Source organism: Blautia caccae, assembly GCF_040095955.1.
GTDB lineage: Bacteria > Bacillota > Clostridia > Lachnospirales > Lachnospiraceae > Blautia > Blautia celeris.
This window is the reverse complement of sequence record NZ_JBBMFP010000004.1, coordinates 230,687-288,357: the sequence shown is the minus strand read 5'-3', so window position 1 is coordinate 288,357 and position 57,671 is coordinate 230,687. Positions and strand designations below refer to the sequence as shown.

The following is a 57,671-nucleotide window of genomic DNA, read 5'->3' as shown; positions in this document are numbered from 1 at the left end:
GGCGTGATCATTATCAATAATTCCAGAGGGCCGCTGATCGTGGAAGAGGATCTAAAAGATGCGCTGAACAGCGGTAAAGTTGCCGGTGCCGGTTTGGATGTGGTATCCACTGAACCCATCAGAGGGGACAACCCGCTGCTTAAGGCAAAGAATTGTATCATTACACCGCATATTTCCTGGGCGCCGAGAGAATCCAGACAGAGGCTCATGGATATTGCAGTGGAGGACCTGAAAGCATTTGTGGAGGGTCATCCCATAAATGTGGTAAATAAGTAAAATTCAGAAATATCAACCTAATAAAGTGATTCCGATAACATCCCCGGGTACTGCCATGTCCGGGGATGTCTGTAAAAAAACACCCGGCAGGCACAAAGCGGAGAAATGAGCCTTCCGGGTGTTTTTATCTGCAGTCACAGTCTGTCGCAGATGACAGTTCCTGTTCTGCCTTCAATTCCGTCTTTTGCTTTCTGAAGCAGAGTGATCAGAGCTTTTCTCCCCGGCTTCGAGGAAGCGAAGTCAATGGCTGCTTCCACCTTGGGAAGCATGGAGCCGGGGGCAAACTGTCCCTCCCGGGCATATTTCCTGGCCTCAGAGGTGGAGACAGCGGACAGCCAGGTCTCATCCTCTTTGCCGAAATTGATGGCTACTTTTTCCACGGCTGTAAGGATGATGAGATAGTCAGCATCCAGTTCTTTAGCCAGCAGGCAGCTTGCAAAGTCCTTGTCGATCACTGCACTGGCGCCTTTTAAGTGGTTTCCCTTCAGCGTCACGGGGATTCCGCCGCCGCCGCAGGCTATGACAACTTCACCGGAGTCCACCAGGGAGCGGATCGCGCCGATCTCCACAATCTCCTGAGGTTTCGGGGAGGCGACGAAGCGGCGCCAGCCTCTGCCTGCATCCTCACGCATGATGTGGCCGTATTTTTCGGCAATGACCTTTGCCTCCTCCTCGCCCAAAAACTTTCCGATCGGCTTGGAAGGAGAGGAAAATGCCGGATCATCTTCATTGACGCGTACCTGTGTGACCATGGTGGATACGGGAATGTTGTCAATACCGCGGTTCAGCAGTTCTTCCCGGAGCGCATTCTGCAGATCATATCCGATATAAGCCTGGCTCATGGCAACACAGACCGAAAGCGGAGTGTTGGGCTGTGCTGCATCTTCCCTTGAAAGGGCAGCCATGGCATTGTTGATCATACCCACCTGAGGGCCGTTGCCGTGTGTGATAATGACCTGGTGGCCCTCCTCGATCAGGTCTACAATGGCTTTGGCTGTCACTTTCACAGCCGCCATCTGTTCCGGAAGGGTATTGCCCAGGGCATTGCCGCCCAGAGCGATAACGATTTTTTGTTTCTGCATAGTAAAAACCCCCTGTTCTTACAATTGACATTTTGAAAAGAGAAAGGGACAGGGTAATGGTGTCCTGACCCCGTCCCGGTTTCTTTCAGAGTGACCTGTTTTATTTGAATTTACGCGGCTGGTCGCGTTCTTCCAGTTTCTTTAAAACTTCTGCCGGGTCATCAAATTTGCTGAGCATGATCATGGCTGCAATGATGTATGGCTTGAAGCTGGCTTCCTTGTAAAGCGGTGTACGGTAGCGGTCAAATACAGAGGCATCCACCTCACCGGATTCACAGCTTAAGCCTGTGATATCAGCAGGCAGGCAGTGCAGATAGAGGGCCTTGCCGTCCTTTGTGGTCTTCATCAGTTCCTCTGTGCATGCCCAGTCTTTGTGCTGTGCATTCTGTGCCAGAAGTTCTTTTTCCAATTTATCAATTCCTTCAAAGTCACCTTTTCCGTATAAGTCGGTTCTCTCTTCCATAGCTGCAAATGGTGCCCAGCTCTTGGGATATACGATGTCTGCGTCTTTGAATGCTTCTTCCATGCTGTTGGTGCGCTTGAAGCTGCCGCCTGTCTTTTCTGCGTTCTTCTTAGCCACTTCCTCAACTTCCGGCATAACCTCGTATCCTTCCGGATGAGCCAGAACCACGTCCATGCCGAAACGTGTCATCAGGCCGATCACACCCTGGGGAACAGACAGGGGTTTGCCGTAGGACGGAGAATAAGCCCATGTCATGGCAAGCTTTTTGCCTTTTAAGTTCTCCACTCCGCCGAACTCGTGGATGATGTGGAGCATATCAGCCATACACTGGGTAGGATGGTCAATATCGCACTGCAGGTTTACAAGTGTGGGGCGCTGCTCCAGAATGCCGTCCTCGTAGCCCTCTTTGACAGAATCGGAAACCTGATGCATGTAAGCATTTCCTTTTCCGATATACATATCATCACGGATACCGATCACATCAGCCATAAAGGAGATCATGTTGGCTGTCTCGCGGACCGTTTCCCCGTGTGCGATCTGGGATTTGCCCTCGTCCAGGTCCTGTACTTCCAGGCCCAGCAGGTTGCAGGCGGAAGCAAAGGAGAAACGTGTACGGGTGGAGTTGTCACGGAACAGGGAGATGCCGAGGCCGCTCTCGAATACTTTTGTGGAGATGTTGTTCTGGCGCATGAAACGAAGGGCGTCTGCCAGGGTAAATACAGCTTCCAGCTCATCATCTGTCTTCTCCCAGGTGAGGAAGAAGTCGTTTTCGTACATTTCTTTGAAGTTCAGTTTGTTTAATTTATCAATATAATCCTGTAATGTTTTCATGGTATGGATATCCTTTCTTTATATAAATTCAAATGATTCGGCAGCAGTTATCTGCAGTATTCAGAGGGGAGTGCAGCGTACACGGCAGCACATCTTACAAGGTCTTCTTTCCAGGTCTTCTCATTGGGTGCGTGCGCCTGCGCTTCCTTGCCCGGGCCAAAGCCGATGCATGGGATGCCGAAACGGCCCATAATGGAAACACCGTTGGTGGAGAAGGTCCATTTGTCAATGCGCGGCTCTCCGTACAGCTCAGTGTAAGCGGCTGCCATAGCCTCTGTCACTTTGTGGTCCTGGGGAATGACCCATGTGGGGAAGTAGCACTCGGTAGGATAGGAAAGTCCGGTCCAGGACGGGCGCTCATAGTTGTACATGGATACCTTTGCGCCGTATTTTTTCACGGACGGAAGGGCACGGATCTCATCCAGGCAGCTTTCCCAGGTCTCACCTGCAGTCATGCGGCGGTCAAGAGAGACAGCACAGGAGTCTGCAACTGCACAGCGGCTTGGGGAGGTGAAGAAGATTTCGGATGTGGTCACTGTGCCGCGGCCGAGGAAACGGGCTTCTTTCCACTCTTTGTTGTATTTTTCGTCCAGCATTTTTACAAGACCTTTGATCTCTGTGGAGTCCTCAGCGTCGTTTTCATTGAGGGCGCGCACTTCCTGGAGGATGTCAGCCATTTTGTAGATGGCATTGTCACCGCGCTCCGGAGCGGAACCGTGGCAGGAAACACCGGTCACATCTATGCGGATCTCCATACGGCCCCTCTGGCCTCTGTAGATGCCGCCGTCTGTAGGCTCTGTGGAAACTACGAATTCAGGTCTTACTTTGTCTTCGTTTACAATATACTGCCAGCACAGACCGTCACAGTCCTCCTCCTGAACAGTTCCTGTTACCAGAACGGTATAGCGGTCATCCAACAGTCCCTGATCCTTCATGATCTTGGCGCCGTACACAGCGGAGACAATGCCGCCGAGCTGGTCAGAGGTACCGCGGCCGCCAATCTCCGTGTCGGATTCGAAACCTTCATAGGGATCAAAATCCCAGTTGTCACGGTTGCCGATGCCAACGGTATCAATGTGGGCGTCAAAGCCGATGAGTGTTTTGCCGCTTCCCATATATCCTAAAATGTTTCCCATGGGGTCAATGACAACTTTGTCAAATCCCAGGGCGTTCATTTCCTGCTCGATTCGTTTTACATGGCCTTCCTCGCCGACACTTTCGCCGGGAATCCTTACCAGGTCCCTTAAAAATTTTGTCATAGCCTGCTCGTAACCCTGTGCTGCTTCTTTGATTTTACCGTAATCCATAATCATATCCTCCCAATACATTTATTCTTAATTATAAAATGGTTTCTTATATTAATTATACTGTTTTCCGTCCCACACGATTTCTTTATAACGCTGGGGGTCTGTGTCTCCCTCTGTTGAGAAGAGAAGCACCTTTGCGTTCTCATCCAGTTTCAGGAAGTCCCGCAGTTCCCTGTATTCTTCCTGCTCCATGATGGCGCTGAGAAGTCCCATACCCACAGCACCGGATTCCCCGCTTGTCACCTGGGGGTCTCCTTTTACGGGAGCTGCCAGCATGCGCATGCCTCTGGCGGATACCCAGTCAGGACAGGATGTAAATACAGATACATGGTTCTTTAAGATATCCCATGAAATGGTGTTCGGCTCTCCGCATGCAAGACCTGCCATAATGGTTGGCATATCGCCGTCCACAATACGGATCCGGCCGTCAGCAGCCTTGGCGCCTTTGTAGAGGCAGGCGGCTGAATCCGCTTCCATGACTACGACTACAGGCGGATTGTCGGGATAGCGGTTTGCGAAATATCCCTGTACGGCTCCGGCCAGGGAACCTACGCCTGCCTGGATGAAGATGTGGGTGGGGCGGTCACAGCCGTATTCGCCGAGCTGTTCGTCGGCCTCGGAAGCCATGGTTCCGTAACCCTGCATGATCCAGGATGGAATCTCCTCATAGCCGTCCCATGCAGTATCCTGCACCATGACACCGTTTGGTGTCTGCTCTGCCATGGCGTTTGCCCGGCGGACACATTCGTCATAGTTCACATCTGTGATGGTGGCATCTGCGCCTTCTTTTAAGATATTTTCAAGACGTGTCTGGGTGGAGCCTTTTGGCATGAGGACTACAGATTTCTGTCCCAGCCTGTTTGCCGCCCAGGCAACGCCGCGTCCGTGATTGCCGTCCGTTGCGGTGAAGAATGTGGCCTGCCCGAATTCTTTTCTGAGCTCCTCAGAGGTGAGGACTGCGTAGGGCAGTTCGCTTACATCCCTGTGGGTCTGTTTGGCAATGTAGTTTGCCATGGCGAAGGACCCGCCCAGCACCTTGAAGGCATTCAGGCCGAAGCGGTAGGATTCATCCTTTACGAAGAGTCCTCCAAGGCCCAGATATTCGGCCATGTGGTCAAGCTTTGCAAGCGGTGTTTTGCTGTACTGCGGAAAGCTCTGGTGGAAAGCTCTGGCTTTTGCTACATTTTCCAGTGACATGATCGGAAGAGAGGTGTCTGCCGTCTTCGGCATACGGTTCTCTGCCCATTGGATTTCTTTCATTTTTTTAGTTCCCCCTTTTCTTTGTTCACATCGGTATAGCTATATAAAGTATATTTGGAAATGCCGAAATAATTTGCCACCTTGTCGCCTGACTTGGTGATGAGGAAGGCGCCGGAGTCATTCAGAAACTGGATGGCTTTTACCTTGTCTTCCTTGGTCATCAGTGCCACCGGTTTGCCTACCAGGTTTACGGACTCCTCAATGAGGTGGTCTAAAAGATCATTTACATTGTGGGTGATCTCCGGGGCGGCTTCTTTTTCTTTCTCCTCATCCGTGTCCGTCAGGTTGTGGATGGCGGCTTCTAAGGTGAGAAGCTTGGTAATATCATAATTAATACCGAGAATGTAGTGAAGCTCCTCCGCTTCGTCTTTTATGTAGAAAGTGGAAGATTTTAAAACTCTTCCGTCTGCCGTCCGGGTCAGATAACCGGCCCTGTCCGTCAGATTTTCCGGATGTGTTTCCTTTAACGCTTTCAGCACCACATTCGACGGGCCGTCCCCAAGTTGTCTGCCGGAGACATGACCGTTTTCCAGATAGACGATGGAGTGTTCCAGGTCTTTGGTCTTTAAGTCATGTATGACGATTTCGCAGTCCGGTCCGAACTGTCTGGCAAGACCGGCTGCCACCTGTTTCAGTAATTTCAATCTGCCCATAAGAAAGCTCCTTTCTGACAGGGTTCATTTTTTCTTGTTAATTCCATCATAGCATACTTTTTGGAGATTGCAAGAAGTTTTTACAAAAATTTTTAGGTTAACTAAAATATTTTTTAAAAAGTGTCCCGAATCCCTTGTAATAAGGGTCTGCAGGTGTTATAGTTAGACTATCAAAGCCAGCGTATGCAGCGAAAGGAAGGCAGAATTATGAGAGAGAGAACACTGAAGCTGGTGGTCACGTTCGGAACCACAACCAGGGCTATGGCAATGGAGAAAATGTGCAGGGAACAGGGGCTTCCCGGAAGGCTGATCCCTCTGCCGAGAGCAGTGTCAGCCGGATGCGGCCTGTCCTGGTGCACAGAGGTTCAGGAAAGAGAAAGAACGGAGAAAATGATGCAGGAGCAGGGTCTCCTGTATGAGGGTGTTTACGAAGTATTGGTGTAGGAAATGGGAACCATATGGGAGGTTCCGGATGGGAGGTTTTTATGTATACGTTCTATGTAAATGGAAAAGAGTGCAGAACCGAGAAGGAGGGCAGGCTTCTGGATTATCTCAGGGATGAGCTGGGCCTTACCGCGGTCAAGGAAGGATGCAGCGAGGGTGCCTGCGGAACCTGTACCGTGCTGGTGGACGGGAAGAAGATGAAAGCCTGTGTGGTCAAGCTTTCCAAGGCGGACGGCAGGCATGTGACGACTGTGGAGGGAATCCCGGAAGAGGAGATGAAGGTGTATGTGCACTGCTTTGCGGAAGCAGGAGCTGTACAGTGTGGTTTCTGTATACCGGGCATGATCATCTCCGCCAAGTCTCTGCTGGATGTGAACTTAAACCCCTCAAGACAAGATGTAAAAAAGGCCATCCACGGCAATATCTGCCGCTGTACAGGATATAAGAAGATAGAGGATGCCATTCTCATGGCAGCAGATTTTTTCCGGGAAAAACGTGAAGTACCTGGGGCGGAGGAAGATGGCGGCATAACCCGCAGATTCAAGCGTGTGGACGCAGAGGAAAAGGTCCGGGGCACGGGAAAATATGTGGATGACATCGTACTTCCGGATATGGCCTATGCAAAGGCTCTCCGTTCCCCATACCCCAGGTGCAGGATTAACGGCATTCATATAGAAAAAGCGCTGGCCCATCCGGACTGTGTGGCTGTCTATACGGCAGAGGATGTGCCGGAAAATATCTGCGGTCATATTAAGAAGGATTGGGATGTGATGATCCCCGTAGGCGGGATCACAAGATACGTGGGGGATGCCCTGGCGCTTGCCGTTGTGAACCATAAGGAAAATCTGGATGAAGTGTTAAGCCTCATAGAACTGGATGCGGAGGAACTGCAGCCAGTGACAGATCCCAGAAAGGCTCTGGAGGAAGATGCACCCAGGGTGCATGAGGAAGGCAATCTGCTGGCAAAGAAACAGTGTATCCGCGGGGATGCGGACACTGCCATCAAAAATTCTAAATATGTTGTGACACGCCACTACAGTCTTCCTTTTACAGACCACGCGTTTATGGAACCGGAATGTGCCATTGCTTTCCCTGAAGGGGAGGACGGTGTGCATCTGTATACCTCAGGACAGTCTGTGTATGATGAACAGAGGGAGATATCCGGGATCCTGCAGATTCCCCAGGAGAAGGTGGTTGTGGAATCCATGCTGGTAGGCGGCGGCTTCGGCGGCAAGGAGGATATGAGCGTGCAGCATCACGCAGCCCTCTGTGCCTGGCTCTTAAAGCGGCCGGTGAAAGTACGTTTTTCAAGGGCGGAGAGCCTGATGTGCCATGTGAAGCGTCATGCCATGGAAATGGACTTCACCACTGCCTGCGATGAAAACGGGTATCTGACCGGTATGAAAGCAGTGCTCTATGCGGATACGGGAGCTTACGCTTCTTTGGGAAGCCCGGTACTGGAGCGCGCCTGTACCCATGCAGCAGGACCTTATAATTATCAGGATGTGGAGATCATCGGATATGGTGTATACACCAACAACATTCCTGCAGGCGCATACCGGGGGTTTGGCGTGACCCAGAGCTGCTTTGCCACAGAGTTCAATCTGGACCTGCTGGCAGAGCAGGTTGGCATTACCCCCTGGGAGATCCGTTACAGAAATGCCATTCGTCCGGGACAGACGCTTCCCAACGGACAGATCGCCACACCGGACTGTGCCCTGGCGCAGACCCTGGAGGCGGTAAAGGAAGTCTATGATTCCCATCCCTATGCGGGAATCGCCTCCTGTATGAAGAACAGCGGAATCGGTGTGGGGAACCCCGATGTGGGGCGCTGTAACCTGAGGATACGGGACGGAAAAGTCCAGGTGCTCACCTCCGCTGCCTGTATGGGCCAAGGTGTCGGCACAGTGGCGATCCAGATCGTCTGTGAGACCACGGGACTGAAAGCAGACCAGGTGACACATAAGAAGGCAAACACCATTGACACTCCGGATTCCGGCACCAGCACAGCATCCCGCCAGACTCTTTTTACCGGGGAGGCCACCCGGAGAGCTGCGCTTCAATTAAAGGATGCCCTGCAGGATAAGGGTTCCCTGGAAGCGCTGGAGGGAGAGGAGTTCTATGCAGAATATACAGGTGAGACGGATGCCATGGGTTCACCGAAAGAGCATCCTGTCAGCCACATAGCGTATGGATATGCGACCCAGGTGGTGATTCTGGATGAGAGCGGAAAAGTGACAGAGGTTGTGGCAGCACACGATGTGGGCACTGTGATCAATGTACAGTCCTGTGAGGGACAGGTGGAAGGCGGCGTAGTCATGGGACTCGGTTATGCCTTCACGGAGGATTTCCCCATGGTGGACGGAAGGCCTGTGCTGAGCTACGGAAAGCTGGGACTTTTCAGGGCAACCGCTGCGCCGGATATCAAAACCATTCTGGTCACCTCCCCGGAAGTGCTCACAGAGGCATACGGGGCGAAGGGGGTGGGAGAGATCTCCACTGTTCCCACGGCTCCTGCATGTGCCCATGCCTATTACAGACTGGATGGGGCGGAGCGGAGAAAACTGCCCCTGGAGAATACATTTTACAGGAAAGAAAAGAAGAAAGGGTGAGGTCATATGAAGCTGCTTTTACAGAACGGAACGGTTGTAAGCGGACAGGAAAGCGGAAAAAAAGATATCCTTCTTGACGGGGAGATTATCTGCAGGGTGGATACGGAGATATCTCCTGAGGAAGCGGATGAAGTGGTGGATCTGGAAGGAAAGCTGGTGTTTCCGGGATTCATAGACGCTCATACCCATTTTGACCTGGAGGTGTCCGGCACCGTAACGGCGGATGATTTTGAAAGCGGAACCCTTGCCGCCATAGCCGGAGGGACCACCACCATCGTTGACTTTGCCACACAGAATAAGGGGGAGACGCTGCGGGAGGCCCTTGCAAACTGGCATAAAAAGGCAGACGGAAGATCTTCCTGTGATTACGGATTCCACATGGCTATTTCTGACTGGAATGAGGAGACATCGGCCCAGATAAAGGATATGATCGAGGCGGGGGTAACCACCTTTAAGCTGTATATGACATATCCTGCCATGAAGCTGAATGACGGTGAGATCTACGAGGTTCTGAAACGGCTGCACGATATGGGCGGAATCGCCGGAGTGCACTGTGAAAATGCGGATATCATTGACGCTCTGATCCGGGAAGCGAGATCACAGGGCAGGCTGGATGCCGACACACATCCCAGGGTGCGCCCTGCCCAGCTTGAAGCTGAGGCTGTGCACCGCCTGCTTGTGACAGCGCGAACTGCGGGAACACCCATTATTGTGGTGCATCTCACCTGTGAGGAGGCGTACCGGGAGATCGAGCAGGCCAGAGCCGGCGGGCAGGAAGTATACGCGGAGACCTGTCCTCAGTATCTGCTCATGGATGACAGCCTCTATGTGCAGGGCGGCGCGGAGGCGGCAAAATACGTCATCTCTCCGCCCCTCCGAAAGAAAAAGGATCAGGAATGCCTCTGGAAAGCATTAAAGGAGGACCGTATCCAGACCGTATCCACGGACCACTGCAGTTTTACCACCGGGCAGAAAGCCATGGGAAAAGAGGACTTTACAAAGATACCAAACGGCATGCCGGGTGTGGAGACAAGGGGAACTTTACTCTACACATACGGGGTGAGGGAAGGAAGGATATCCCCGGAACAGATGTGCCGCGTTCTGTCTGAAAACCCGGCTAAACTCTATGGCATGTACCCGCAGAAAGGATGCATCGCCGCGGGAAGCACAGCGGATCTGGTCATACTGGACCCGGAAAAGGAAGCTGTGATCTCCGCGGATACCCAGCACTATGCCATGGATTATGCCCCCTTTGAGGGAACAAAAATAAAAGGATGTATTGACAAAGTTTATTTGCATGGTACTCTTGTAGTAGACGAAGGTACCGTACAGGTGAAAAAAGCGGGCAGATATGTGCCCAGACAGAAGTATACGGCGCCTCAGTAAAATAGAAAAAGGTGTAACAGCTCAGGTATCTGAACGGTTACGAAAGGGTGACATATGGAACAGAGAATAGACGCAAAAGGACTTGCCTGCCCGAAGCCGGTGATATTAGCAAAAAAGGCCATGGACGCCTGCGGCCGGAATGATGTAGTCCTCATCACAGTGGACAATGAGATGGCAGTGGAAAATCTGCGAAAACTGGCGGCATCACAAGGTGCGGAATATGCCTCCGAAAAGCTGGGGGAAAAAGAATACAGCGTGAGAATAACCGTGACCGGAGAAAATGAAAATAAGACGCAGACAGAAATCCCGGTGACCTGTTCGATTCCCGCCGCGGACAATACCGTTGTGGTCATCTCCTCGAGAGAGATGGGAAACGGGGATGAGGTTCTGGGGAAAATACTGATGAAAGGATTTATCTATGCCCTGACACAGCTTCCGAAACTTCCGAAAACGGTACTGTTATACAATGGCGGTGCCTATCTGTCCTGTGAGGATTCTGAGTCTCTGGAAGATTTGAAAAAGCTGGACGGGGAAGGCGTGGAGATCCTCACCTGCGGAACCTGTCTGAACCATTACGGAATCACGGAAAAACTGGCAGTGGGCAGAGTGACTAATATGTATGAGATTGTGGAAAAACAGGCAGATGCCGGTAAGATCATACGTCCATAGAGCAGCATAAGGCTGGTTAGGAGAACGGATTATGAGACCAATTGTAGTAAGAGGAGGCGGCGATCTGGCAACAGGGACCATTCATCGTCTCAGCAGAAGCGGATATCCTGTCGTCATTCTGGAGACTGACAGGCCATCCGCGATCCGCAGGCTGGTGGCTTTTTCCCAGGCTGTTTATGACGGGGAGACAGAAGTGGAGGGTATGGTGTGCAGAAGGGTGGAGAGTGCTGAGGCGGCTCTCGCTTTGGCGGCGCCTCTGGCCCCTGTCCTTTTGGTGGACCCTGCGTGCAGCTCTCTTGATACATTGCGGCCGGAGGTTCTTGTGGACGGGATTCTGGCAAAACGGAATCTGGGTACCACAAGGGATATGGCAGAACTGACCATTGCCCTTGGGCCGGGATTTGAGGCCGGGCGTGATGTGGATTATGTGGTTGAGACAAAGCGGGGGCATTATCTGGGCAGAATACTGAATAAGGGCTTTGCCATACCAAATACAGGGGTTCCGGGAATGATCGGCGGCTGCGGAAAAGAGAGGGTGATCCACTCGGACCGGGCCGGTGTATTTTGGGCAGAGGCATCCATCGGTGACTGGGTGGAGGCAGGAACCCCGGTAGGATATGTGGAGACTTCGGATGGACAGCGTTATCCGCAGAGAACCGTGATCTCCGGTGTGCTCCGGGGTATACTGCCGGACGGCTACCGGGTGACAGAGCATTTCAAGTCCGCGGATGTGGATCCCAGGGAGGAATCCGGGGCGCACTGTACCCTGATCTCAGATAAAGCCAGATGTATTGCGGGCAGTGTACTGGAACTGGTCAGTGCCTTTGAAAAGGGTGTATTGAAATGAAGAAAATGCTGTTGGATATGCTGAAAAGTACAGGGAGATGGCCGGAAAAACCGGTGATCTCCCTTGTGGGCGCAGGAGGGAAGACCACCTGCGCCTATCTGTTGGCGGAGGAACTGGCAGGAGAAGGGAAAAAGGTTCTGGTCACTACCACCACCCATATGGAGCATCCGAACTTTTTGGGGAGAAACAGCGCCATTGACCAATCCCCGGAAGAGATAGCGGCAGCTCTGGAGAGATCCCCCATCGTGACAGCCGGCACGTCCGGCCCGGGAGGCATGAAGATGCGGGCACTGCCGGAGGAGGTTTTTGGCGCAGTGCTGACTTATTTTGACGCGGCTGTCATAGAGGCGGACGGCTCAAAGCGCCATCCCTTTAAAGTTCCGGCCTCCCATGAACCGGTGATCAGAAAGGAGACAACGCATATTATGATCCTGGCGGGTATGCCTGCGATGGGCAGGCCTCTTTGCCGGGTCTGCTTCCGAATGGAGGAGGCAGAAAAACTGCTCTTGGAGACAGAAAACAGAGGTCCGGCAGAAGACAGCAGGGACGGTTCTTTGGCAGAACGGATACTGACACCGGGACTTGCCGGGCGGCTTTTGGAGGCGGGATATGTACAGCCCCTGAAAAGGCAGTTTCCGGATGCGGCGCAGATGATCCTGCTGAACCAGACAGAGGACGCGGCGGCTGTGGAGGAACTGCAGAAAAATACCAGTGTACCTGTGTTTGGAAGGCCTTCTGACCCTGTGCGGGCCAATGGGAGAATCCATCTGATCCTTCTGGCCGCAGGCTTTTCCAGGCGGTTTGGGGAGAATAAACTGCTCTTTGAACTGGATGGCAGGCCCATGTATCAGTATCCCATGGAAATCTTCAGGACACTGAAGGCGGTCAGAAGGGATATTGCCTCTGTCTGCGTGGTGAGCCAGTATGCCCGGATTCTGGAGACAGCCGGAGAATACGGATTTTGTCCCGCGGAAAACCGGGAGAGTGCGGAGGGTATTTCCTCCTCTTTGAAGCTGGGCATTAAAAAAAGCAGGGAGGCGGACAAAACTGACGGGACAGAGGAACATTTTTACTGCTTTTTTGTGGCTGACCAGCCCCATCTGAGGGCAGATACCGTGAACCGTTTTCTGGATGGATTTTTAAGGAGCGGAAAGAAGATCGGATGTCTTGCAAGCGGAGACACGACGGGAAATCCGGTTATTTTTCATGAGAGTTATGTACCGGAGCTGATGGGTCTAAAGGGAGATACAGGAGGGAAGAAAGTGCTGAAAAGGCATCCGGAGGAAGTATTTCTCTGTGATGTGGGCGAAGAACTGCAGCTCCATGACTATGACAGCAGACAGTCATTGGAAGACAGAAGAATAAAAGGAAATGCAGAATGAGATTATGGGCAGAAAGTGTGCACAGCATACTTTCTGCTCATTTTTGTGCGAGAAGCTTTGCCAGATTGAGAAGTACCCCTGCCTGTTCTTTGTTTAACTGGCGATAGAGACGAACCAGTTCCGCTTCACAGGGTGAGGGGTAAAGAATATTGGATTTTTCAGATTCCTCATTGAAAAATTCCGAGAGACGCATTCCAAGGGGAGACAGCAGTGCGGTTAGAATTTCTATGCTGGGTACACTCTCGCCCTTTTCCACTCTCCTGATATAGTTAATGGAGACATCGCTTAATTGAGAGAGCTTATAGACACTTATCTGTTTATCTTTGCGCAGCCGGGCCAGATTTTCACCAATGTTCATAAGAAACCTCCCTTTTCTATGAGATACATATACAGCATTGCATAAAATATGGTAAATATGGCACATGCCATTTATGACACTGTTCGGATCATTCATATACCAGTATATGCACTATATTATGCCCCAATGGGTATAAAATTATAAGCCAACAATTGTTGTTTACAATAGTGTTATATTGTTGTATTATAATAGATATTCGGTGATTGTCCGGACAGGCCGGCACAACACATGCGCCGGCCGTGCATAAGAGCAGTTACGAGATATGTTGATTTGAAAGGTGGTGACAGGATTGGTCTATACCGTGATTTTTGAGGTGGACATAAAGAATAACCAGATATTATTTTTTCATACAGGCTCCCTGTCGGTAAAGCTGAAAGCGGGAATCCTGTACGATTACGAGAAATTCCTGGAACAGTTTATTCTGGATAATGTCTATGAAGAGGAGAAGATAGACCTCTACCAGAATTTTAATATCGAGGCGCTCAGAAGCGCTTCCGTAAATAAGAGAGAGAATATCACATGTGATTTCCGCCTCAGGCCGGAAGGAAACCGGGAATACCGCTGGTTTACCATGAGCCTCATGCTGCCACACGGGGCAGGCGGCGCGGTGGGAGCGATTCTGGATATCCACGATAAAAAAATGCATGAACTGGAGATGCAGCATCAGGCGTCTCATGATGCCATGACAAATCTGCTGAACCGCCAGGCGTTTGAGCGGGCAGTGTTTTCCTATTTTATGCAGGGCGGAAAATGCGGCGCGTACTGCCTGATGGATGTGGATGATTTTAAACGGATCAATGACACAAGAGGCCATGCTTATGGGGATATCGCTCTGATGAAGATAGCCAAAATACTCACGGAATCTGTTCCGGAAGGAACCATCACCGCCAGATACGGAGGCGATGAATTCTGCATGTTTCTGCCGGGGATGGACAGGGAAGAACAACTGGAACCCATTCTGAAAGAGATTCTGGCGCATGTAAAGAAGGAAGAGTACGGGGGAATGCAGCTTTCCTTGTCCGTGGGGGTGGCTTTTTATCCAAAGCACCGCACAGGGGATAAGAATTCCATAGGAAAATATGCAGATGTGGCCCTCTATAAGGCTAAGGAATCCGGTAAGGACAGCTATTGCTTTTACTGTGACGAGATGGGGGAGTTTTGAAAACATCGCGAAGCGTGCTGCCGGGTACACAGTGAAAACAGCAGCCCTTCCGGTCAGGTGAGACACCGTGGCCGGAAGGGTTAGAATGTGGAGTCCGATGCGGACTCTTATTTAATTGGGATATACAAGACGGTCAGGGCCGATATGGTCCAGCACCTCATCCAGATATTTTTTCGCCAGATAATTGGCCATACCCAGATTCATATCCAGATAATTGCCGCAGTCTTTTGGGGACGCTCCGGGAACCTCATCTTTAAAATCGCGGATAAATGCAAACATTTCTTTTAAAAGCTCCACAATATCAGAAGACTCATAATATCCTGCCAGCAGCAGATAAAAACCTGTGCGGCAGCCCATAGGACCGAAATAGATGATCTTGCTTCCGAATTCCCCGTGATTTCTCAGGAAGGTGGCGGCCAGGTGTTCGATCGTGTGGACTTCCGCTGTGTTCATGACAGGCTCCTCATTGGGGGAGGTCATGCGGATGTCAAAGGTGGTGATGACTTCCTGTCCCACGTAATCTTTCCGGGAAACATAGATGCCCGGCTGCAGTTTTATATGGTCAATGGTAAAGCTTGCGATTTTTTCCATTTGTTTTCTCCTTTTATTTATCTCATTCTTTTTCCGGTAAAATAATTATAATCCGTATGCCGGCAGGATGCAAGCAGAATCAGGATGGTGCTGTCCTTAAAATAATGGTAAAGGTGGCCCCTCCGCCCGGTGTATCGGACAGGATCAGCCGTCCTCTGTGAATCTTTATGATCTCCCTGGCAATGCTTAAGCCAAGTCCGAAATGTTCTTTGCTGGTGTGGGCCTTGTCCTGGCGGAAAAAACGCTGGAACACCTGCTTTTTAAACGAGTCCGGAATACCGGGGCCGTCATCGGCAACAGACAGGGAGACATGATTGGCAGTAAAGGACAGTGTAAGGGTGATATGGCCGGACGCAGGTGTGTAACTGAGGGCATTGTCCATGAGGATGGAGAGTACCTGGGAGATCCGTTCTTCGTCGCAGAGAACAGGCGGGCATTCCTCCTCAGGCAGACGGATACTTAGGCAGAGTCCCTTTTCTCTGGCAAGATACTCATATTTTTCATATGTCTCCAGGAGCAGGGTGTCGGGCGGTACCGGAGCCGGCTCCAGATTCCAGGAGCAGGCATCCGCACCGGCAAGCTGCAGCATGTCATCAATCAGGCGTGACATACGCTTTCCCTCAAGCTGGATAGTCTCTGTAAAGCGGGCGGCCTCCTCAGGTGCAGCTTTCTGGGAGGCAGTCAGGCAGGAGAGTATAACTGCCAGGGGGGAGCGGAGTTCATGGGAGGCAGAGGCTATGAACTGTGCCTGCTGTCTGCGGTTTTCTTCCAGAGGAGCCAGGGTCCTTCCTGTGAAGAACCAGAAAAAGACGGCGAGGAGGAGAAGCGCAGCGCTGTCTGCCCCCAGAAAGACAAGGCGCTGTCCGTAAATCTGGGTTTTCTGTGCCTCCAGAGACTGCAGGATGACAGCGCTTAAATGGCCGTTTGTCCTGGGAAGCAGTATGACGGAGGCGTAATACTCCTGCCCGCCCTTTGGTTTTAACCGGAATTCCACATGTTTGGACAAAAGGGAGGAGGCATTCGCGGCATCCAGATCCAGCCCGTAGTCCCGGGAGGCGGTTTCTTTTGCAAGGGATATGACATCCTTTTCCTCCCGGGTTCTGCGCAGCTCCTGGTAAAAGAGGGGCTGGCCGTTGTCGAACAGGGAGAGAATGGTATTGTGGTTCTTCTCGATACCGGCGATCCACTGAAGGGTAATGGTGTTCTGGCTTTCCAACTGGGTGAGCATGGAATTCAGGCTGTTGGTAAAGGAAGTGCTGCCGTTTTTCGCAATGCCTGACTCGGAGAAATAGAGACACAGACAGGTGGCGGCAGCCAGAATAACGCCTGTGACCGCAAGGCAGAGAAGGGTGAGGCGTATCCGCATTTTGCGGAACAGCAGGGGATGGGGGGGACGGTCTTCTTTTTTATTCATGGGTTACCTCCAGGCAGTAGCCGATGCCCCGGACTGTGCGCAGAGTGAGTGCGCTTCCGACTGTCCGGAGACGGCGGCGGATAAAGTGGATATAGTTATCCAGATTGCCCTCCTCCACCTCCGCGTTGGGGCCCCAGACGCGGGACAGGATGGTGAGCCTGGGAAGCGTCTGTCCCGGATTACGGAGCAGAAACTCAAGAAGCGCGCCCTCACGTTTTGACAGTACCAGAACCTTGGAACCGCAGAGGAGCTGTTTTGGAGCAGGGCGGTATGTCACATCCCCAAAGGTGATCTCATCGGACAGCTCCAGGTTGACCGGACGGCGGGCAATACAGCGGATGCGCGCCAGAAGTTCCTGGAAATCATAGGGTTTTACCAGATAATCATCTGCCCCTTGGTTGAGTCCCGTGATCTTATCGGAGAGTTCTCCCAGTGCGGTGACAAGGATGACAGGAGTGGAAATACCCTCCGCGCGTATTTTTTCCAGGACAGTAAGGCCGTCCATAGAGGGGAGCATTCGGTCCAGAAGGACCAGATCATGGGTGCGCTGCCTGATATAATCCAGGCCATCTTCCCCGTCGTAACACAGATCCGTCAGTATCCCCTCCTTTTCCAACTGGAATTTCAGGGAGTCACAGAGCTTGCGGTCGTCTTCTATTATCAATATTCTCATGAGAAAAATATCCTCCGGTCTTTCATTTTATTTAGAAGTATAACACAGGAATCTTTAAGTTATCTCTAAAAATGAAAGAAAAATTAGAGGGAATCTTAGAGAATGTTTAGAGAATGGAATGATAAGATAAACGCAAATGAAAGACAGGAGGAGAAACATGAACCGATATATCAAAAAAGCAGTCTGTCTGACAGCAGCTCTTGCCATTGCCGTGGCAGGGCTTGCAGGGTGCGGAAAACAAACAGAGGATGAGAGCGGGAAAGGCGCCATGGGCCGTTATCTGGAGGAGGAGGTATCCCTTCCGGGAAATACAGGCAGGGTCCTGGCAATGGAGAGACTGAATGACAACAGCCTGTCACTTTTGACAGAGGATAAGGAGACGGGTGAGCGCTGTCTGTGGAAGTCAGCGGATTTGGGCAAAAGCTGGGAGGAGGATATGCTGCCGGAAGGACTGGGACTTGCCGACTGTGCTTACATAGACTGGGCCTGCATCAGTAAAGAGGGAGATATAGCCGTATCTGCCATGCCTGAGGCGTCTGAGGTAATGGTATCCCAGAGCTTTTCCCTTCTGTATGCAAAGAAGGGGGAATCCCTGAAAGCCCTGAACCTTGATGGGGAAAAGACAGATGACATGAAAGTCATCACCGGGATCGCATTTTCTGACAGCGGAAAGCTGATCGCCACATATACATACGGAACGGTGTGCGTGATCGACCCGGAAAGCGGACATGTGGAGCAGAACATCCAGCCGGGTGAGACAATCCAACAGGTTACCAATACAGAAGATACGCTGCTGCTGCTCACAGACAAGGGGCTGAAAGCCTATGATATGAACACCGGGGAATCCGCGGAGGCAGATCAGGCGCTTTCTGATGAGCTTTTAAAAGAGATGGAGACCGAACAGAAAAAGTTGAGAAACAGCATGGTCTTTGGGTATGGGAAAGAGGAAGATAAGCTGTTCTACTGTGCAGGGAGCGGCATTTACCGGCACATTTTGGGCGGCACGGTGGTAGAGCAGGCAGTGAACGGAAGCCTGACATCCATCGGAAATCCAAAGACCATGCTCATTTCCCTGGCCGTTATGGATGATGACAGCTTCCTTGTGGCCTGCTCCGTGGACGCGGAGTACAAGATTTACCGCTATTCTTACTCCGCTGACACGTCTTCTGTGCCGGAAAAGGAGATCAAGGTGTATTCTCTGGAAGACTGCTCTGTGCTGAGACAGGCAATCTCCGTATACCAGAAGCAAAATCCGGATGTGTATGTGGACCTGGAGATTGGTATGAGCGGCGAGGATTCCGTCACCGCTTCCGATGCCCTGCGCTCCCTGAATACCGATATCATGGCAGGAAAGGGACCGGATATCCTGATCCTGGACGGCATGCCTGTGGAGAATTATATTCAGAAGGGGCTTCTGGAGGATATTACAGGCACTGTGGAAGCAGTCAGCCGGGAAGACGGACTGTTTGAAAATATCATGAGGACCTTTGAGAAGGATGACAAGATCTACGCAGTGCCGCTGGGCTTCTTACTCCCTGTTGTCCAGGGTGACGAAGCCGTTGTAAATGCAGCCGAAAGCATGAACACACTGGCAGAGCAGATCGCAGAGATAAGGGAAGAAAATCCCCATACAGGGCGCATTATGATTCCCACAGATTCCTCTGATTTTCTGGAGATATTCTACAACCTGGAGAACGCGGCTATGAGAAATGAGGACGGCACTCTGAATGAAGAGGCGCTGAAAGCTTTTCTGGAAAACATGAAAAAACTATATGGGGAACCCATCACCCAGGAAGAACAGGAAAATACCATAGGGTACTTCAGTGCAGCAGAAGGGGTCGCGTCAAACCTGGACGGACTGCGCCTGCAGTCTATGGTGCTGCTCTCCCAGCAGTCCAAGGCGGGCGCGGGGTGGATCGGCTCCGTGTCACAGCTTGTGGAGATCCTGGGGGTAAATCAAGCCTGTGGTCTGGACTACACAGAACTGAAATCAGAGGGTAAAAGTGTATTTCTTCCCTACCAGAGTGTGGGAATCAGCAGCAAGAGCAAGGAGAAAGAGCTTGCCTCCGATTTCCTGAAAGCCCTGCTGGGCGTGGAGGTACAGGGCACCTTAAACGCAGCCTTCCCCATCAATCAGAAGGGGTATGAGAAGGCAATGGAATTTGCGAAAACCACCTACGGCGGCGGAGGGGATGACGCAGCAGGAGGTGCGTCCATCACGATGTCTGACAGTTCAGGCAGTATGTCATCCGTAAACTTAGGATGGCCCGGCGAAGAAGAACTGGACGGGCTGAAAGCGCTTCTTGAACAGGCGGAGGTACCGGCTTCCACGGATGATACCATATGGAACGCGGTCAAAGAGCAGGGGGAAAAATACCTGAATGAAGGCCTGGGCCTGGACGAGGCATGCAGCAATATCATACAGAAGGTCAATCTCTATCTGGCTGAGTAAAGGGGAGAAGGCAATGAGGCGTCACGGCAGAAAGAAAGCGGGAATAAGGAAAAAGAACAGGGCGGCAGCAGTCTTTCTGCTGCCAAGCCTCGGCGGTGTGGCGCTGTTTGTCCTGATACCCTTTGCGGATGTGATCAGGCGGTCCTTTCTGGATGCCATGGGGATGGAGTTTAAAGGAATCGGCAATTATCTGGAGCTGTTTCACAATTCAGCCTTTCTGCTGGCAGTGAAGAATACCATGCGGTTTGCGTTTATCTGTATTCCGGTTCTGCTGCTTTTCTCCCTGGGAATCGCGGTGCTGCTCACAGGCGCAGGGAAAAGGGGGAAGCTTTTGAAAAACTTTTATCTGATTCCCATGGCGGTCCCGGTGGCGTCCATAGTACTTTTATGGAAGTTTTTATTTCACAGCCAGGGGTTTTTGAGTGCTTTCTGCAGTATGGTGCACCTGCCGTCACTGGACTGGATGAACAGCAGCGCAGCGTTCTGGGTGCTGGTTGTCAGTTATCTGTGGAAGAATATGGGGTATGACATTATACTGTGGAGCGCAGGTCTGGCTGCTATACCGGACAATCTGTATGAGGCGGCAAGGGTGGATGGTGCCGGCAGTCTGGACTGCTTTTTCAGGATCACACTGCCGAATCTTCTGCCTGTATTCTATACCATCACGGTGCTCTCTTTCCTGAATTCCTTCAAGGTGTTCCGGGAGGCATATCTGGTGGCCGGGGATTATCCCCATGACAGTATGTATCTGCTGCAGCATGTGTTTAACAACTGGTTCAGGGAGCTTTCGCTTGATAAGATGGCAGCCGGGGCAGTGCTTACGTTTCTGGCTGTTCTGATACTTATCCTGCTTCTGCAGAGAGCTTGGGGGAGAGAGGGTTGATGGAGGAATGAAGAAAGTTATTTTGGTTATTCTGGGATTCTTTGCACTGCTGGCAGCGTATCCGGTGTTGTTTCTTGCGGCAGGTTCCCTGATGGGAAAGCAGGAGCTGGCCGGATATCTGGCGCCGGTTCTGGCAAAAGGGGGCGGGTACGCGGCATTTCGTCTCTTTCCCATGTATCCCACCCTGCGGGCATATGTGGAGCTTTTGCTGGATTCTCCCGGATATTTTATAATGTTCTGGAATTCCGTTCGTATTACAGCGGGAATCCTTTTGGGGCAGCTCCTGGCAGGTGTGCCTGCGGCATGGGGATTTGCCAGATTTGAATTTCCGTTTAAGAGAGCAGTGTTCACCGTGTATGTGACACTGATGATGATGCCCTTCCAGGTGACCATGCTCTCCAATTATCTGGTGCTGGATCAGATGGGGCTTATGGATACCCTCTGGGCAGTGATCCTTCCGGGGGCGTTCTCCACATTTCCGGTGTTTATCATGTACCGGTTCTTTACGGGCATACCGGAGGCTGTGGTGGAATCTGCAAGGATAGACGGTGCAGGAGAGTGGAAGATATTCCTGCATCTGGGGCTTCCCCTGGGATCCGGGGGTATCTGTTCCGCCATGGTACTGGGATTTCTGGAGTGCTGGAATCTCATTGAACAGCCCCTTACATTTTTGAAAAATAAAGAATTATGGCCCCTTTCCCTGTATCTGCCGGATATCGGGCTTTTGGAAGCGCCGGCAGCGTTTGCGGCTTCCGTGGTGGTTCTTCTGCCGGCTCTTTTCATTTTTCTGGGCGGGCAGGATTATCTGGAACAGGGGATCGTGGCAGCGGCAGTGAAGGAATAGAGGTGGAGAGATGATACGAGGAAAAGGGAGAAAAAGCCTGAGACAGAAAGCATTTTTTATGCTTGCCGTTTTTCTGGTCATGATGATGGCATTTACGGTCATATCAAGAGCTGCCGACAGTGTGACCATAGCGCAGGTGGATGTGGAGAATATGTCCTCAAAGGCGATTGAGCACCCTGTGGTGGGTGAGGGGACGGTAAAAGAGAATCTGGAGAAGGCCATAAGCACAGAGCCAAATATCATGGTGGAGACGCTGTATGCGGCACAGGGCAGCCAGGTGGAAGAAGGGGAGCTTCTCATGCAGCTTAGGATGGCAGATATTGAGGAACAGATTGAGAATCTGAATACGGAGATAAAGAAGCTGGAGCTGAACAACCGGGATCTCGGAAGCAGGAAGCAATCCGAACAGCAGAAAAAATCCGTACAGGCCCAGAGGGCCAGAGAGGATTACGACAGGGCCGAGACGGAAGGCGGAAACCGCGTGGCCCAGGCACAGGCAGCGCTTGCCCGGGCGGAGGCAGAGCTGGAGGAATTTTATCAGGCCGGGCAGGAAGAGAGCGGCGGTGAGGAGCTGACGGTTTCCACTCTGCAGGAGCTGTGTAAGGAGAGGGAGGAAGCACTCTCCGTCCTTGAAGCCAAAGCAGACGCCCTGTGGGAGAAAATTGAGGAAGAGATCTTAAAAGAGATTGGCGCCGCGGAGGAAGAAAACGGTTCTCTGACTGAGGCACAGAAAGAAGAGATCAGGACACGCATAGAAGAGGAGAATGCCCGGGAGCTTGCAGCGGCAAGAGAGGACGCGGAGGCAGCAAAGCAGGCTCTTGAGGAGGCACGAAGTGCCCTTGCAGAGGCCGAAAGTCTGGGGCAGACTGCCGGGGAACAGAGTGCCAAAGCCCGGGAAGAGCAGCTTCTGGCTGACATCGAGGCGAAAAGACAGGCCTGCCAGGAGGCGGAAAAGGCAAAAGAGGACAGCCAGACACAGGCCCAGAGAGCGCTGGAGGATGCGGAGGCTTCGGATGGCAGTGACAGTACGGAGAAGATCAATGCGCTGGATCTGGACGCTAAGAAAAAGAGTCTTGAGAAGCTGGAGAAGCTGAAAGAGGATCAGGGGCAGATTCTGTCACCGGTGAAGGGGGTTGTGACGGAAGTGCAAGTGGGGGCAGGTGACAATACACCGGATACGGCGCTTATGACACTGGCGGATGTAAGCTCCGGATGCAGGTTTGTGGCGCAGATCGACAAGAGTCTGGAAAAATATATAGCCAGAAAAGATCCTGTTAAGCTGTCCGCGGAGGGCAGTAAAAAGGACATAGAAAATCTGGAGGTGGAGAGCATTACACCGGATGCGGAGGACAAGACAAAACTCAATGTGACGGTTCTGCTCCCCGCAGATTCCATGGAGATTGGCACGGCAGCCACCATGACCTGTATGCGCAGAACAAAGGTACAGGATAACTGTATTCCCGTGGAGGCTCTGCATGTGGAAAATTCAAAATATTATGTTCTGGTGGCGGAGGAAAAAAAGACGGTCCTGGGAACAGAGCTGACAGCCGTGAGAAAGGATGTGGCGGTGAAGGACAAAAACAGTTCCTATGCTGCCCTGGAAAGCGGCAGTCTTCTGCCGGATGACCGGGTGATCACAGAATCTGACAGGACTATAGATGCGGGCAGCAGAGTGCGCCTGCGGGAACCATGAGAGGGGGAAGGAAGGCTGTCTGCAGACTTGGGGTTTTAGGGCTGCTGCTTTTATGCTGTTTTTTGGCAAAAGCCGCTGCAGCCGGTACAGAAAAATACAGCGAAGGGGTTTCAGTAAGAAAGACGAAGGGTACCTGGTCCCCGGCGGAGGCGGATTCCATCCGGCAGGAGGAGTCAGAGCAGGAGTTCCCCGATTCCTGTATATTTTGGGGAGAGCGGGGAGAGGAGGTTCTGGAAAATGAGAAACTGGACAGAATGGAGCAGGCTTCTGTCATAGAGGTTCTGGGAGATACACAGGGGCTTCTTGCGGCCACGGCACCTCTGTATGAGGAGGATGAGGATGGCTGTCTTTTGTCCGAGGATTTGGCCTGCAGACTTTTCGGAAGCAAATATGTGATGGGGGAAGAGATTTCCTATCGGGGAAGGACCCTGACGGTCCGTGGGATCTTGAGAGGGATGGAGGGGACTGCCGCCGTACAGGCAGAAAAGGAGGGGGACAGCGTTCTGGACACCATAGCGTATGAGGCGAACACGGAGGGCGATTCCCTGGAAAGTCCGGTGCAGGCATTTCTGATGCGCCATGGGATACAGGGAAAAGTCCAGCCGTGGAGGTATTTTGCAGTGTGCGCAGAGCTTCTGGTATTTCTTCTTCCTCTGGTCATATTTTTGAGAATGGCCGGCAGGACGGCAGATGCATGCCGGAAAATGCATTCCCGCAGTCTGCGGACACGCGCCGGGAAAGACGGGAGGCAGAGAAACACCAGAATACGGACAGCAGGCATGTATGCAGTACCCGTTCTTATGGCAGTTCTGTTTTACTGGCTTTTTCGGCCCTCTCTTGGAGTGACCAGGGATATGATGCCTACAAAATGGTCGGATTTTAACTTTTGGAGACAGACCATACAGCAGATACAGAATAATCTGGAACTGCTGCTTCAGACGAAAAAGACAAGTCTGGATCTGCTTGTACTCCGCCCGTTCTTTTCCTGCCTGAAATACTGTGTTATGGCCTGGCTGCTATATGCTGTGGGGTACAGATGGGAAAAAAATGCAGGTACAGCGGAAGTTTTGGCGGGGATATTATTGTCCTGGATCTTACTGCTGGGGGTCATCTGCTTTTTGGGGGACAGCGGCCTTTACCTGGCGGGGGAGAAACGTATCTGGTTCTGGGCATGCTTCTGGCTGACCGGCGGGTACGCGGCGGACAGGATGCATGCCTTTTGAGGGCAGCATCCTTTTGCCGCTGTGAAGCAGAAAGACTGAATTGTAACCCGCTTTTTTACTTCATTGAAATAAACAATTGAAATGAGAAAGTATTTATGCTAAACTTTATCTATAAATTCTGTTTTTCTTATATTCTTAACATTCTTTTGCTATTCATCTTATCTGAATCAATGAAACCCTGAAATTAAGTATGAAATGAATGCATTTGCGTAAAGTCACAGAGAGCCGCACGCGCATAATATTTATTAGAAAAGAGGTGAATGGATGACAAAATTAAAAGAGAAGATCAATGAGGCATTATCCTCTGTACTGCCTATCACCTGCATTGTATTTTTGTTAAGTATCACGATCACGCCCATGCCCATAGGGACCATTCTGCTGTTTGTGCTGGGGGCGGTTCTGCTTGTGGTGGGTATGGGATTTTTTTCACTGGGAGCGGATATGTCCATGATGCCTATGGGGGACGGTATTGGTAATGCTCTTGTGTCATCAAAGAAAAAGCTGGTTATGTTTCTTGTTACCTTTGCAATCGGATTTATAGTTACCATTGCAGAGCCTGACCTGACAGTTCTGGCACATCAGGTTCCCGGCATACCGGATCAGATACTTATCTGGACTGTGGCCTGCGGTGTGGGACTCTTTCTGATGTTTTCATGGATACGTATTACCTTTGGCGTGGATTTGAAGTATATGCTGATCTTCTTTTACATAGTTGTCTTTATCCTGGCGTTTTTTTCTATGGACAGCTTTATGGCAGTGGCTTTTGACAGCGGGGGCGTTACCACCGGACCTATTACCGTTCCGTTCATCATGGCGCTGGGGATCGGCATGGCTCATATGAGGAACAGCCACGCGGAGGAGGACAGTTTTGGTCTGGTTGCTCTGGGCAGTATCGGTCCTATTCTTGCAGTTCTGCTTTTGGGAATTCTGTATCACCCTAAAGGGGCTTCCTATACGCCTTTTCAGATGGTGCATATTGAGACCACAAAGGACGTGGCTAAGACATTCCTGGCAGAGATGCCCCGGTATGTCAGGGAGGTGAGTAAGGCATTGTTTCCCATTCTCTGCTTTTTCTTTTTCTTCCAGATGATAACCAGGTACTTTAAAAAGAAATCGGTCATTAAAATACTGGTGGGAACTCTGTATACTTATATGGGGCTGATCCTGTTTTTGTGCGGTGTCAATGTGGGATTTATGCCGGCGGGATATTTTATCGGTTCCGAGCTGGCGGCCCTGTCCTATAACTGGGTTTTGGTGCCTGTGGGCATGGTTATAGGGTTTTACATTGTAAAGGCAGAGCCTGCGGTACATGTGCTGAACCGCCAGGTGGAGGAGGTGTCATCCGGTGCTATTTCCTCTAAGGGGATGCTCTATTCCCTCTCTGTGGGTGTGGGGATTTCACTGGGAATCGCCATGCTTCGTGTGCTGACGGGAATCAGCATCATGTATTTTCTTATTCCGGGCTATTTCACTGCTTTGCTGCTGAGCTTTTTTGTGCCGAAGGTGTTTACCGGCATCGCCTTTGATTCCGGCGGAGTGGCCAGCGGGCCCATGACGGCAACCTTTCTGCTGCCTCTGGCAATGGGGGCGTGTGAAAGCCTGGGCGGGGATGTGATGATGGATGCCTTTGGAATCGTGGCAATGGTTGCCATGACACCGCTTGTTACCATTCAAATTCTGGGATTGATGATGAGGAGAAAGAAAAGGGCAGTATCTTCAGCTCAGGAAGAGGATGGGATTCTTGCCTTTGAGGAGGTTTCAGATGAGTAAACAGAAAGTAAAATGTTTGGTCGCTATTGTTAACCGTGGAAAGGGCAGGCTGGTAGCTGATATCTGCAGAAGCCGTCAGATCTGCTTTACATGCGGGACACTGGCGCTTGGAACTGCGGGAAGTGAGCTTCTGGATTATCTGGGAATCGGGGAGACAGACAAGGAATTGCTGTTCAGCTTCCTGCCGGCCTGTCTGGAACGTGATGTCATGAATGAAATAGCCGCGAAAATCAATATCAAGAAACCTGGGCATGGTATTATGTTCACAATTCCATTGAGCGGTATCAGTACATTATTCCAGCAGAAAGTTTTGTGCCGGGGCGCGGAAAAGGAGGAGTATATGGAGCAGGCGGAAAGAAAATATGAACTGGTGGTTGCAGTGGTGGACCACGGCTTTCAGGATCAGGTGATGGTTGCCGCAAAAGCGGCGGATGCCACAGGGGGCACGGTATTTCATGCCCGTTCCCTGCACGATGAGGATGCCTCTTCCTTTCTGGGGATAAGACTGCAGGGAGAGAAGGATGTGGTCATGATTTTGTCCGGTATTGACGCGTATACCAGGATCATGCAGGCTGTCAACACAGCATGCGGTCTGAAGACAGAGGCAAAAGGACTGATATTCTCCCTCCCAGTGGACCATTTTATAGGGATTTGATTATAAAGATTTGACTTTGTACGGGCAGAATGATACAATTTATCGTAGTAAATTTCTGGAGGACATTAAAATGATTAACGATAAAAAAGTATTATTCAGCGGTATGCAGGCAACCGGAAACCTGACACTTGGAAATTATCTGGGAGCGCTGAAAAATTGGGTGACATTGAGTGATGAATATGAGTGCTTTTACAGTGTAGTGGACATGCATTCCATCACAGTGCGCCAGGACCCGGCTACTCTTCGCAAGAGAGCCCGCGCGCTTCTGACTTTATATATTGCGGCAGGATTGGACCCGAAGAAAAACTGTATTTATTACCAGTCCCATGTATCAGGACATGCAGAGCTTTCATGGATCTTAAACTGCTTTACCTATATGGGTGAGCTGAGCCGTATGACACAGTTTAAGGACAAATCCGCCAAACATGCGGACAATATCAACGCAGGACTTTTCACCTACCCGGTACTGATGGCGGCTGATATCCTGCTGTATCAGGCAGATGTGGTTCCGGTGGGAATTGATCAGATGCAGCATCTGGAACTGACACGTGACATTGCCATCCGATTTAACAACATTTACGGGGATGTGTTCACAGTTCCGGAGGCATATATCGGCAAAGTGGGGGCCAAGATCATGAGCCTTCAGGAGCCATCCAAGAAGATGTCCAAGTCAGATGAGAATCCAAACGGAAGCATCTACCTCATGGATGACCCGGACACCATCATGCGCAAATGCAAACGTGCCGTGACAGATTCTGAGGCATGTATCGCCTACAGGGATGAGCAGCCGGGGCTGAAAAACCTGCTGGATATCTACTGCGCATGTACAGAAAAGACCACCGATGAAGCGCTGCGCGAGTTTGAAGGAAAAGGATACGGTGACCTGAAAATGGCTGTGGGTGAGGCTGTGGTAAGTGTTCTGAAACCTCTGCAGGATGAGGTTGCAAGACTGGAAAAAGATAAGTCATACATTGATTCCATTATCAAGGAAAATGCTGAGAAAGCCAGCTACTTTGCCAATAAAACCCTGCGCAAGGTACAGAGAAAAGTGGGATTTCCGGATAGGATCCGTTAAGCCGCGCCGGGGACACACGGCGGCATATAATTGAAAATTGTACAGGAGGGAATGTATATGACAATGGATGAAGTGATCACCGTACTCAGTATGCAGGAGGAGATACTCCAGTTTTCACATTTTACCAACGAGGACGCATGGGAATTGGGGCTGATGCTTGTGGCAGAGAGCAGACGAAGAGGTCTGGACTGTGCTGTATCCATCCGCAGGAATAACGGATACACTGTATTCAAATACGCGGGGAATACAACCAATCTGAACAATGACCGCTGGATGGACAGAACGTTCAACACGGTCCGCACACTGGAGAAGAGCAGTCTTCTGGTGTACACTGAACTGCAGAAAAGCGAGGAGACCATGGTTGACATTGCTCTGGACCCGAAAGAATTTTCCTGCATGGGCGGAGGCTTCCCGGTACGCGTGGAGGAAGTGGGTGTTGTGGGTGCTGTTATGGTGACCAACCAGAACCACTATATCAATCATGATATCATTGTGAAGACTCTGGGAAGATATCTTCATATTGATGAGGTGCCGAGAATCAGAATGCTGTAAAGAGACAGGGGCAACAGGCCGTTATCGTGTAAAAGCCGGGCGGAATATTGTGTTCCGCCCGGCTTTTGTGCGCCATAGGATATCTATGTGCGGTATCCTATTTGGTATCCATTGGCGCCAGGAGATTTCCTTTTATTCGTTGTCCAGGAACTTGATGGAGGCATCTGCCTTCAATGCAAGATTGGCCTCAGCCTCAATGCATTTGGTGATTCCCGCAATAATCGGGCATCCCGAGTGTACCGGAAAGTTTTTGTTGGCATACTCGAAGAAGGGTCCGGATCCTGGTTTTACAAGACAGACTTCGTAGGCATCAAAGGTACTTCCCAGTTCTTCCATCATTTTCTTCACGCTGGGACAGCCGCTTGCGACTTTGATGGTGACTTCCGTCTCTTCATCCTCTGATGCAGTGGCAGTGACGAGAGTGGAAAATTTACAGATTCCCGGTTCAATCTTAACTTTAGTCATTTGAATTCCTCCCTTGATAGATGCCGGTGAGACTGTTCAGGCTTTTGACGGAAGAACAGTTTACCGTTATAAATACATGATATAGTTTATAATTCTCATTATAGCACTTCTGGAAGAGAATGAAACAGAAAGTTACATGTCGGGAACGGTTTTTCAGATGCTGCCATATCCGGTTTGATAAAATGCTTCTGCCATGTCCTTGGGCAGCGGTACACGAAACTGCATGGGTTCCCGGGTAATGGGATGGGTAAACGCAAGCGCGGAGGAGTGCAGGGCAACCCTGGATATGCAGGTGAAATCCGGATGATAGAGATAATCCCCAAGCAGCGGGGAGCCCAGATACTGCATGTGCACCCGGATCTGGTGGGTGCGCCCTGTCTCCAGATGAAGCTCGGCCAGCGTCACATGGCGGCGTGTTTCCAGCACTTTGTAGTGTGTGACTGCCCGTTCTCCTCTTTCAAGATCCACACACCGCTCAATGGCAGAACCTTCCTTTCTGGCAATGGGAGCGTCTATGGTCCCCTGAGACGACGGGAGGATACCGTCGCAGAGTGCCAGATAAGTCCTGTGGATCTGCCGCTTTTTCATCTGCGAGGACAATACGGAGGCGCTCAGAGCATTTTTAGCCACGATCAATAGGCCGGTGGTATCCCGGTCCAGGCGGTTGATGCAGCGAAAGATAAATTCTTCTCCGGCCGACCGGTAATAATGCGCTACTGCATTGGCGAGGGTATTGTCATAATTGTTGACGGAGGGATGTACCGGCATATCGGCGGGCTTGTTGAGCACCAGAATATCCTCATCCTCCCAGACAATCGCTAAGGGCAGCAAAACCGGCCGGATATGCTCTGAGGACTGCGTTTCCTCCAGAAAGATCTTCAGCTCATCCCCGGTGCGGAGCATGGTCTTGACATAGGCCCATCTGCCGTTTACCGTTATGCCGTCATCGTTTTTTTTCAATTGAATGATAATCTGCCGGGAATATCCCCTGGCTTTTAAAAAGGATTCCACCGTGCAGGGGGAATCCTTTTCTTCTATCTTGTAGATCAATGTCCGATTCATAAAAACTCCTGTTTGGCTGCAGAAAAGGTTCCGCATAAGCCGTACGGCAATGCCTTCCCGGTTACTTGGATTTTACCTTGTTCCACAGTTCATTGTAGTATGAGTCTGCTTCATCGCCCAGGAACTGGAAGGTCTCGCTTCCCTTCAGATCTTCTGCTTCGGGGAAGAGCACTCTGCTGTTTCGGATGCTGTCATCCTCGATCAGATCTCTGGCAGCTTTGTTTGGTGTTGCGTAGGTGATGTACTCAAAGTTCATCAGCGCAATATCCGGGCGGCAGAGGAAATTGATGAATTTTTCCGCGTTTTCCTTATTCTGCGCATTGGATGGGATCACCCAGGAATCAATCCATACGTTAGTCCCCTCTTTGGGAATCACATATTCCAGATTTGGGTTCTCCCTTTGGGTATAGAGGGCTTCACCGGAATAGATAACGCCCAGCGCAGCCTCATTTCCGATCATCTTATCCCTGACCTGGTCCACCACATAGGCCTGGACCAGAGGTTTCTGCGCGATCAGATCATCCGTGGCCTGGATCAGCTCGTCCACGACTACGGAGTTCAGGGAATATCCCCTGCGCTTCAGGGCAACCGCGAAGGCATCCCGGACGGAATCCTGCATGAGGATACTGTCCCTGTATTTTTCATCCCAGAGGATATCCCAGCTATCCACCTTTTCTTTGACCATGGTCTTGTTGTAGAGAATGCCCACAGTGCCGACACAGTAGGGCACTGAGTATTCGTTTTCCGGGTCAAAGCTCCTGGACTGTTCCATATAGGTGGGGTCAATGTTCTTGATGTTGGGCACATTGTCCCAGTTGATCTTGGCCAGCAGATCGTTCTCCCGCATACGCTGGATCATATAATCAGAGGGGCAGACCACATCGTAGGCAATGGCCTTTGACATGATTTTCGGATACATGATCTCATTGGTCTCGTACTCCTCATAGGTGACGGTTATACCGGTCTCCTCCTCGAAGATATCTATGACCTCAGGGTCCAGATATTCCCCCCAGTTATACACGATCAGCTTTTCATCGGACACGCTTCCTTTGCTGCCCAGATGGAAAAGAAATCCTGCGCCTGCCACAAGGATGACAAGTGCTGCCGGAATGACCTGGCGCAGAGGGAGCTTCTTCTTTTCATTTTCAAGCTCTAAGCTGAGCTTTTTATCCGGCTCTTTGGGGGCTGAATTTACCAGGATCATAATGACCATGACAGATAAAAAGAGCAGAGTAGAGAGCGCGTACATCTCCGGCCGGATGCCCTTCCGTACCTCGGAATATATCTTGGTGGACAGGGTGTCCACCCCGGGTCCCTTGGTAAAATGCGTGATGATAAAATCATCCAGGGACATGGTAAAAGCCATGAGAAATCCTGACAGCACACCGGGAAGGATATCCGGGAACACTACCTTCATAAATGCCTGGAAAGGGCCTGCGCCCAGGTCTCTGGCGGCCTCATAAGTGCTCTTGTTGGTCTGCTTCAGCTTCGGCATAACGCTCAGGATCACATAGGGGATATTGAACGTTATGTGTGCCATTAAAATGGTGGAAAAGCCCAGGGTAAATCTGCATGCAATAAACAGAAGCATGAGGGAAATACCGGTCACAATGTCAGAATTCAGTATGGGAATATTGGTGACTCCCATAAATACCGTACGCCATCTGCTCTTCATGGAATTAATGCCGATGGAAGCACAGGTTCCGATGAGAGTCGCCAGTATTGCCGATAAAAATGCAATGACAAGGGTGTTGTAAAGGGCACTCATAATGGCATCATCCCGGAACAGGGAGCTATACCACTGCATGGTAAATCCGCCCCATTTGGAGCGTGATTTGGAGGCATTGAAGGAGAGGATCATAAGTGTCACGATCGGCGCGTACATGAGGATCAGAATAAGCGCCAAATATATATTTCTGGCTGTCTTCTTCATCAGAACATACCTCCTTGTCCGTCTTTGTCATACTTGGTGGTGACCACCATGCTGATCAGGATAAAGACCATCAGCACCAGAGAAAGTCCGCTTCCCACATGCCAGTTGCTGCCCTGTTTGAACTTCTGTTCAATGACATTTCCGATGAGCAGGATCTTGCTTCCGCCCAACAGATCGGAGATGACAAATGTGGTGAGAGCAGGCACAAATACCATGATGACACCGCTCACCACGCCGGGAAGGCTGAGAGGGAAGATGATCTTCCGGAAGGTATACAGTTCCGTGGCCCCCAGATCTCTGGCTGCGAAGATGACGTCCTTGTCAATCTTGGACAGCACATTGTAGAGGGGCAGCACCATGAAAGGCAGGAAGTTGTACACCATACCCAGGATGATGGCATAGGGCGTGTTGATGAGCTGAATGGAGGGCAGGTGCAGAAAGCCCAGAAGCTGGTTGATGACGCCGTTTTTCTCCAGCAGGGTCTGCCAGGCCATGGTGCGCAGCAGAAAATTCATCCACATGGGCAGGATGAAGATCAACACAATAAAACTGGTCTGATTTACCTTCATGCCGGATAAAATCATGGCAAGAGGGTAGGCTAACAACAGACAGATGGCTGTACTGACAATGGAGAGCAGCAGGGAGAGGCACAGGGCCTTGAAATTCTCCACTGTTCCGATGGCCAGAAGATTTTCATAAGTCAGATGGCCGTCCACATCTGTCAGACCATAATATAAGACCATGGCGAGGGGAATCAGAATAAAGGCCACGGCCCAGAAAAAATAAGGTCCGGTCAGTAATTTTTTTCTATTCATTCACTCCTATGGCCTCCTCGTCCTCCGATACCGGCTTGTGCATGATCTGGATGTCGAAGGGGTCCACATGGATACCGACTTTCTGGCCTACCGGGAACATGTCTGTGCTGTGTACCAGCCATTCAAACCCGTTTGCCTGGACTTCCATTTCATAGTGGACGCCTTTGAAGATCAGATGGGAGACAACGCCCTGGATCGTGCCCTCCTCAGGCTTCACCAGGTCCACATCCTCGGGCCGGATGACAACGTCAACGGGTCTGTTGCGGCCAAAGCCTTCGTCCACACAGGGGAACTTGGCACCCAGGATCTTCACCAGCCTGTCCTCAAGCATAGTACCTTCTATAATATTACTCTCGCCGATAAAGTCGGCTACAAATGCGTTCTGCGGCTCATTGTAGATATCCTCAGGGGACCCCATCTGCTGGATATATCCCTGGTTCATGACCACGATGGTGTCTGACATGGTAAGTGCTTCTTCCTGATCGTGGGTCACGTAGATAAAGGTAATGCCCAGCTCATTTTTCAGGCGGATCAGCTCATACTGCATGTCCTGGCGCAGCTTCAGATCCAGAGCGCCCAGAGGCTCATCCAATAGCAGAAGACGCGGCTCATTTACAATGGCACGGGCTATGGCTACACGCTGCTGCTGGCCGCCGCTTAAAGAGTCAGGCAGACGGTTTTCAAAGCCCTCAAGATTTACCAGTTTCAGTGCGTATTTGATCTTGTCTTTGATATAAGCGTTGCTCTTTCCGGCAATTTTTAAACCAAAAGCAATATTTTCTTCTATATTCATGTGGGAGAACAGGGCGTATTTCTGGAATACGGTGTTCAGATTTCGCTTATTGGGCGGAAGATTGGTAATATCCTCTCCGTCAAAAATAACCTGTCCGAAATCCGGCGTTTCAAAACCGCCCAGGATACGGAGAGTGGTTGTCTTACCGCAGCCGCTGGGGCCTAAAAGGGTAAGAAATTCATTTTCCCGGATGGAGAGATTCAGCTTGTCCAGAACAATCTGATCGCCAAATCCTTTGGAAATGTCAATTAAATCCACCAGTGTATGGTTCATTCGCGTTCTCCTTTACGTGATATGAAATAAATGCAGAATCTGTCCCGTAAAACCGGCCTGACCGTGGAAAGACTCTGAATTTCATTATACTAAACACACAAACCTTGTCAACATAAATGTTGCGAATTTAGCGGGAATTGCATTGTATAAAGAAAAAGTTTGTGGTAGAATGTCGTTAGACCACGGATAGCGGCTGAAAATTCCGCCAACCGGGGAGAATCAGAATAAAACAGGAGGGTATTGCATAAATGAAAGAGAAGTATGTTGCATATGTTGGAACGTATACCCATGGAAGCAGTATCGGAATCCATTTATATGATGTAAATGTAGAAGAGGGGACACTTACAGAGCGAAAAGTCATTCCTGTAAATAATTCCTCCCACCTGGCCATATCATTAAATGGGAAATATCTCTATTCCATTGCCGACGAAGGAGTTGCCGTATTTTCAATTGATCCGGACGGAGATCTTACCTTTATTAATAAAGTAGACATTGACGGAATGAGAGGCTGCCACCTGTCCACCGACAAGGAAGGAAAATATCTCTATGTGGCAGGTTATCACGACGGTAAGGTTACCGTGGTACATACCCACAGGGACGGACGCCTGGGAAGCGTCATGGACGGGGTATTCCACAGAGGACTGGGAAGCGTGGCGGAGAGAAACTTCCGTCCCCATGTAAGCTGTGTGCGTCCTACACCGGACGGAAAATATCTCTGTGCAGTGGACAACGGAATTGACCAGATGAAGATCTACCGTGTCAATAACAGGACCAGCAAGCTGGAGCTTGTGGATGTACTGCGCTGTGTGAGGGAGTCCGGACCGAGACTGATCAAATTCAGTCCCAACGGCAAATATGCATTCCTGAATTTTGAGCTGAGCAATGAGGTGCAGGTATACCGCTACGACGGAAGCGGCAAGAATCCTGTTTTCGAGCTGATTCAGACAGAGAGCACGCTGGTATCCCACGATGATGAGACGCACGATGCCACATCCGGCATGTGCCTGTCACCGGACGGTGAGTATCTCTTCTGCTCCACAGCAGGTGAAGATACGGTTTCCATGTACAAAGTGGATGAGGAGACCGGCAGTCTGGAAAAACAGTTTATACTGCCCATCAGCGGCGAGTATCCAAAGGATCTGGATGTATTCCCGGACGGGAAACATCTGGCAGTGGTGAACCATGAGTCCAACTCTATCACCACATTTACCATTGATTATGAAAACAAGCTGTTGGTTATGAAGGGGAAACCTTTGAAGGTGGAGACACCAAACAGTATTATCTTCCACAAATGTGAGGAAGAATAGGAGAAAGGAAGTGTTATCATGGAAGGTGGGCCTTGTCCCGGGAATACGAATCAAGAAAGCAAAATAAAGAGTAGAAACCCCATAGGCAGGCGCATCTGATATCTTTGCGCCCGTTTATGGGGCGTGAAGGGAGATAACATGATCAGAATTTTTAAAACGATAGACGGAAAAATGCATCAGGTGGAGGAAGCCAGCGAGGGATGCTGGATCGCTCTCACAGATCCGACAGCAACAGAGATTTTTGAGATTTCCAACAAGTACCAGATAGAGGTGGACGATCTGCGTGCACCTCTGGATGAGGAAGAGCGCTCCCGTATAGAGGTGGAGGACAATTACACACTCATCCTGGTTGACACCCCCATCATTGAGGAGAGGGGCGAAAAGGACTGGTACGGAACCATCCCTCTGTCCATCATTGTGACCAATGAAATGATCTTCACTGTGTGTCTGGAGGATATCTCAGTGCTGGGTAAATTTATGGACGGCCGCGTGCGGAACTTTTATACTTATATGAAGACCAGATTTATCCTGCAGATCTTATATAACAATGCCAGTATGTTCCTGCATTATCTGCGCATCATAGATAAAAAGAGCGAGGAAGTGGAAGGGAAGCTTCACGCTTCTACCAGGAATCAGGAGCTGATCGAGCTTCTGGAGCTGGAAAAGTCCCTGGTGTACTTTACCACATCCCTGCGTTCCAATGAGGTGGTGCTGGAGAAGCTTTTGAAAGTGGAACGGATCAAACAGTATCCCGATGACACGGACCTTTTGGAGGACGTCATTGTGGAGAATAAGCAGGCCATTGAGATGGCCAATATTTACAGCGGTATTCTTTCCGGAATGATGGATGCCTTTGCCTCTGTTATTTCCAACAATCTGAATATTGTCATGAAGTTTCTGGCAACCGTAACCATTGTCATGTCGATTCCGACCATGATATTCAGTGCATACGGTATGAATGTGAACACATCGGGGATGCCTTTTGCGGGGAGCCCTTATGGGTTCGTGATCGTCATTGTGCTGTCCCTGGTTCTGAGCTTACTGGTTGCATTGATCTTCTCCAAGAAAAACCTTTTCTAATTGGAAGAGTTTCCCTGAGGGGGGAATACTGATATCAGAAACGAGGAGAATATATGAATTTTTTGAACAAAATGGAAAGGAAATGCGGTCGTTTTGCTATCAGAAATCTGACAAAGTACATCATCCTGCTTTATGTGATCGGATATGTACTTTCTTTTCTGGGCACAGTTACCGGAATTCCTTTCAGCGCTTATCTGATGCTGAGCCCCGGCCACATTTTGCACGGACAGATATGGAGACTTGTGAGTTGGCTTTTGATTCCGCCCTCCGGGCTTAATATTTTTACCATCATCATGCTTGCACTTTACTATTCCCTGGGAACTTCACTGGAGAAGACATGGGGGGATTTCAGGTACAATGTCTATATCTTAGGAGGTATTTTAAGCACTATCATCGGTGCATTTCTGCTCTATTTTATTCAGGGACCCATGAATTCCCTTTACGGAATGGCAGCGATCTCCACATATTATATCAACCTGTCCATTTTCCTGGCTTTTGCAGCCAGTTACCCGGATATGCAGCTTCTTCTGTACTTTGTGATTCCGGTGAAGATCAAATGGCTGGCGTATCTGGATGTTGCATACCTGGTCTATAATTTTATACAGACACCGATCTGGTCCATCAGGATGATGATCATCGCGTCCCTGCTGAACTTTATCGTGTTCTTTTTTGCCACCAGGAATTACAGCCATATCAATCCGAAAGAAGTACACAGGCGGCAGCAGTTCCAAAAGGCAGTCCATCCCAAAATGGCACCGGGTGTGACAAAGCATAAATGCGCCATATGCGGCAGGACGGAGAAGGACGGGGACAACCTGGAGTTCCGCTTCTGTTCCAAATGCAACGGCAATTACGAATACTGTCAGGATCATCTTTTTACTCATGAACATATAAAATAGGAGGAATTTATGCGCAAGACGAAGATTGTATGTACCATGGGTCCGAATACGGACAAAAAAGCCACAATGAAAGCCCTGGTAAGACACGGCATGGATGTGGCCCGTTTCAACTTTTCACACGGGGATTACGAGGAGCAGAGAAACCGTATGAACCTGCTGAAAAATGTCAGGGAGGAGCTGGATAAACCGGTTGCTATTCTTCTGGATACCAAAGGCCCGGAAATTCGTACCGGGGTTCTGGAGGACGGAAAGAAAGTCACTCTGACAGAGGGCGCAGATTTTACTCTCTATATGGAAGAGACGGTGGGTAATGAAAAAGGATGTTCCATCACTTATCCCGGGCTGGCAAGAGAAGTCAAACCGGGCAACAAGATCCTCATTGATGACGGCCTTATCGAGCTGGATGTAAAGACCGTAAAAAAAGATCACATTGTCTGCACCGTTGCAAACGGCGGTGAGCTGGGCGAGAAAAAGGGCGTCAATGTACCGAATGTAAGAGTGAAGCTTCCGGCTATCACAGAGAAAGACAAGGCAGATATTATCTTCGGCATTCAGCAGGATATTGACTTTATTGCAGCCTCTTTCATCCGGAATGCAGCGGGCATCAAGGAAATCCGCAAGATCCTCCACGAGCACCATGCGGAGCAGATCGCCATCATCGCCAAGATTGAGAATGCAGAAGGTGTTGAGAATATTGACGAGATCATCGGGGCAGCCGATGGCATTATGGTAGCCAGAGGTGACCTGGGCGTGGAGATCCCGGCACAGGAAGTTCCCTATATCCAGAAGATGATCATCAAGAAATGCAATGAAAATTATATTCCGGTTATCACAGCAACACAGATGCTGGATTCCATGATCCGTAACCCGCGTCCCACACGTGCAGAGGTGGCGGACGTGGCAAACGCCATCTACGACGGCACCGACGCAGTCATGCTCTCCGGGGAGACTGCAGCGGGAAAATATCCTGTGGAAGCGCTGACCATGATGGGCGAGATCGCAGAGGATACAGAGAAGCATGTGGATTATGACAAATACATTCAGCACAGGACCATGTACAAACAGACTCTGGTTTCCAGTGCCATCGGTATTGCGTCTGTCCGCACGGCCAGAAACATTGATGCAGACTGCATCATCACCCCCACCATGTCAGGCAAGACCGCAAGACTGGTATCCAGTTTCCGTCCGACCATGCCCATCTATGCCATCACGCCAAACGAGTTTGTACAGCATAAGATGCAGCTCTACTGGGGCGTAAGACCGCTGAAAGGCAACACAAAAGACACCACAGAAAATATCCTGACAAGTGCCATGGAGACTGTAAAACGCAAACGCCTTGTAAAAAAAGGCCAGCTTGCCGTCTTCACCGCAGGCGACCCGGCTACCAACAGCCGCAGGGATGAGCAGAATGTGACCAACATGCTGCATGTGATCGAAGTGAAATAAATAAAAAGCTGTTCCGCCGTGGTCATGGACCGCCGGCGGGATAGCTTTTTTCATTTGTCCAACAGGCTCATCCACAGACAGGATATATTTTTTTTGTTGCAAAACAGAGAAAAAACCGTTATGATAGTATCCGTACAAAAAGGAGCAGAAATATGGAGAAAAGAGATATCCACGGCGTCGTCTTCGATATGGACGGCCTTATGTTTGACAGTGAGAGGATCGTGAAATATTCCTGGGACGTGGCGGGAGAACGGATGGGGTACGGTAAGCTGGGAGATAATATTTTTTATACCCTTGGTTTTAACGTAGATAAAAGAAAACGCCATTTCCAGGATACCTACGGGGAAGATTTCCCCTTTGAACAGTTCCGGGAGGAGTACAGAAAGGCATTCTGGGAATACGAGGAGAAGAACGGCCTGCCTGCAAAGAAAGGTCTGCATGAGCTGCTGGATGTGCTGGCAAAAAAGAATATCCCTATGGCAGTGGCGACCTCCTCCAGCCATGAGTATGCGAAGAACAATCTGCAGCGGGAGGGGATAGAGGCTTACTTTTCCGCTGTGATCACAGGGAGCATGGTTTCCGAGGCAAAGCCCTCCCCTGAGATCTATAAAAAGGCGTGCCAAGCGCTGAAGGTCAGTCCCGCCCACGCCCTTGCACTGGAGGACTCCTACAACGGCATACGCTCTGCGCACGGTGCGGGTATGATAACTGTCATGATACCTGACCTGCTCACAGATTCCTCACCGGTGGACGAACTGCTGGACGGCAAAATGGAATCCCTGCTTGCTGTTGCCAGGTGGATAGAATCCTGCTGATATAAAAAATTTACCAAAGGAGAAAATTTCAATGGAGAAAAAGACATTTGTCACCAAAGAACAACTGGACGAGATCATAAAAAAGTATCCAACCCCTTTTCATTTATATGATGAGAAGGGAATCCGGGATAATGTCAGGGCAGTGAACGAGGCATTTTCCTGGAACAAAGGCTTCAGGGAGTATTTTGCAGTGAAAGCCAATCCCAATCCGTTTCTGATCGATATTTTAAGGGAGTATGGCTGCGGCTGCGACTGTTCCTCCTATACAGAGCTGATGCTCTCCGAGGCCATGGGCTGCAGAGGTGATGACATTATGTTTTCCTCCAATGACACCCCGGCGGAGGATTACGTGTACGCGGAGAAACTGGGGGCTACCATTAACCTGGACGATTTTACGCATATTGAATTTCTGGAGAAGGCCATAGGATATATTCCAAAACGCATCAGCTGCCGTTATAACCCGGGCGGTGTGTTTGAGATGGGCAACGGCATCATGGACAATCCCGGAGACGCCAAGTACGGAATGACCACAGAGCAGATGTTTGAGGCCTTCCGCGTGCTGAAGGAAAAAGGTGCGCAGGAGTTCGGTATCCATGCGTTTCTTGCAAGCAATACGGTGACGAATGACTACTATCCGGTTCTGGCTAAAGAACTCTTTGAGCTGGCAGTTAAACTGGAAAAAGAGACCGGGGCTGATATTACGTTTATCAACCTGTCAGGCGGTGTGGGAATCCCATATACCCCGGACATGGAGGCAAATGACATCCGTGCCATCGGAGCCGGTGTCAAGAAGGTTTATGAGGAAGTGCTGGTACCGGCAGGCATGTCAGATGTGGCGATCTATTGTGAAATGGGGCGCTATATGATGGGACCTTACGGCTGCCTTGTCACCAAAGCGATCCATGAGAAACATACCCACAAAGAGTATGTTGGCGTGGACGCCTGCGCAGTAGATCTCATGCGCCCTGCCATGTATGGCGCATACCATCATATCACTGTGATGGGAAAAGAGAACAGCCCCTGTGACCACAAATACGATATCGCAGGTTCCCTGTGCGAAAATAACGATAAATTCGCAGTTGACCGCATGCTTCCCGAAATCGAAAAAGGAGACCTTCTGGTCATCCATGACACCGGTGCACACGGTTATGCCATGGGATACAATTACAATGGCAAATTAAAATCCGCTGAGATACTCCTGAAGGAGGACGGCAGTACAGCGCTCATCCGCCGCGCGGAAACGCCTAAGGATTATTTTGCCACACTGGACTGCTTTGCTGTTTATAACAAATTGAATCTGTAAACAGGAGATACCGCCCCGGACTGGGAAAGATACAGTCCCCGGGCGGTATTTTTCTTTTATCCAAATATATTTCAAAAAATGCTAAAGATTGCCTATTGTTCCTGCTTTTTTCAAAAGATATACTAAGTATATGTATATGAGAAAATACGCATATTCTGCGGAAAAATAAGGAGAACGATATGGCAGATACACTTCACTTGCTCATAAAGCCGGCATCCGGGAACTGCAATATGAGATGCGCCTACTGCTTCTATGCGGATGAAGCAGCGAACAGGGAAACGCCGTCCTTTGGTGTGATGGACAGAGAGACCGCGCGCATTCTGATTGAAAAGTCCATGGACTATGCCAAAAAGCAATGTATCTTTACTTTCCAGGGCGGGGAGCCGACACTTGCCGGGCTTGATTATTTTAAATATTTTACGGAGACTGTCCGAAAATCCAACAAAAGAAATATCCCGGTCAGCTATAATATCCAGACCAACGGATACCATCTTCAGGAGGACTGGTTTCCTTTTTTGAAGGAAAATAAATTCCTGGCAGGCGTGTCACTGGACGGAGATGCTGCCTGCCATGACTATCTGCGCCGTGATGCAAAAGGAAAGGGTACCTATAAACAGGTGATGAAAACCATTGCATTATTTAAAAAGTATGGGATTGACTTTAATGTTCTGACTGTAGTGACCGGTTACTCAGCAGGCCATGCCCGGCAGCTTTACAATTTTTTCAAAAAGCAGGGCCTGTATTATCAGCAGTACATCGAATGTCTGGATCCCATAGGAGAAGCACAGGGTACAAGCCCTTACTCCCTGACACCGGAGAAATACGGAAGATTCCTGAAAAATCTGTTCGACTGCTGGTATCAGGATATGACCGGACCGTCTGCGAAAGGCATAAAAAGCCGTGTGATCTACAACCGCTATTTTGAAAACCTGGCAGCCATACTCACAGGACAGGAGCCGGAGCTGTGCAGTATGCGTGGAATCTGCGGACTTCAATGGGTGGTGGAGGCGGACGGCAGTCTGTATCCCTGTGATTTCTATGCGCTGGACGAATGGAAACTGGGAAATATAAAAGACGATTCCTTTGAGCAGATAGATCAAAAAAGAGAAGAGCTGGGATTTATCAGCCGTTCCCGCACTCTTCCAAAGGAATGCCGGATATGTCCATACCTGGCTCTCTGCCGGAATGGATGCTGCCGCCTGTGCAGTATGGAAAAACAGGAGGATGGCACGTACATAAGAGGAAAGAACTACTATTGCGGGGCATACAGGGAATTTTTCGCATATGCCCTTCCGAGGCTTGAGGAGCTGGTGCGCTTATGGGGAAAATAAAGAAAAAATTTCAGAATCTGCGTCTTGGACAGAAAATCCTCCTATCCAATCTGGTTCTGTTTGTGTTACCCTGTATGGTCCTCATGCTGCTCCTTTTTCATCTTGTGCAGACAGGAGCCAATGAGCGCCTGAACAGTTCCAAGTTGGTCATTTTAAATCAGATAGACAGAAATATGGAGGATATGTTTCAGGACATTGTATCCTACACTAATTATTTTTACTGCAACAGGGAGCTGAATCGTCTCATATCCCTGCGTGAATTCCGGAGCCCTTATGAGGAGCTTGTGGCGAAGAAAAATATATGCAGTTATTTTAAAGAGAGCCGGGCAATCTACAGTAATATGGACTATAATCTGCGTCTTCTCTGTGACAGCGGAAGGAATTACTCCGTGGAGGATGACGGAAGTGAGTACGTTGACTATCCTGTGCTCAAAGAACTTGAGCAGGAGCCATGGTATCAAAAACTGGGGGAGAACACCAGCAGTATCAAATACATTCCTGCATATGTAAGCAGTGAATTTCAGAAGACAGAGGATAACAGTGCTATGCGGGCTGTCCGTCTTCTTAAAAATCTGAACAGCGGCAGAGTACTGGGAATCATGGAGGTCAATATTCCACGGAAGCAGGTAGAAGACATTTTCCGGGGCGGTGTGGAAAAAGAGAGCCAGCAGGTGTTTCTGATGGACAAAACAGGGAAAATACTGTGCAGTACAGAGGAAAGCCTTGTAGAGCAGAGTGTGGAGAACGGGGAATATCTGAAGAAATTGACAGGATTTGACCACGGCTATTTTAAAGCGAAGATGAATGGCAGGCCGGCACAGATATCCTTTGTCACAAATGAGACCACCGGCTGGAAACTGGTCATGTATGAAGAGGAAAAAGAAGCTGTGTGGGCCGGCAACCGTATCTTTGTCATGATTCTTTTGGTGGCGTCAGTCTATGTACTGCTTGCTGTGATCATGTCTGTGTACAATTCCAGGTATATCAGCAGGCCGGTGCAGAAATTAAAGGCTGACATGAAAAATGTATACAGAGGTGACCTGACTGTGCGCACACCTGTGGAGACAAACGATGAGTTCGGACAGCTCAGCATGCAGTTTAACCAGATGATTGGCAGGATAGAGGAGCTGATCGTAAGACTGGAACAGGAGGAAGAGGAGAAGCGGGGGCTGGAGATGCAGGCTCTGCAGGCTCAGATCAATCCCCACTTTTTGTATAATACCCTTGCTTCCATACGTTTTCTGGTGGAGATGGATATGGCAGAACAGGCGGACCAGTGTCTGCTGGCACTGGCAAAACTGCTGAGAAGGACCTATTCCGATAAAAGAGAATGCATACCTGTGACAGAAGAGATGGAATCCCTGAAAAACTATCTTGTTCTTATGGAAAACAGATATCAGGATACCTTTGTGTGGAACATAGAAGTGTCCGGGAAAGTGAAAGACTGGCTCATACCGAAGATTTCCGTCCAGCCCCTTGTGGAAAATGCCATCGCCCACGGCTTCTGCCAGAAGGAGGACACCGGACATATCCTGATCAGGGCTGAAGCGGAGGGGGAGAATCTGCTGCTTCGTGTGGAGGATGATGGGAGCGGCGGAGATCTGGAATATATCCGCAGAGTACTGGACGGCAGGGAGGAAGCCAGGTCTAACGAGCAGTTCAGTGGAATCGGAATCCGGAATGTACAGAAACGCCTGCAGATCATTTACGGAGAGGAATATGGAATCTCTGCGGAGCATACCCACAAAGGCGGCATGCGTTTTGATATCAGGATCCCATGCAGAACAGAGAAGGAGATGTGAAAATGCGGATTATAATCGTGGAAGACGAGGCAGTAACCCGTAGATGGGTGAGAAAAAAAATAGAAGAGCTGGATATCAACTACCATGTGACAGGGGAGTTTGTAAACGGAAAACAGGCATTGGAATACTGCAGGGAACATGAGGTGGAGGTTGTGTTTACTGATATCCGGATGGCTGTCATGGACGGTCTGGAATTTTTGGACAGGCTGAAAAATGAAAGGATTGCCCAGCCTTACAAGGTGATCCTCAGCGCTTACGATGAATTTCATTATGCCAGACAGGCCATAAAAGCCGGGGCCAATGAGTTTATCTTAAAGCCTGAGATCACAAAGGAGGGGATGAAGACTACACTGGAGGAAGCAAAGCGTTTTCTGGAGAAAAGCAGGACAAAGGACAGCAAAGCGGCGTGTGGTTCCGAACCGGAGAGGCGGAGGATCACCATGGAAAAACTGCTGGAAACCGGGACCACAGAGCAGCAGAGGGAAGAAGTTCTTCGTGGATTGGAGAACCGGGGCATCGCTTTGAAAGAGGAAGGTATAGTTCTTCTGTCCATATCCCTGTCCGGAGAAGAAAAGGGGGATGCAGCTTTGGAGGTGGCGGAGCTTTTTATGCAGGAGGAACATATATCCGGCATCTGTGCGTCCATAGAAGAGGGGGAGTATCTTCTCCTCTATAATCCCAGCCTTCATATGGACCGGGAGGTGTTTTCTGGAAAGCTGGAGGCACTTTTGCGGCATAATCTGGGGACGGAGGTATATATCGGAATAAGTGTGAAAAAGGATGGCTTCCATCATTTGAGGGACATGCTGCGGCAGGCCAGAATGGCCAGGGAAAACCGTACTTTTTTCAGGCTTCCGGGGATTTGGAGATATGATGCCATGACGGTAAATTCTGGTTCGGGACATGGAGATTTATATTACGCAGTGGAGATGAGAGAGATTCTGGCTGCGGTGGAAAAAAATGATTTTGAAAGTGCAGAGGAGAAGATGAAGGGGATTCTGGAGGACATAGAAGGAAGAATTGTGCTGCCTCCTGCCTATGTGAAGGCCCTGTGTATTGAGATTCTTTCTTCCTGTATCCGGAAGGCCAGAACGTATGCCCTGACAGCCGCGGAGGTGGAGGAAGTCAGAAGGACAGAGATGATGTTCTGCGAGAGATTTAGGACGCTTCAGGATTTGAAAAACTGGACGTATGCAGGGATGGCAGAGCTTCGCAGAATCTGTGAGATAAAGAGCAGTCTGAATCAGTATTCCGGCCCGGTACGGGACATTATAGGCTATGTGAAGCAGAATTATACACAGAAGATATCCCTGGAGCAGGTGTCTTCTCTGGTTCATCTGAATAAAAGCTATGTCTCTGTACTTTTTAAAAAAGAGACAGGGGAAAAATTCAGCGACTTTCTTCTCCGCGTTCGTCTGGAGGAGTCCCGCAGACTGTTGGGAGCCACCAGAAAAAGTATCCAGGAGATAGCCGGAATGGCAGGCTTTCCGGACGCGGCGTATTTCAGCAGAGCTTTTAAGGAGCGGTATGGAAAGTCACCTATGGAATATCGGAAAGGAATCTAAAACCAGTCAAATAAATCAAAAGATAATCCATATTTTCCGGATACAGCTGGATAAAAAAGAAAAAAGGAGAAAAAACGCAGAAACTGCATAACAAAGTACAAAAAGAGATGGACAGGGTGCATAGATGTATCGTCCCATTTTTCTTATACTGGATACATAATAAAAAACAGGAGGACTTGAGATATGAAAAGAAAAATGGCGTTGCTTCTGGCAGGTCTCATGGGGACATCGGCAGTGCTCGGAATGGGCGGATGCGGAAATAAGGGGACAGAAGAACTAGTGAAAAAAGAGGAACAGACATCAGCTGATACCGAGCAAATATCAGGGGAGAAGACAAAACTGGTATTTTTAAGAGGCGGAACAGAGCCTGAGAGAAAGGCTTACTGGGAAAAGATGATTGCCGGTTTCGAGGAGGAAAATCCGAATATTGAGATTGAATTTCAGGAATGTCCTTACGGTGACGATTTTGAAACAAAGCTGAACACCGGATTTGCTTCCGGCACAGCCCCGGACATCATTAATTTTACCATGGCTTCCATGGGAACCAGAGTACCTCTTGGGCAGTACGCAGCACTGGATGAATATGTGGACAACTGGGAGGGAAAGGATGATTTTATGGAGAATGCCCTGAATCTTGGAAGTATAAATGACAAGATATATGGAATCGCTGTTTTTCCGGACCCCAGAATGCTGGCATACAACAAGGAACTTTTTAAGGAGGCCGGTCTTGATCCTGATACCCCGCCCACAACCTGGGAGGAAATGCTGGAGGACCATAAAAAGCTCGTAAAAAAAGACGATAGCGGCACTGTAGTACAGACAGGATTTGCCATGCCCAGTTCAGGAACATCTATGCAGCATTATATGTCTATTTTTATAGAGGAGAACGGTGTTAAGAATCTGGTGGATGAGGATAATAATGAGATACTCTGTAATACGGACAAGGCTGTTGAGGCAGTGGAATTTATGAAAGAGGTTGCGGACGTGGGTGTGATTCCCTTTGACTGTTCCAATTCTGAACAGGACCCTTTCGGTATGGGAACGGCGGCCATGGGAATCGTGACTGACCAGACATTTAAGCAGTTGAATGAAGGAGCACTGAAAGGAAAGATTGCACTTGCAAACCCGCTGAAAAATACACAGCAGGCAACCTTCTGCGGCATGAGTTTCATGTTTATGAGTGGAGAAACCCAGCATAAGGATGAGGTATGGAAATTTATTGAGTATGTATCCAGTGCAGAGAGTATGTGGACACGGTATGAAGATCTGGGCACCACACCAATTAGGGAATCCCTGAAAGAAAAGTTCATCGAACAGGACCCTGAGACAAATCAGGTGATCTATGATTCTATCAACTGCGGAACTGGTTCACCAAAAGTGCCATACGCCAATTCCGTCTATAATATTATCAATGAGGCCATGGAAAAAGTGATGTATGATGTGGAGACACCAAAAGATGCCATGGATACGGCAGCAGAAAAGATACAGGAAGAAATCAACAATCAGTAAATTCTAAAAGATTTTATCGGTATAGGGGATGTCTCCCGAGGCATCCCCTGAAATATGACTGTAGGTATCTGATAACATTGAAAAAACTGATAAAAAGGAGAAATTTACATGGCTAAAACAAGCAATACAGTGCCAAAAGTGAGGAAAAATGATAATTGCGCGTATATCATGATTTTACCTGCTTACCTTGTATTCACCATATTTATTCTGGTCCCTATTGGAATCGTCATCTATTACAGTGTGACGAATTTTAACCTTTATTCCGCTCCTGAATTTGTGGGGATGAAGAATTATCTTACGATGTTCAGGGATGCAGATTTCCTGATCTCTGTCAAAAACACACTGCTTTATACCTTGTGTACCCTGTTCCCTCAATTGTTTCTGGGACTTATGCTGGCAGTGATGCTGTACAGAAAATCAAAGCTGATTCCCATATTCAGGACAGCTTTTTATCTACCTAATGTAATGTCTATGGTGTGCATGTCCATGGTGTGGCTGTGGATCTATGACCCAACCTTTGGCCTTCTGAACAGTGTATTGAAATATTTTGGCTTTTCCGTCAAACAGTGGCTGCAGGACCCTAAAATGGCTATGTTTTGTGTGGTGTTCATGAGCATCTGGAAGAGCTGTGGATACAGTATGGTCATCTTTTTGTCAGGTCTTACTTCCATACCGGACTCCCTGTACGAAGCCGCCAGTCTGGACGGAGCAGGGGGCTTGAAAAAGTTTCTTTACATTACCTGGCCCATGCTCAGGCCAACCACATTTTTCCTTCTTGTAACGGGAATCGTAAATAGTTTTTCCGTGTTTGAACAGATTAATATTATGACTGCAGGCGGACCGCTGAACAAGACAACCACCATTGTACACCAGATTTACCGCAGAGGTTTTCTGGAATTCAAGATGGGCTATGCCAGTGCGCTTTCGGTTATGCTGCTGTTGTTTTCCATACTCATCACTGTACTGGTATTCCGGTTCGGAAGCCGCGGACAGGATGTGGATGTATCATAAGGAGGATAAATATGAAAAAGAAGAAAGTAAACCACATTTTATGGATCATCTTTATGAGTGCACTGACTGTTTTCATGCTGATACCGATTATCATGATGATCACAACGGCAGTCAAGCCCATAGAGGAAATACGTTCCGCGGTGTTTCACCTTTTGCCTCAGAACTTTACCTTGAATAATTTTACTGACGCCATGCGTGCAGGTACCTGGAATATATTTTTCAGGAACTCCCTGTTTATCACCCTGGCTGCCGTTGTGTTTTCTCTTCTGTTTAATTCCATAGCAGGATATGCCTTTGCCAGACTGACGTTCAGGGGATCTAAGGTACTTTTTATGTTTCTTTTGATTGGCCTGATGATGCCGCCCCAGGTGACAATGCTCCCCACGTTTCTCATCATGGCAAAATTCCCCATGATGGGAGGCAACAGTCTGTTCGGAGCCGGCGGAACGGGCATGATCAATACATATGCAGGTCTGGTGATTCCTCTTGTGGCAGGGTCCTTCGGTGTGTTTTTGTGTAAACAGTTTTATGAGAATTTCCCCCGGTCTTTGGATGAGGCGGCGGAAATTGACGGGACGAACAAGTGGCAGACGTATTTCATAATATACCTGCCAAATTCCAAGGCCATACTGGCTACACTGGGACTGTTAAAGGGTGTCTCTGTATGGAATGATTACCTTTGGCCTCTGGTCATGACAAACTCAGAGGATATGAAAACCGTGCAGCTTGCACTCACCATGTTCAAAACAGACGGCTATATCCAGTGGGGGCAGATGATGGCAGCCTCTGTTCTGGTAGTGATGCCTATGATCTTGTTATTCCTCTGTGCACAGAAATATTTTGTACAGGGAATTGTCACTTCAGGACTGAAGTAGGAGGAGAAAAGGATGGGAAAACCAAATATTATATTTTATTTTACAGACCAGCAGAGACACGACACGCTGGGATGCTATGGTCAGAAGCTGGATATCAGCCCTAACCTGGATGCGCTGGCAAAGGAGGGCATTCTTTTTGAGGAGGCCTATACAGCCCAGCCGGTGTGCGGGCCATGCAGGGCACTTTTTCAGACAGGACAGTATCCCACAGCAATCAACTGTTTTCGCAATGCGCAGCCTCTTCCCCTGCATGTGAAAACATTGGCAGATTATCTGAATGAGGCGGGATATGAGACTGCCTATGTGGGCAAATGGCATCTGGCAAGCGAGAGGAAGGATTACAGCACACCGCCAATTGTGGACTATGAGACAAAGGCGATTCCTCCCGAGAGAAGGGGTGGCTATCGTGGATACTGGAGGGCAGCAGACCTCCTGGAATTTACCTCCCACGGGTATGGCGGGTATGTCTTTGATGAAAATATGCAGAAGTGTGAGTTTGACGGATACAGGGCAGACTGTATCACAGATTTTGCACTGGATTTTTTGGAACAGTATAAGGGAGAAAAGCCGTTTTTTATGACCATTTCCCACATAGAACCCCATCACCAGAATGACAGAGGATGCTATGAAGGCCCTGAGGGTTCAAAGGAGAGGTTCAAAGATTTTGAACTGCCGGGAGATCTGGCGGCACTGCATGGCGATGCCAGAGAGATGTATCCGGATTATCTGGGATGCTGCAGAAGCCTGGACGACAATCTGGGCAGACTTATAGAAAAATTGAAGGAAAAAGGAATTTATAAGGACACTATCATAATTTACAGCTCTGACCATGGTTCCCATTTCCGTACGAGAAACAGAGATGAACATCTGTGCGGAGGGGATGACTACAAAAGGTCATGCCATTCTGCCTGCCTGCATGTGCCCCTGGTAATCGCCGGGCCGGGATTTGAGGGAGGAAAAAGAGTTCGGGAGCTGGTGAGCACTGCGGGTCTTCCAAAGACGATTCTGGCTGCTGCCGGTGTGGATGTGGGGGATGCCATGGCAGGTGAAAATCTGAAGGAGATCGCGGAAGGAAATCTCCGGAATCATACAGACAGGGTATTTGCTCAGATCAGTGAAAGCAGGGTGGGCCGCTGCATCCACACAAGGGATTGGCTCTACAGCATACATGCTCCGGGACTTGACGGCAACTTGTACCCTTCCAGCGACTATTATGAGGAAGATTTCCTCTATGATTTAAAAAATGACCCATTTGAGTTGACGAATCTGGCAAAAGATGATAAGTATAGAGATATCAGAGCGCAGCTTGCCAAAGAGCTTCAGGAGGAGATGAAAAAAGCCGGAGAAAAGGTTCCGGTCATTGCCCCTTCAAAGTAAAGCTGCCATGAATATCAACCAGAAAGGACAGCAGAAAAATATATGGAAGAATTACTCTATGGGGTAGCATATTACGACGAATATATGCCTTATGACAGACTGGAAAAAGACGTGGAGATGATGAAAAAGGCAGGGATTAATCTGGTAAGGATCGCAGAATCCACCTGGAGTACTTTGGAACCCCAGGACGGTGTATTTGACTTTTACCACATTGACAGAGTTCTGGATGCCATGGAGGAAGCGGGGATTCATGTGATCGTGGGTACGCCGACCTATGCCATTCCGGCATGGATGGAGAAAAAGCATCCGGATGTGATGGCAGTGACCAGACAGGGCCGGGGCATCTACGGGGCCAGACAAATCATGGACATCACAAACCGCCATTACCGGTTCTACAGCGAGCGTGTCATAAGAAAACTGATGGAGCATGTGAAGGACAGAAAATGTATCATAGGCTATCAGATCGACAATGAGACAAAACATTACGGCACCTCAGGAGAGCGGGTACAGGAGGAATTTGTCGAATACTTAAAGGAAAAATTCCAGGGCGATGTGGAGGCCATGAACCGGGAGTTCGGAATGAATTACTGGAGCAATGCCCTTCATTCCTGGGAGGATTTCCCGGATGTGAGGGGGACTATCAACGGCAGCCTGGGCTGTGAGTTTGAGAAATTCCAACGCAGCCTTGTGACAGAATTTCTGTCCTGGCAGGCAGAGATTGTGCGGGAATATAAGAGGGAAGACCAGTTTATCACCCAGAATTTTGATTTTGAATGGAGAAATTATTCCTTTGGCGTACAGCCGGATGTGGACCATTTCCGGGCTGCCAAATGTCTGGATATTGCAGGCTGCGACATCTACCATCCCACCCAGTCAAAGCTGACGGGAAAGGAGATCGCCTTTGGCGGAGATATGACCCGCTCCCTGAAACAGGATAATTACTATGTGCTGGAGACAGAGGCGCAGGGGTTTGCCCAGTGGGTGCCCTATGACGGCCAGCTCAGGCTGCAGGCCTTTTCCCATCTGGCAGGAGGAGCGGAATGCGTGGAATACTGGCACTGGCATTCCATCCATAACTCTTTTGAGACGTATTGGCGGGGGCTGTTAAGCCATGATTTTGCAGAGAATAAGACATATAAAGAAGCGGTTGTCATCGGCAGTGAGATGAAACGTCTGGGAAGCCATCTCATTCATCTGAAGAAGCAGAACAAGGCTGCCATTATGGTGAGCAATGAGGCACTGACAGGGCTGAAATGGTTCCCCATCGGAGGAGGCACAGAGATATCCTACAACGATGTGGTACGCTGGATCTATGACGCTCTGTATGAGATGAATGTGGAGTGTGATTTTGTATCACCTGAGGCGGAAAACCTGGATGATTATAAGATGCTGATCCTTCCGGCGCTCTACTGTGTGCCGGAAGAGACACTGCTTAGAATCCGCTCCTTTACGGAAAAGGGCGGCTGCCTGGTAGGTACCTTCAAGACGGGATATACCAATGAAAATGTGAAGGTATATCACGATTCACAGCCCCATATTCTGTCAGAATGCTTTGGAATTATGTATAACCAGTTCACATATCCGGAGGAGACTGCCGAGACGTATCTGGAAGGCAGGCTCTGCGGCAGAGAGGATAAAGAGAAAGTAAAAGTATTTCTGGAATGCATTCAGCCAAAAGGAGCAGAGACGATTCTTGGGTATGTGCATGATAACTGGGGACAGTATGCAGCAGTGACTGAGAATACCTTTGGCAAAGGAAAAGCAGTGTATTTAGGATGTATGTTCAGCTCAGAACTGCTGAAAAAACTCATGGGAGAGTTCTTGAAGGAATGTGAGATCCGGCCGAACCCCGGTTCCTGCGGATTCCCGGTGATTGTCAGAGGCGGACGAAACCAGATGGGAAAACAGATATATTATTTCCTCAATTATTCCGGCGAAGAACAGAAGGCTGTGTGCCCGGAAGGTACATGGACAGAACTGTTTTCCGGTGAAACAAAGAAGGCAGGAGATCAGTTGATGCTGCAGAAATGGAATCTGCTGATTCTGGAAGAGCAGTAAAAAGCCTTTCGGACGGGATGGTCAGAGGAAAAAGACGGTGTGGGGCCGTTTAAGATATTAGGAAATTTTGGCAGAGGGCTGCTGCGCTGTTATGGTTCAGCGCCGCAGCCCTCCATTGGTGTACCAGAGGGAAGCTCCGGCAGGCCATTGGTGTGCCAGAGGGAAGCCCCGGCAGGCCATTGGTGTGCCAGAGGGAAGCTTCGGCAGGCCATTGCTGTGCCAGAGGGAAGCTTCGGCAGGCCATAGGGGAGGCACCAGGTCAAAGCTATGCCATAGGGGAGGCACCAGGTCAAAGATGTGCCATAGGGAAAGCGCCAGATCAAAGCTGTGCCGTAGGGAAGGCGCCAGATCAAAGCTGTGCCATAGGGAAGGCGCCAGGTAAAAGCTGTGCCATAGGGAAAGCGCCAGGTTAAAGCTGTGCCATAGGGAAGGCACCAGGTAAAAGCTGTGCCATAGGGAAAGCGCCAGGTTAAAGCTGTGCCATAGGGAAGGCACCAGTCCAAGCTATGCCAGTGAAAAGCCGGCCGGAACTTGTACCATACCTGTAATACCTGCAGGAATGACAATTACATATAATTTGTCTATGAACACATTTTCTATCTGTAAAATATTGGGCAGAAGTATTCGTTATCAACGTTTTTACATCTAAATATCACATCCGGAACAATATTATCTGTAAAAATTTAGAAAAATGGCTTTTGATAATCTTGAAATACATATAATTTTCAAGACGATTTCAAAGTTTATCTGTAAATTCCCAAAAGTAAAAGGAAAAATCCCTTTTATTGCTCCAGAAATACATATATTTCCAATATATGACACCAAATATTATCCGTAAACAGGCATCCAGGCTCATTTTCCGACCTGGTATCGGCAGTATTTTCTGCACCCCAGTACACAGCCTGAGACCAGGATACATCCCGAAAAGAGATACCCGAACAGGCGGTAGAGAACGGGTGTGGATGTGAGCTCGTGGAGAGGCAGGAAAAAGGGCAGGCTGTTAAACAGCAGACGAAGCAGCATGATCACTTTCGAAACTCTCATACCTAGAAGAAAGACAGAGTAAATGGCTGCAGGGAGCAGGTAAGCGGCGGCTGACCACAGCAGGGCAGAAAAGGTGCTTTTCTTTACGGAGGAGATATACAGGGTGATAGCTGCGGTCACTAGAACCGATAAAAGCCCTGCCATCAGATAGAGAAGCAGTACGATCCCTGTCGGTTTATGAGAATCGGTATTCCACAAGACGCTTCCTGTTATCAGGTCAGGAAAAGAAAGGCCGGCACTGACAAAAAGTCCATCCGTGCCATAAAAACACAGGAAAGCACCGACAAGAAAAAGCGTTAAAAGCACATATATCCCGGCAGCCCATGTAAAGGCGGCCAGTATCTTGGCGGCTGCGGTCTTACCTTTTCCATTCTGTGTAGTCAGCAGGATTCCTGCAGTCTGCCCGGCATATTCCTCAGAGAAAACAGGAGCACAGGCAATGATCACAAGGGCAGAGACGATCCAGAGCAGCATCATGTGCATTTCACGGAATGTGTCATCCCATCCGCCCATGTATCCGTACTCATATTCTCCGTTCATCATCTCTTCGGTGTACTTGTTTTCTGATGCGGCAAGGGCAGTGGGAGTGCCTTCGTTGGATCTGATATTGGAAAGATTGTAGGTTACAAAGCGGCTGGTGGAATTATCATAATAGCCAGGTGTGGTATCCCCTGTTTCCGACATTTCCAGTTCGTTCTCATTGATGTGCCAGCCGAATTCATCTACGATAGCCTGGGCTTTTTCACGGGTCATGGGACCTGCGAAGCGACGGGCAGTTTCTCTGTTATATTGAATGGCGTCGGTTCTTCTCAGACAGGTCCCGTCCACATAAGCGCTTTCTGAGCCAAGTGCGGACATCTGAAAATAAGCGGCCAGGAATAAAAAGCCCAGCAGCACTCCTGTGAAGAGTATTTTTCTTGAACATATTTTATAGAATTCATTTCGGAACAGCATTTCAAAGTACCTCCCTGTTTTCTGTTGCGTAGAGATAGGCGTCCTCCAGATCCGGCACAACTGCCAGGGCGCCGGCAAATGGGCATTCTTTTGAGAGTACGCGCATTCTAAGCTCATTTCCTTCGGTCTTTACATTGCATACAGTGAACTGTTTCTGGCATATTTCTGCCTTTGCAGGCGTGGTGACAAACTCCCATACATGGCCGGAAGTTGCCTGTATCAGGGCGTCCGGCGTGCTGTTTTCCATAATTTTTCCCCGCCGCATGATCAGTATCCGGTCAGCGGTATTTGCCACGTCAGATACGATATGGGTGGACAGAAGCACAATTCGGTCATGCCCCAGAGAACTGATGATATTGCGGAATCGGATGCGCTCTTTTGGGTCAAGGCCGGCGGTAGGTTCATCCAGAAGCAGGATTTTTGGATCATTTAACAGGGCCTGTGCGATGCCGAGTCTTCGTATCATACCACCGGAGAGATGTTTGATCTTCTGTTTTTCCTCTCCCAGCAGGCCGGTAAGCTCCAGCATTTCCTTGTATTTTACAAGGGCCTTGTCCCTGGGAAGCGCTTTTAGGGAGGCGAGATAGAGAAGGTAGCGCTTCACTGTGAAGTCGGGATAATAGCCGAAATCCTGCGGCAGGTAGCCAAGCAGGGTACGGTATCCGGCACCCATTTTCCGTATGGATATGCCATCCAGCGTCACATCTCCCCGGTCGGGCATGAGAATGCCGCAGAGTATGCGCAGCAGTGTGGTTTTGCCTGCACCGTTTTCGCCCAGAAGTCCGTACACTCCGTTTTTCAGTGTAAAGGTGATGTCATCGGCAGCGGTTTTTTCTTTGTAATGTTTTGATATATTTTGTATTTTTAGTTCCAGCAAAGTTCTTTACCTCCTGTGTTTAAGCTGTGGAACAGTCTGTGAAGTTCAAAGGCCAGAAGCAGGATCCCCGCTGCCAGTACTATGGCCCATACAGGCAGATAAACATCCAGATAGGCTCTGGGAAAGGCAGTGGGGAACAGGGAAAACAGGCACAGCAGCAGAAATGTCCCCGACAAAATGGCTTTCTGTGAGGCGAACCGCCTTGTGGTCAGCAGAAAAAAATAACAGATATTGGACAAAACAAAAGGGACGAGCAGGTACAGACAGAGAGCAAAAATCCCGTATTTTGTTTTTCCCTGTACACTAAAAAAGAGCAGTGTAAGAATGCACAGGTTAAGTCCTGCAGACAAAAGAAGCTTTACCGACCAGATCTGTCCAAGGTTGAAGCAGCAGCTCTGTTCCAGCTCCGCCATATGCCTGGAGCGGCTTTTGGAAAGCTCCAGAACAGCAGCCAGCCCCAGGCCGGAGGAGATGGCACAGGCGGAGGGAAGTATACTCGCGCTGTCCTTGATAAGGGTACCGAAACAGGTTGTAAAGAGTACGACGGCAAGCAGGAAGAAAGCCTGTATCACCCAGTATTCCAGTGAGATATAATGCATCTGGTCCAGCAGCAGCTCCGGAAATGAGACTGGTACGGGCAGGCTTTTATGAGAAATTTCTCTGTGAATCTTTTGCAGAGATGCCTCTTTTCTGGCTTCGTCTATGGGTGGAAATGGTATCTTTATCTTGTTATCAGCCATAGAAATCCTCCTTTCTCAAAGTGCGTTTTAGTTTGTCCATACCCTGTTTCATACGGGATTTCACAGTCGACGAATTGGTGCCGGTTATCAGGGCGATTTCCCGGTGTTTCAGACCGTAGAGACTGTGAAGAACAATGACTTCCCGTTGGATTTTGGGAAGTTTCATAAGTGCGTGAACCAACTGCCGGGAGTTTTCTTCCCGGATCACTTCCTCCAGAAGATCGGTTCGGGACCGGAATGTGTCCGCTGTACCGGCAGTCTGCGTTTCCGGGCAGGCCTCCTCCCAAGGAAGATAGGAGAGACGACTGTGCGCCGCAGTCTCTCTGCCGAAGTAGTCATAACAGACATTTCTGGCTATGGTCAGCAGGTAGCCTTTCAGGTTTTTGCAGCGGCAGATGTCCACATATCGGATAAAACGAAGAAACGTCTCCTGCGCCAGATCATAAGAGCTGTCGGGATCGCCGGTCTGGTAACAGCAGAAGCGGTAAATGTCATCATAATACTTTTCTGCCAGCAGATTCAGGTATTCTTTATTGCCTTTTTTTATTTCTTTTATGGCTTTTCTGTCATCCATAGGCGCCTCCCTTTCTGTCTTCCATTATATATAACCGGAGGAGGAAGAAAAAGGTTTTATTTTTTTAAAGAAAATTCTCAGTTTACAGGGAGTTCGGATTCTGACACACTGTACCGGAAGGAAACAGGGGAAATGGCAGTGATAAAAGAAGATTTATTGTAACCGCTCAGTCAGGTCTGCGCATTTACTGCGCTGACCATGCATAAGAGTAGTGGCAGCAGGCATTCGCGCCATCGAAAAGCGATCTTTAATAAATATTTTGCTAATCGTATTTCTGATGTATACCTAAAAATAATGTATGGATAGCATTACATAATCCATCCCTTACTTTATCGGGATTTGAAAATGCGTATCTTAGCTGTAAAGTTGTGTATCCATGAAGCGTACCCATCAGCATATTCAAAATATCTGTTGTGTTTTCTTCTTTAAATGGGCAGGAGCGAATAAGGGTTGATAAAAGTAAGATATAATTATGAAAGATGGAGCTTGTTTCTTCTGTACCGTGCCATGAAATCCATTGAATCGTTTCATAAACTCCGGGATGCTCAATCATATAATCGAGATATGCAGCAGCAACCTTTTGAATTGCTGTCTCTCCAATGCTGCCAATGGCTGCCTGAGTCATCCTATCATTCATACACCTCATGCCCTGATGAGCTACTTCTAAAAGGAGATGATCCAGACTTTCTATGTGATTATACAAAGACGGGGTACGAATATTCAATTTTTCCGCAACTGATTTTAGAGAAACATTATTTAATCCTTTTTCATCTGCCAGGTCAGATGCAGCTCTTATTACTGCTTCCTTGGTTGTTTTCATGTTATGCACCTCATAAAATAAATATAGACATAATTTTAACTAATTAAATTAGTATCGTCAATAATTCTATTAGAAAAATGTGTATATATATTGACATTTCTACAAATTCAATATAATATACTAATATAATTAGTTAAAATACTATTTTAATTAGTGAAGCAAGAGGTGAAGATATGTGTACGAGATTTGTTTTTAATGGTGTAGACACAATTACAGGTTTCAATTTCGATATTGACCTTTCTGTGTGGACGCATACTGTAGTGACTGAAAAAAATAGATTTTATATTGGCATAAAAATGCCGGATAACAAATACCATTCTTTTCACGGAGTGAATAAAAACGGGAATGTCGGGACGCTGCTTTACGTTCATGGAAACGAAAATGCG

At 49.2% G+C, this 57,671-nt stretch carries 52 protein-coding genes (2 of these 52 running past the window's edge); 33 read left to right on the top strand and 19 right to left on the bottom strand.

All coding sequences use genetic code 11. The features are described from left to right. Nucleotides 1-276, top strand: partial view of a D-2-hydroxyacid dehydrogenase gene (locus WMO65_RS06425; RefSeq protein ID WP_033142942.1) — the final stretch only. Its footprint begins 690 nt before the window's first position; only the last 276 of its 966 coding nucleotides appear in the window; the start codon falls outside the window, past its left edge; the stop codon is at nt 274-276. Between the two features lie 134 nt (nt 277-410). Here the strand turns inward: WMO65_RS06425 and arcC are convergent, their stop codons facing one another. The 5 genes from arcC to WMO65_RS06400 form a co-directional block, all read right to left on the bottom strand. Continuing rightward, the gene (arcC, locus tag WMO65_RS06420; RefSeq protein ID WP_033142943.1) at nt 411-1,358 is read right to left on the bottom strand and encodes a carbamate kinase; all 948 of its coding nucleotides are present in this window, start codon (nt 1,356-1,358) and stop codon (nt 411-413) included. 100 nt (nt 1,359-1,458) lie between these two features. Beyond that, a complete protein-coding gene (gene ygeW, locus WMO65_RS06415) occupies nt 1,459-2,652 on the bottom strand; it encodes a knotted carbamoyltransferase YgeW (protein ID WP_033142944.1) in 1,194 nt (397 codons plus the stop codon). Between the two features lie 47 nt (nt 2,653-2,699). Continuing rightward, nucleotides 2,700-3,965, bottom strand: a complete 1,266-nt coding sequence (locus WMO65_RS06410; RefSeq protein ID WP_334295324.1) for a YgeY family selenium metabolism-linked hydrolase — start codon at nt 3,963-3,965, stop codon at nt 2,700-2,702. Nucleotides 3,966-4,010: 45 nt separating this feature from the next. After that, complete coding sequence (gene dpaL, locus WMO65_RS06405; RefSeq protein WP_148392191.1) at nt 4,011-5,219, bottom strand: diaminopropionate ammonia-lyase; 1,209 nt, start codon at nt 5,217-5,219, stop codon at nt 4,011-4,013. After that, on the bottom strand, nt 5,216-5,872 hold the full coding sequence (locus WMO65_RS06400; protein ID WP_033142947.1) for a helix-turn-helix transcriptional regulator: 657 nt from the start codon (nt 5,870-5,872) through the stop codon (nt 5,216-5,218). The genes dpaL and WMO65_RS06400 overlap by 4 nt, the downstream gene beginning before the upstream one ends. A 207-nt stretch (nt 5,873-6,079) precedes the next feature. On the opposite strand from WMO65_RS06400, the gene WMO65_RS06395 reads away from it, so the two are divergent. From WMO65_RS06395 to yqeC, 6 genes are read left to right on the top strand one after another with little or no spacing between them, the layout of a single operon-like run. Next, entirely contained in the window at nt 6,080-6,316 is a 237-nt protein-coding gene (locus tag WMO65_RS06395) for a putative Se/S carrier protein (protein WP_033142948.1), read from the top strand. A gap of 41 nt (nt 6,317-6,357) precedes the next feature. Further along, nucleotides 6,358-8,928 carry a selenium-dependent xanthine dehydrogenase gene (xdh, locus tag WMO65_RS06390; RefSeq protein ID WP_148392193.1) on the top strand — a complete coding sequence of 857 codons (2,571 nt, stop codon included), beginning with the start codon at nt 6,358-6,360 and terminating at the stop codon, nt 8,926-8,928. A gap of 6 nt (nt 8,929-8,934) precedes the next feature. After that, complete coding sequence (gene hydA, locus WMO65_RS06385) at nt 8,935-10,314, top strand: dihydropyrimidinase (protein WP_148392194.1); 1,380 nt, start codon at nt 8,935-8,937, stop codon at nt 10,312-10,314. Between the two features lie 54 nt (nt 10,315-10,368). Further along, on the top strand, nt 10,369-10,983 hold the full coding sequence (gene yedF, locus WMO65_RS06380) for a sulfurtransferase-like selenium metabolism protein YedF (protein ID WP_033142950.1): 615 nt from the start codon (nt 10,369-10,371) through the stop codon (nt 10,981-10,983). A 31-nt stretch (nt 10,984-11,014) separates the two neighbouring features. Beyond that, nucleotides 11,015-11,830 carry a selenium-dependent molybdenum cofactor biosynthesis protein YqeB gene (gene yqeB, locus WMO65_RS06375; protein ID WP_103731480.1) on the top strand — a complete coding sequence of 272 codons (816 nt, stop codon included), beginning with the start codon at nt 11,015-11,017 and terminating at the stop codon, nt 11,828-11,830. Beyond that, nucleotides 11,827-13,212 (top strand): selenium cofactor biosynthesis protein YqeC, encoded by a 1,386-nt coding sequence (yqeC, locus tag WMO65_RS06370; protein WP_148392196.1) that lies wholly within the window; start codon nt 11,827-11,829, stop codon nt 13,210-13,212. Before yqeB ends, yqeC begins: the two co-directional genes overlap by 4 nt. 37 nt (nt 13,213-13,249) lie before the next feature. Here the strand turns inward: yqeC and WMO65_RS06365 are convergent, their stop codons facing one another. Next, entirely contained in the window at nt 13,250-13,570 is a 321-nt protein-coding gene (locus tag WMO65_RS06365) for a helix-turn-helix domain-containing protein (RefSeq protein WP_033142952.1), read from the bottom strand. A 289-nt stretch (nt 13,571-13,859) separates the two neighbouring features. Between WMO65_RS06365 and WMO65_RS06360 the strand changes: the two genes are divergently transcribed. Further along, nucleotides 13,860-14,732 carry a GGDEF domain-containing protein gene (locus WMO65_RS06360; protein ID WP_103731478.1) on the top strand — a complete coding sequence of 291 codons (873 nt, stop codon included), beginning with the start codon at nt 13,860-13,862 and terminating at the stop codon, nt 14,730-14,732. A gap of 111 nt (nt 14,733-14,843) precedes the next feature. Here the strand turns inward: WMO65_RS06360 and WMO65_RS06355 are convergent, their stop codons facing one another. From WMO65_RS06355 to WMO65_RS06345, 3 genes are all read right to left on the bottom strand, one after another. After that, entirely contained in the window at nt 14,844-15,323 is a 480-nt protein-coding gene (locus WMO65_RS06355) for an S-ribosylhomocysteine lyase (protein ID WP_148392198.1), read from the bottom strand. A 79-nt stretch (nt 15,324-15,402) separates the two neighbouring features. Next, nucleotides 15,403-16,737: a sensor histidine kinase gene (locus WMO65_RS06350; protein WP_227210603.1), complete on the bottom strand. Its 1,335-nt coding sequence runs from the start codon at nt 16,735-16,737 to the stop codon at nt 15,403-15,405. Continuing rightward, the gene (locus WMO65_RS06345) at nt 16,730-17,410 is read right to left on the bottom strand and encodes a response regulator transcription factor (RefSeq protein ID WP_103731475.1); all 681 of its coding nucleotides are present in this window, start codon (nt 17,408-17,410) and stop codon (nt 16,730-16,732) included. The genes WMO65_RS06350 and WMO65_RS06345 overlap by 8 nt, the downstream gene beginning before the upstream one ends. 157 nt (nt 17,411-17,567) lie before the next feature. Between WMO65_RS06345 and WMO65_RS06340 the strand changes: the two genes are divergently transcribed. From WMO65_RS06340 to WMO65_RS06300, 9 genes are all read left to right on the top strand, one after another. After that, complete coding sequence (locus tag WMO65_RS06340; RefSeq protein WP_349063861.1) at nt 17,568-19,862, top strand: ABC transporter substrate-binding protein; 2,295 nt, start codon at nt 17,568-17,570, stop codon at nt 19,860-19,862. Nucleotides 19,863-19,875: 13 nt separating this feature from the next. Continuing rightward, nucleotides 19,876-20,745 (top strand): carbohydrate ABC transporter permease, encoded by an 870-nt coding sequence (locus WMO65_RS06335; RefSeq protein ID WP_148392204.1) that lies wholly within the window; start codon nt 19,876-19,878, stop codon nt 20,743-20,745. A 7-nt stretch (nt 20,746-20,752) separates the two neighbouring features. After that, nucleotides 20,753-21,589, top strand: a complete 837-nt coding sequence (locus WMO65_RS06330; RefSeq protein WP_148392205.1) for a carbohydrate ABC transporter permease — start codon at nt 20,753-20,755, stop codon at nt 21,587-21,589. Between the two features lie 10 nt (nt 21,590-21,599). Then, nucleotides 21,600-23,282, top strand: coding sequence for an HlyD family efflux transporter periplasmic adaptor subunit (locus WMO65_RS06325; protein ID WP_148392207.1), 1,683 nt, complete (start codon nt 21,600-21,602; stop codon nt 23,280-23,282). After that, nucleotides 23,279-24,505 carry an ABC transporter permease gene (locus tag WMO65_RS06320; RefSeq protein ID WP_148392209.1) on the top strand — a complete coding sequence of 409 codons (1,227 nt, stop codon included), beginning with the start codon at nt 23,279-23,281 and terminating at the stop codon, nt 24,503-24,505. The genes WMO65_RS06325 and WMO65_RS06320 overlap by 4 nt, the downstream gene beginning before the upstream one ends. A 264-nt stretch (nt 24,506-24,769) precedes the next feature. Continuing rightward, nucleotides 24,770-26,275 carry a DUF1538 domain-containing protein gene (locus tag WMO65_RS06315; RefSeq protein WP_148392211.1) on the top strand — a complete coding sequence of 502 codons (1,506 nt, stop codon included), beginning with the start codon at nt 24,770-24,772 and terminating at the stop codon, nt 26,273-26,275. Beyond that, on the top strand, nt 26,268-26,930 hold the full coding sequence (locus tag WMO65_RS06310) for a transcriptional regulator (protein ID WP_148392213.1): 663 nt from the start codon (nt 26,268-26,270) through the stop codon (nt 26,928-26,930). Before WMO65_RS06315 ends, WMO65_RS06310 begins: the two co-directional genes overlap by 8 nt. A gap of 70 nt (nt 26,931-27,000) precedes the next feature. Continuing rightward, the gene (trpS, locus tag WMO65_RS06305) at nt 27,001-28,005 is read left to right on the top strand and encodes a tryptophan--tRNA ligase (protein ID WP_033142964.1); all 1,005 of its coding nucleotides are present in this window, start codon (nt 27,001-27,003) and stop codon (nt 28,003-28,005) included. A 57-nt stretch (nt 28,006-28,062) separates the two neighbouring features. Continuing rightward, entirely contained in the window at nt 28,063-28,557 is a 495-nt protein-coding gene (locus WMO65_RS06300; protein ID WP_033142965.1) for a heme-binding protein, read from the top strand. A gap of 132 nt (nt 28,558-28,689) precedes the next feature. Here WMO65_RS06300 and WMO65_RS06295 read toward each other — a convergent pair whose 3' ends face one another. From WMO65_RS06295 to WMO65_RS06275, 5 genes are all read right to left on the bottom strand, one after another. After that, nucleotides 28,690-29,022, bottom strand: a complete 333-nt coding sequence (locus WMO65_RS06295; protein WP_033142966.1) for a DUF6951 family protein — start codon at nt 29,020-29,022, stop codon at nt 28,690-28,692. Nucleotides 29,023-29,175: 153 nt separating this feature from the next. Then, nucleotides 29,176-30,084 carry an RluA family pseudouridine synthase gene (locus WMO65_RS06290; RefSeq protein WP_148392215.1) on the bottom strand — a complete coding sequence of 303 codons (909 nt, stop codon included), beginning with the start codon at nt 30,082-30,084 and terminating at the stop codon, nt 29,176-29,178. Nucleotides 30,085-30,145: 61 nt separating this feature from the next. After that, nucleotides 30,146-32,017: an extracellular solute-binding protein gene (locus WMO65_RS06285; protein ID WP_148392217.1), complete on the bottom strand. Its 1,872-nt coding sequence runs from the start codon at nt 32,015-32,017 to the stop codon at nt 30,146-30,148. Then, on the bottom strand, nt 32,017-32,832 hold the full coding sequence (locus tag WMO65_RS06280) for an ABC transporter permease (RefSeq protein WP_033142969.1): 816 nt from the start codon (nt 32,830-32,832) through the stop codon (nt 32,017-32,019). The genes WMO65_RS06285 and WMO65_RS06280 overlap by 1 nt, the downstream gene beginning before the upstream one ends. Beyond that, the gene (locus tag WMO65_RS06275) at nt 32,825-33,898 is read right to left on the bottom strand and encodes an ABC transporter ATP-binding protein (RefSeq protein ID WP_018596301.1); all 1,074 of its coding nucleotides are present in this window, start codon (nt 33,896-33,898) and stop codon (nt 32,825-32,827) included. Before WMO65_RS06275 ends, WMO65_RS06280 begins: the two co-directional genes overlap by 8 nt. 248 nt (nt 33,899-34,146) lie before the next feature. Here WMO65_RS06275 and WMO65_RS06270 point away from each other — a divergent pair, with 248 nt between their 5' ends. The 15 genes from WMO65_RS06270 to WMO65_RS06200 all read left to right on the top strand — a co-directional run bounded on the left by WMO65_RS06270 (nt 34,147) and on the right by WMO65_RS06200 (nt 52,522). Continuing rightward, a complete protein-coding gene (locus WMO65_RS06270; protein WP_033142970.1) occupies nt 34,147-35,205 on the top strand; it encodes a lactonase family protein in 1,059 nt (352 codons plus the stop codon). A 138-nt stretch (nt 35,206-35,343) separates the two neighbouring features. Beyond that, entirely contained in the window at nt 35,344-36,285 is a 942-nt protein-coding gene (locus WMO65_RS06265) for a magnesium transporter CorA family protein (protein ID WP_033142971.1), read from the top strand. 53 nt (nt 36,286-36,338) lie between these two features. Continuing rightward, nucleotides 36,339-37,184: a DUF1751 domain-containing protein gene (locus WMO65_RS06260; protein WP_033142972.1), complete on the top strand. Its 846-nt coding sequence runs from the start codon at nt 36,339-36,341 to the stop codon at nt 37,182-37,184. A gap of 9 nt (nt 37,185-37,193) precedes the next feature. After that, the gene (gene pyk, locus WMO65_RS06255; protein WP_033142973.1) at nt 37,194-38,630 is read left to right on the top strand and encodes a pyruvate kinase; all 1,437 of its coding nucleotides are present in this window, start codon (nt 37,194-37,196) and stop codon (nt 38,628-38,630) included. A gap of 152 nt (nt 38,631-38,782) precedes the next feature. After that, nucleotides 38,783-39,445 (top strand): HAD family hydrolase, encoded by a 663-nt coding sequence (locus tag WMO65_RS06250; protein ID WP_033142974.1) that lies wholly within the window; start codon nt 38,783-38,785, stop codon nt 39,443-39,445. 31 nt (nt 39,446-39,476) lie between these two features. Beyond that, nucleotides 39,477-40,748: a diaminopimelate decarboxylase gene (locus WMO65_RS06245; RefSeq protein ID WP_148392219.1), complete on the top strand. Its 1,272-nt coding sequence runs from the start codon at nt 39,477-39,479 to the stop codon at nt 40,746-40,748. A 179-nt stretch (nt 40,749-40,927) separates the two neighbouring features. Beyond that, nucleotides 40,928-42,079 (top strand): anaerobic sulfatase maturase, encoded by a 1,152-nt coding sequence (locus WMO65_RS06240; RefSeq protein WP_033142976.1) that lies wholly within the window; start codon nt 40,928-40,930, stop codon nt 42,077-42,079. After that, nucleotides 42,067-43,881, top strand: coding sequence for a cache domain-containing sensor histidine kinase (locus WMO65_RS06235; RefSeq protein ID WP_148392221.1), 1,815 nt, complete (start codon nt 42,067-42,069; stop codon nt 43,879-43,881). The genes WMO65_RS06240 and WMO65_RS06235 overlap by 13 nt, the downstream gene beginning before the upstream one ends. A 2-nt stretch (nt 43,882-43,883) precedes the next feature. Further along, nucleotides 43,884-45,446, top strand: coding sequence for a response regulator (locus WMO65_RS06230; protein WP_187370568.1), 1,563 nt, complete (start codon nt 43,884-43,886; stop codon nt 45,444-45,446). A gap of 183 nt (nt 45,447-45,629) precedes the next feature. After that, nucleotides 45,630-46,955 carry an ABC transporter substrate-binding protein gene (locus WMO65_RS06225; RefSeq protein WP_148392224.1) on the top strand — a complete coding sequence of 442 codons (1,326 nt, stop codon included), beginning with the start codon at nt 45,630-45,632 and terminating at the stop codon, nt 46,953-46,955. Nucleotides 46,956-47,063: 108 nt separating this feature from the next. Then, complete coding sequence (locus WMO65_RS06220) at nt 47,064-47,966, top strand: carbohydrate ABC transporter permease (protein ID WP_052099650.1); 903 nt, start codon at nt 47,064-47,066, stop codon at nt 47,964-47,966. A gap of 11 nt (nt 47,967-47,977) precedes the next feature. Beyond that, entirely contained in the window at nt 47,978-48,841 is an 864-nt protein-coding gene (locus WMO65_RS06215) for a carbohydrate ABC transporter permease (RefSeq protein WP_033142980.1), read from the top strand. A 12-nt stretch (nt 48,842-48,853) separates the two neighbouring features. Next, nucleotides 48,854-50,218: a sulfatase family protein gene (locus WMO65_RS06210; RefSeq protein ID WP_148392227.1), complete on the top strand. Its 1,365-nt coding sequence runs from the start codon at nt 48,854-48,856 to the stop codon at nt 50,216-50,218. 42 nt (nt 50,219-50,260) lie between these two features. Further along, on the top strand, nt 50,261-52,276 hold the full coding sequence (locus tag WMO65_RS06205; protein ID WP_148392229.1) for a beta-galactosidase: 2,016 nt from the start codon (nt 50,261-50,263) through the stop codon (nt 52,274-52,276). A 39-nt stretch (nt 52,277-52,315) separates the two neighbouring features. Further along, nucleotides 52,316-52,522, top strand: coding sequence for a hypothetical protein (locus WMO65_RS06200; protein ID WP_148392231.1), 207 nt, complete (start codon nt 52,316-52,318; stop codon nt 52,520-52,522). 606 nt (nt 52,523-53,128) lie between these two features. Here the strand turns inward: WMO65_RS06200 and WMO65_RS06195 are convergent. The 5 genes from WMO65_RS06195 to WMO65_RS06175 all read right to left on the bottom strand — a co-directional run bounded on the left by WMO65_RS06195 (nt 53,129) and on the right by WMO65_RS06175 (nt 57,285). Continuing rightward, complete coding sequence (locus WMO65_RS06195; protein ID WP_187370569.1) at nt 53,129-54,274, bottom strand: ABC transporter permease subunit; 1,146 nt, start codon at nt 54,272-54,274, stop codon at nt 53,129-53,131. Nucleotide 54,275: 1 nt separating this feature from the next. Continuing rightward, entirely contained in the window at nt 54,276-55,151 is an 876-nt protein-coding gene (locus tag WMO65_RS06190; RefSeq protein ID WP_349063853.1) for an ABC transporter ATP-binding protein, read from the bottom strand. Continuing rightward, nucleotides 55,139-55,891, bottom strand: a complete 753-nt coding sequence (locus tag WMO65_RS06185) for a hypothetical protein (RefSeq protein ID WP_033142985.1) — start codon at nt 55,889-55,891, stop codon at nt 55,139-55,141. The genes WMO65_RS06190 and WMO65_RS06185 overlap by 13 nt, the downstream gene beginning before the upstream one ends. Further along, a complete protein-coding gene (locus tag WMO65_RS06180) occupies nt 55,884-56,465 on the bottom strand; it encodes an RNA polymerase sigma factor (protein ID WP_033142986.1) in 582 nt (193 codons plus the stop codon). Before WMO65_RS06180 ends, WMO65_RS06185 begins: the two co-directional genes overlap by 8 nt. Nucleotides 56,466-56,727: 262 nt before the next feature. Next, nucleotides 56,728-57,285, bottom strand: a complete 558-nt coding sequence (locus WMO65_RS06175; protein ID WP_033142987.1) for a TetR/AcrR family transcriptional regulator — start codon at nt 57,283-57,285, stop codon at nt 56,728-56,730. Nucleotides 57,286-57,458: 173 nt separating this feature from the next. Here WMO65_RS06175 and WMO65_RS06170 point away from each other — a divergent pair, with 173 nt between their 5' ends. Next, nucleotides 57,459-57,671 carry the 5' portion of an Ntn hydrolase family protein gene (locus WMO65_RS06170; protein ID WP_033142988.1) on the top strand. Its footprint extends 483 nt past the window's final position, so only the first 213 of its 696 coding nucleotides appear in the window; it begins with the start codon at nt 57,459-57,461; its stop codon lies off the right edge, out of view.

Coding starts and splice junctions, on each gene's coding strand:
- WMO65_RS06340 (WP_349063861.1), top strand. CDS start 17,568: ATGAACCGATATATCAAAAAAGCAGTCTGTCTGACAGCAGCTCTTGCC.
- WMO65_RS06345 (WP_103731475.1), bottom strand. CDS start 17,410: ATGAGAATATTGATAATAGAAGACGACCGCAAGCTCTGTGACTCCCTG.
- trpS (WP_033142964.1), top strand. CDS start 27,001: ATGATTAACGATAAAAAAGTATTATTCAGCGGTATGCAGGCAACCGGA.
- WMO65_RS06215 (WP_033142980.1), top strand. CDS start 47,978: ATGAAAAAGAAGAAAGTAAACCACATTTTATGGATCATCTTTATGAGT.
- WMO65_RS06250 (WP_033142974.1), top strand. CDS start 38,783: ATGGAGAAAAGAGATATCCACGGCGTCGTCTTCGATATGGACGGCCTT.
- WMO65_RS06395 (WP_033142948.1), top strand. CDS start 6,080: ATGAGAGAGAGAACACTGAAGCTGGTGGTCACGTTCGGAACCACAACC.
- yedF (WP_033142950.1), top strand. CDS start 10,369: ATGGAACAGAGAATAGACGCAAAAGGACTTGCCTGCCCGAAGCCGGTG.
- WMO65_RS06325 (WP_148392207.1), top strand. CDS start 21,600: ATGATACGAGGAAAAGGGAGAAAAAGCCTGAGACAGAAAGCATTTTTT.
- WMO65_RS06225 (WP_148392224.1), top strand. CDS start 45,630: ATGAAAAGAAAAATGGCGTTGCTTCTGGCAGGTCTCATGGGGACATCG.
- hydA (WP_148392194.1), top strand. CDS start 8,935: ATGAAGCTGCTTTTACAGAACGGAACGGTTGTAAGCGGACAGGAAAGC.
- pyk (WP_033142973.1), top strand. CDS start 37,194: ATGCGCAAGACGAAGATTGTATGTACCATGGGTCCGAATACGGACAAA.
- yqeC (WP_148392196.1), top strand. CDS start 11,827: ATGAAGAAAATGCTGTTGGATATGCTGAAAAGTACAGGGAGATGGCCG.
- WMO65_RS06300 (WP_033142965.1), top strand. CDS start 28,063: ATGACAATGGATGAAGTGATCACCGTACTCAGTATGCAGGAGGAGATA.
- dpaL (WP_148392191.1), bottom strand. CDS start 5,219: ATGAAAGAAATCCAATGGGCAGAGAACCGTATGCCGAAGACGGCAGAC.
- WMO65_RS06210 (WP_148392227.1), top strand. CDS start 48,854: ATGGGAAAACCAAATATTATATTTTATTTTACAGACCAGCAGAGACAC.
- WMO65_RS06195 (WP_187370569.1), bottom strand. CDS start 54,274: ATGCTGTTCCGAAATGAATTCTATAAAATATGTTCAAGAAAAATACTC.
- WMO65_RS06350 (WP_227210603.1), bottom strand. CDS start 16,737: ATGAATAAAAAAGAAGACCGTCCCCCCCATCCCCTGCTGTTCCGCAAA.
- arcC (WP_033142943.1), bottom strand. CDS start 1,358: ATGCAGAAACAAAAAATCGTTATCGCTCTGGGCGGCAATGCCCTGGGC.
- WMO65_RS06220 (WP_052099650.1), top strand. CDS start 47,064: ATGGCTAAAACAAGCAATACAGTGCCAAAAGTGAGGAAAAATGATAAT.
- WMO65_RS06285 (WP_148392217.1), bottom strand. CDS start 32,017: ATGAAGAAGACAGCCAGAAATATATATTTGGCGCTTATTCTGATCCTC.
- WMO65_RS06245 (WP_148392219.1), top strand. CDS start 39,477: ATGGAGAAAAAGACATTTGTCACCAAAGAACAACTGGACGAGATCATA.
- WMO65_RS06180 (WP_033142986.1), bottom strand. CDS start 56,465: ATGGATGACAGAAAAGCCATAAAAGAAATAAAAAAAGGCAATAAAGAA.
- WMO65_RS06235 (WP_148392221.1), top strand. CDS start 42,067: ATGGGGAAAATAAAGAAAAAATTTCAGAATCTGCGTCTTGGACAGAAA.
- WMO65_RS06240 (WP_033142976.1), top strand. CDS start 40,928: ATGGCAGATACACTTCACTTGCTCATAAAGCCGGCATCCGGGAACTGC.
- WMO65_RS06400 (WP_033142947.1), bottom strand. CDS start 5,872: ATGGGCAGATTGAAATTACTGAAACAGGTGGCAGCCGGTCTTGCCAGA.
- WMO65_RS06265 (WP_033142971.1), top strand. CDS start 35,344: ATGATCAGAATTTTTAAAACGATAGACGGAAAAATGCATCAGGTGGAG.
- WMO65_RS06290 (WP_148392215.1), bottom strand. CDS start 30,084: ATGAATCGGACATTGATCTACAAGATAGAAGAAAAGGATTCCCCCTGC.
- WMO65_RS06410 (WP_334295324.1), bottom strand. CDS start 3,965: ATGATTATGGATTACGGTAAAATCAAAGAAGCAGCACAGGGTTACGAG.
- WMO65_RS06260 (WP_033142972.1), top strand. CDS start 36,339: ATGAATTTTTTGAACAAAATGGAAAGGAAATGCGGTCGTTTTGCTATC.
- WMO65_RS06275 (WP_018596301.1), bottom strand. CDS start 33,898: ATGAACCATACACTGGTGGATTTAATTGACATTTCCAAAGGATTTGGC.
- WMO65_RS06295 (WP_033142966.1), bottom strand. CDS start 29,022: ATGACTAAAGTTAAGATTGAACCGGGAATCTGTAAATTTTCCACTCTC.
- WMO65_RS06365 (WP_033142952.1), bottom strand. CDS start 13,570: ATGAACATTGGTGAAAATCTGGCCCGGCTGCGCAAAGATAAACAGATA.
- yqeB (WP_103731480.1), top strand. CDS start 11,015: ATGAGACCAATTGTAGTAAGAGGAGGCGGCGATCTGGCAACAGGGACC.
- WMO65_RS06335 (WP_148392204.1), top strand. CDS start 19,876: ATGAGGCGTCACGGCAGAAAGAAAGCGGGAATAAGGAAAAAGAACAGG.
- WMO65_RS06315 (WP_148392211.1), top strand. CDS start 24,770: ATGACAAAATTAAAAGAGAAGATCAATGAGGCATTATCCTCTGTACTG.
- WMO65_RS06175 (WP_033142987.1), bottom strand. CDS start 57,285: ATGAAAACAACCAAGGAAGCAGTAATAAGAGCTGCATCTGACCTGGCA.
- WMO65_RS06280 (WP_033142969.1), bottom strand. CDS start 32,832: ATGAATAGAAAAAAATTACTGACCGGACCTTATTTTTTCTGGGCCGTG.
- WMO65_RS06310 (WP_148392213.1), top strand. CDS start 26,268: ATGAGTAAACAGAAAGTAAAATGTTTGGTCGCTATTGTTAACCGTGGA.
- WMO65_RS06270 (WP_033142970.1), top strand. CDS start 34,147: ATGAAAGAGAAGTATGTTGCATATGTTGGAACGTATACCCATGGAAGC.
- ygeW (WP_033142944.1), bottom strand. CDS start 2,652: ATGAAAACATTACAGGATTATATTGATAAATTAAACAAACTGAACTTC.
- WMO65_RS06230 (WP_187370568.1), top strand. CDS start 43,884: ATGCGGATTATAATCGTGGAAGACGAGGCAGTAACCCGTAGATGGGTG.
- WMO65_RS06205 (WP_148392229.1), top strand. CDS start 50,261: ATGGAAGAATTACTCTATGGGGTAGCATATTACGACGAATATATGCCT.
- WMO65_RS06355 (WP_148392198.1), bottom strand. CDS start 15,323: ATGGAAAAAATCGCAAGCTTTACCATTGACCATATAAAACTGCAGCCG.
- xdh (WP_148392193.1), top strand. CDS start 6,358: ATGTATACGTTCTATGTAAATGGAAAAGAGTGCAGAACCGAGAAGGAG.
- WMO65_RS06185 (WP_033142985.1), bottom strand. CDS start 55,891: ATGGCTGATAACAAGATAAAGATACCATTTCCACCCATAGACGAAGCC.
- WMO65_RS06330 (WP_148392205.1), top strand. CDS start 20,753: ATGAAGAAAGTTATTTTGGTTATTCTGGGATTCTTTGCACTGCTGGCA.
- WMO65_RS06320 (WP_148392209.1), top strand. CDS start 23,279: ATGAGAGGGGGAAGGAAGGCTGTCTGCAGACTTGGGGTTTTAGGGCTG.